Below are 54055 nucleotides of genomic sequence, written 5' to 3'. Positions count from 1 at the left end.
CTGAACAAAGCCGGTTGTTTGTATCAAGGGCATCCCAAACAAAACTTTCATGGTCAGACAGGTCTGGATCGCGGCATCGCTGAACTTGCATTGGCGACCACGCCTGCCGGTCGGCGGCGGTGCCCAAGTCATCTCAGGATCAAACCAGATCGCTAACGATCCGCGCTGCCTCAAGCTATCATTATATGACGACCAATTCGGGCCTTGTATCTCGTGGGTGCCCAACTGCTCATGCCTTCCAGCTATCATACTGGATTCACGCAGTGAATCCCTGACGGGATTTGTGCAACAAAGCCGAGGCAGACCACCATCAACGACAATCGTGAACGCGGTACCGGCATCCTGAATAATGAGCTCTACATTGGACGGCGTGTTTGGAATCGGCTGCGCTATTCCAAACATCCTGAGACTGGCAAACGGGTCTCGCGGCTGAACCCACAGGAAGACTGGATCACGTTTGAGGTCCCGGAACTCCGGATTGTCGAACAGTCTGTCTGGGAGTCCGCAAAGGAGCGCCAGACTACCTAAGAAAGCCTACGAACCAAACAAGCGGCAAGCGACCCCAACGGTCTATCCGTGGCTCAAGGAATGCGACGTCGCAAGGATCTGCTCTCCGGCCTGCTGTCTTGCGGGCAATGCGGCGGCAATCTTACCATCGCGGGGAGCGGCAAGGCGCGGCGCCATTACTGCGCCAATGCCAAAGAAAAAGGCGCGGCCATCTGCACCGGAATGCCAGGTTTGAAAGAACAGGATGCGGCCATCTCAATCCTCTCAGGCCTCAAAACCGGGCTGATGCAAGACGAAGCCTATGCCGAGTTCCGGGCGAAGTTTCTGGCGCGTATGAAAGCCGCCGAGAAGGAGCGTGAGGATATGCTACGCATTCACGACCAGAACATCCGCAAGCTGGAGACAAGGCACGTAAACCTGATGAAGGCGGTTGAGGATGGCGATTTTTCCTCCCCGATTGTCGCACAGCTTAACAAAGTAGACGCAGAGTTAAACGAAGCCCGCGCGAAACGCACCGCACTCACACCAGAACCGATCACCTTGCCTACCGATCTGCCTGCCCTTTACCGAGCCTATGTCGAAGACATTGTGGCAACCCTGCAAGACGAAGAGGTATCAGGCCCCGCTAGCGAGGAACTGCACAGCTTGGTTGATACAGTGTCGGTTGATTGGGACGCTGACGAGAAGGTTCACCATCTCGAACTGCGCCGCAAACTGTTGCAGATCATAAACGCAGCAAGGCCCGCCGGAGAGGCGGGCCTTGCTGAAAGCGAAAGTTCGCTAAAGTTGGTTGCGGGAGTAGGATTTGAACCTACGACCTTCAGGTTATGAGCCTGACGAGCTACCGGACTGCTCCATCCCGCAGGGGTGTGCTATCTCTGTTGAGCGCGGGCTGCAAGGCGGTTTTTGCGGATTTTTTCAAAATTGTTACATTAATTTCAAAAAGCCAATTTCATTCGGGCTTCCAACTGAACGGCCAAGGGCTGACGTAGATTATAGGCGTGCATTTTGGGTCCCTCGTACCACCGATGCTGCTTGAAACCTGAACTGCGTCCTATTCCAGTTCGCTGATCTGATAGGCTGAGCGGGCAAGCCATTCTGGCGAGATTTCAACGCCCCAGCCGGGCGCGTCTGTGACACAGGCTTGTCCGTCCTTGATCGCATAGGGGTTTTCGACAAATAGGTCATATTGCCACGGATAGTAATCCGGCCCCTCAATCGAGAACTCCAGATATTTGCCCGCATTCGGGATCGCCCTCAGCAGGTGCATGGTGAACAATGTTACCAGCGACCAATTCGCGCAATGCGGGGTAACGGGTAGACCAGCGGCTGCTGCCATTTTCACCACCCTAAGCGTGCGACTGATCCCGCCCAGATACAGGATATCGGGCTGCACGATATCAACGGCGCGCATATCGATCATCCGTTTCCATGTCGGCAGGTCGCAATCCTGCTCTCCGCCGGTCACGTCGATATCAAGGGCCTCGGTGACTTGCTTGGTTTGCTCCAACTCCCAATAGGGGCAAGGCTCCTCGAAATGTGTGAAACCGTTGCCTTGCAACATATGTCCGACCTCAATCGCGCGGTCGGGGGAATAGCAGCTGTTGGCATCAATAAGCAGATCAACGTCATCACCCAGTTCGCGGCGAATTGTCGGGATGATCTCCTCTGTACGGCCGGGCCATTCGTCCTTGTTGCGGCCGACCTCGGCACCGGCGCGTACTTTGAAGGCGTCAAACCCTTGGGTGTCGCGCAGATGCTTTAGACGTGTGGCTTCGTTCTCGGGGGTGATGTCGCGCCTCATCGAGGACGCATATGCGCGGATCAAACCGGGGGTGCCCCCCAGCAATTCGGCCACAGATTTGCCCTGCTGTTTGCCGCGCAGATCCCAGATCGCTGTGTCCACGCCCGCCATCGCGCGGCGCAGATACGAGCCCGGAAATTTATGTTCACGCTCGGCCACGATATCGAGCAGATCATCCAGATCGGTGGTGTCTTGCCCCAGCAGATGTGGTGCCACCTGCCGGTGCAAAACCTGACAGGTGATGTCGGAATGATAGGTCGACACCTGCCCCCAGCCTTGCGATCCGTCCTGGGCTGTGACGCGCACAAAGCCGACATCGGGGGTGGTGAATGTCTCGATCGATTTCAGCTGCATCTGGTGCCCTTTTTATCGCTATGCGTCGGAGAGAATGATATCGGACGCTTTTTCCCCCACCATGATGGCAGGCGCGTTGGTGTTGCCAGTCGGGATTGTTGGAAAGATCGACGCATCCGCGACACGCAACCCTTGAATGCCATGCACCCTAAGGCGCGGATCCACAACGGATGTGGCGGGGTCACTCCCCATGCGACAGGTCGAACACTGGTGGAAAACGGTCCACGCTTTTTGCTGGTTATACGCCAAGATATCTGCGTCGGTGACCACATCCGGCCCCGGATAAAGCTCGTTTTCGATGACAGATTTCATCGCGGCAGTTCCGGCGATGTCGCGCATCAGTTTGGTGCCTGCCAGCATCATGGCGCAGTCGTATTCCGTATCCAGATAGTTGGGATGCATTTCGGGGGCATCCATGGGATCGGGTGATTTGATCTGCAGGTGTCCGACGCTAGTTGGCTTGCAGGGGTTGAACCCCATCAAGAAGCCCGCAAACGGATCGGGGTTCATCAAAGGCCGGACGCCAACCGGCGCGCGGGTATAGCTGACGGGGGAAAAGTACAGCTGCAAATCCGGCCCGTCCGAGGTTTCCGACAGGCGTACAAAACCGCCCCCTTGATTAAGGCTCAGCGACAGCGGGCCTTTGCGCGAGATCGCATAGCGCGTCGCGGCTTTGACCTTGCCCAGCAGTGGGCCCAGCTCTTGGTTCAGGCTCGGCACGCGGGAGATATAGAGGTTATCGCTGCCCAGATGATCCTGAAGATTGCGGCCAACTTGCGACGCGTGAGACACCACGTCGATCCCGTGGCGCTGTAGGACAGCCGCGGGCCCAATACCAGATAGTTGCAGTAATTGCGGCGAATTGATCGCACCACCGCATAGGATCACCTCGGCCCTTGCCCGCACCTTGTGCGTTTGACCGCCTCGCCTGTATTCAACGCCCGTCGCGCGTGTCCCCTCTGACAGCACCCGCGTGACATGCGCCTTGGTGCGCAGTTCGAGGTTTCCGCGTTTTTTGGCAGGGTTCAGATAGCTGCGCGATGCCGAGGCGCGATAGCCGCCTTTGGTCGTGATCTGATAACAGGCAGCGCCTTCCATCTTGGAGCCGTTATAGTCGCGGTTGGTCGGGATACCCGCCTGCGCGGCACCTTCAAGATAGGTTCGGGTCAACGGGTGTACTTCGTCGGTGACGTCATGCACGGCCAAGGGGCCGCCCACCCCTCGCGCATCACTTGGCGGGCCATCCCAGTCTTCCATGCGGCGAAAGATCGGGGCGATGTCATCCCAACCCCATCCGGGGGCCACCGCATTCCATTCTGCGTAATCGCGGGGGTGGCCGCGCACATAGACCATGGCGTTGATCGAACTTGATCCCCCCAGCACCTTGCCCCGCGGCCAATAGGACCGCTGGTCACCAAGACCAGGCACCGGTTCGGTCGTGTATTTCCAGTTCACCCGCTTATCGTAATACACTTTGCCATAGCCGATGGGCACCTGAACCCAAGGGTTCAAATCTGACCCGCCGGCCTCTAGCAACAGCACGCTGAACCTGCCGCATTGCGTCAGCCGGTTGGCCAAAACGGACCCTGCCGACCCTGCGCCAACGATTACATAATCAAACTCATCCAAGGTACTTCTCCGAAGGCGGGTCGCGGCGTCAGCTGCGATCATGCATTCACCACGATTCTCAATAGGGCTGCAATAGGCACGCCTGATCCGGGGCGTGAATTCAGATTGGCCCGGCTTACGAGTCTAACACCAATAACGGTTTCCGCAGATCGGTTCAGTTCTCAAAACGTGTATTGTGTTTGATCCCCATCATCCTAAGCTAACCTTACTTATTCACGTTGGGCGCGGCCTGAGTGCTGAACTGCCCCCCTAGGAATTTTATAAATGGACAGGACAGTTCAAGAAGACGCAACTTATCTGGCCCACCAAATCGCCACAGGTGCCGCGTCTGCCGATGAATTGCTGGACGATGCGTTAGCGCGGGTTGCGGCGTTTAATCCGCAGCTGAATGCCGTTGTCCTGCTACAAGAAGAAACCGCGCGTAAGGCGATCAAAGCAGGCCTACCAGACGGCCCGCTCAAGGGCGTGCCGTTCTTGATGAAAGACCTAGGGGCCGAGGCGAAAGATTTCCCGTCTCATAGCGGATCCAATTTGCTGAAAGACACGGTCTATTCCTACGACAGCGCGATTTACGACCGCATGCGCAACACGGGCGTCGTAACGTTTGGACGCACCACATCCCCCGAAGGTGGCATTGGCCCGGTCACTGAATCGAGCGTTTACGGTGCCCCGACGCGCAATCCATGGAACCTGTCGCACACATCCGGTGGATCATCCGGCGGGTCAGGTGCCGCGGTGGCGGCGGGCATCGTGCCGATAGCGCACGGGTCTGATGGGGGTGGCTCGGTACGCATCCCTGCCTCAAGCTGCGGATTGTTCGGGTTCAAGGCGACCCGCGCGCGCTTTCCCGACGGCCCCGCCTCGGGCGAGGGGTGGGGGGGCATGGCGATTGACGGGTTTCTATCCCGCTCAGTGCGTGACAATGCGACGATGATGGATGCTTGCGCTGGCCCTGACGCCGGTGCCCCCTATGCGGCCCCCGCGATGGAGATGAGCTATAGCCAAGCCATCACACGCCCGCCGCGCCGCCTGCGCATTGCGCTGTGCGATACGACATTTACCGGCGAGGCCATTGACCCGGCGTGCCAAGAGGCCGTGCACAAGACCGCAAAGATATTGGCAGACCTTGGCCATCATGTGACCCCCGCCTGCCCCAAGGCGGACCACGACGGGATGATGCATGCCTGGACCAAGATCGTCGCCTGCGGCACCGCGCTTTGGATCGAAAACACGCTCAAGTCTAAGGGACGAGATCTGCAGCAGGGTGACATTCAGGGTATTGCGCGCGGGGCATTGAAATATGCAGGCGAAATCTCGGGCGCGGCCTATCTGGCGGCGGTCAACAAAGTCCACGCCTATGGCCGCCAGATGGCGGCGGCATTTGATGGGATTGATATCATCCTCTCCGCGACCTTGGCGCAGCCCCCGGCCCTTGTCGGGCGGTTCATCCATGACCGCGAAGATTATGAAAATTACCGCGTCGGGCCGGGGGGCGTGTTTGAATATTCACCGTTCTGCGCCGCGTTTAATGCCAGCGGCCAACCCGCCGCATCGGTGCCCCTGCATTGGACGGATGATGGCCTGCCCGTCGGCGTTCATCTGGCTGCACCCTTTGGCGATGACGCGACGCTGATCGCCCTTTGCGCAGAACTTGAGCAGGCATCACCTTGGGCACATCAAAAACCCAAGATGCTTGCAGATTATCTTGCTTAGTGACGAGCCGAGGACCACGGTAAAGGCCGAAACAGGGGAAACTTAAGTGAACACAGATATCGCAATTGATGCCCGCAATGTCGGTAAGATTTACGGGTCAGGCGCAGGCGCTGTCACCGCACTTGGCGATGTTTCGATCAGCATTAAGAAAGGTGAGTTCTTTACCTTGCTTGGCCCATCGGGCTGCGGAAAAACCACATTGCTACGGTGCATCGCAGGGTTCGAGACGCCCACCAAAGGCTCTATTCATTTGTCAGGTACAGACATCACCTATGACCCGCCCTATCAGCGCCCGGTCAATACGGTGTTCCAATCCTATGCATTGTTCCCCCATTTGACCGTTGCGCAGAATGTGGGGTTTGGCCTGAAAATGCGCGGTGCCGCAGCGGCAGATGTGGCGCAGGCCGTCGACCGTGTGCTGGCTCTGGTCAAGCTTGAGGATTTCGCCAACCGCCTGCCACAGCAACTGTCCGGTGGGCAGCAACAACGGGTGGCCCTGGCCCGCGCGCTTGCCCCCGAACCGCAGGTGCTGTTGCTGGACGAGCCGCTGTCGGCGCTGGATCTAAAGCTGCGCAAGGAAATGCAAAGCGAATTGAAACGTCTGCAAGCCGAAACCGGGATTACCTTTATCTTTGTGACCCATGACCAAGAAGAAGCGCTGACCATGTCAGACCGGATCGGCGTCATGTCGGCCGGTGCGCTTTTGCAGGTCGGCACGCCGCACGATATTTATGACCGTCCCACCACACGGTTTGTAGCTGATTTTATCGGCGAGACGAATTTTCTGGAGGGCAGCGTTGAGGACCATCAGGTGCGGATTGGCACCGGCGATCTGCTGGCCGTGCCACTGGAGGGTGAAACAGGTCCCGTGACCCTGGCCATCCGCCCCGAACAGGTCAGCGTGACATCGGCCCAAGCCGACATGAGCGGCAAGATCACCGACGCCACCTATATGGGCACCGACACACATTATACGATTGAACTGAAAGACGGCAGCCCGCTGGTGGCACGCATTCAGTCAAAGTCGACAGCCACATTTGATGTCGGTGATACAGTGGGCGTCGCAATCGATGCCCGCGCCGTGCAGGTGTTGAAATCATGAGCCGCCCCGAGACAGGGCGCAAAGCCCCGCGCAGCAAAGGGGTCGATGGCTGGCTTTTGTCGGCACCCGCCCTGATCCTTTTAATCGTCGCGGCAAGCGGCCCCTTGCTGATCGTCGCCATATATTCCGTGCTTGAAAAAGGCGACTATTCCGGTGTTCGCTGGATTTTATCCGGCGAAGGCTGGTTCCGCGTTCTGTTTGAGCGGGATATCTTTGACCAGACAATCAGCCTTGCCGACGCGAACCTGTCGATCTTTTGGCGGTCAATCAAACTGTCCATAGCGACGACGATCATCACCTTTGGCTTTGGCCTACCCACCGCCTGGTTCATCGCCACCCGCCCAGCCAGATCGCGGGCATTCTGGCTGTTTTTGATCACCGTTCCGTTTTGGACAAACCTGCTGATCCGTACCTTTGCGATCATGGAGGTGATCCGGAACCAGGGGATCCTGAACACATTCCTCACCCACTTTGGCCTGATCTCCGAGCCGATCCAGATTTTGTACACCGACACCGCCGTCCTAATCGGGATGACCTATGTCTATCTGCCGTTGATGGTTTTGCCGCTTTATGCCGCCATCGACCGCTTCGATTTCCGACTGATCGAGGCCGGGTATGATCTTTATGCCTCGCGGTGGCAGGTCTTGCGCGGGGTGATCCTTCCCATCATCAAACCGGGCATTGTGGCTGGGTCCATTCTTGTGTTCATTCCCAGCCTTGGCGCCTATGTCACGCCCCGCGTTTTAGGCGGTGGCAAGAATATGATGATTGGCAACTTTATTGAATTGCAATTTGGCCAAGGCCAGAACTGGCCTTTGGGGGCGGCACTGTCCACCTTGTTGCTGCTCGTCGTTCTGGTGTCACTGATTGTCTATACACGGGTCTCGTCCAAGGATAACACCAATGGGTAAAACACGCGCCTTTGACGTCACCACCCTGCCCGGCTTTACCTTTATCGCGATCCTTGCGTTTGTGTTGCTTTACGCGCCGATCGTCACGTTGGTTATCTATTCTTTTAACGGTGGTAATTCGGTGAACCAATGGGGTGGGTTTTCGCTGGAATGGTACGCCGTCGCCGCCCAAAACGAAGCGGTGCAAGACGCCACCGCCCGATCGCTGATCATTGCGGTATGGGCATCGGTCATATCGACTGCTTTGGCCACAATGGCCGCCCTTGGCACGACGCGGCGCGGCAAATTCACCGGACAGACCGTAATATATGTGATCATCAACCAACCCCTGATGGTGCCGGAAATCGTCACGGCTGTTGCCCTGCTGATCTTCTTTTCTTCAGTCAAGGTTGCAACGGGGTACAGCGGGCTGGGCTATCTGATTTTGGCGCATTCGGCGTTCTGCATTCCCTTCGCCTATCTGCCGATAAAAGCCCGGCTTGAAGGGATGGACACCACCATGGAAACTGCCGCGGCCGATCTGTACGCAACGCCTTTACAGACGTTCCGCTATGTCACATTGCCCCTGTTGCTGCCCGGCGTGATTGCGGGGGCCATGCTGGCGTTTATCATCTCGCTTGATAACGTCATCATTACGGAATTCGTGAAATCCGCCGGACAGGATACGCTGCCGACCTATATGCTGGGCCAATTGCGCCGCGCACTGACGCCAGAGGTAAACGCGATATCGACCGCGCTGCTTGCCCTGACCATCCTGATCCTGACGCTATTCGTTTTCGTAACCAAAAAGCGGGGCTAACCCGTCAACAATCAACATTGGAGAGCCACATGAGAATCATATTAGTCGCGACCACAGCTTTAATCAGCAGCACCATCGGTGCCTATGCCGAAGGCGAGCTGAACCTGTTTAACTGGGGCAACTATACCAGCCCCGAAATGATCGAGAAATTCACCGCCGAGACTGGCATTTCTGTCACGATCACCGATTACGACAGCAATACAACTGCGCTCACCAAGGTCGAAGCCGGCGGGTCGGGCTTTGATCTGGTTGTGCCATCCGCCAACTATATTCCGGTCTATGTCCGCAAGGGTCTGATCGCCGAACTGGACCATTCCAAGATACCCAACATCAGCAACATCGCGCCCGAATGGAAAGACGTACCATGGGATCAGGGCCGCACCCATTCCGTGCCATGGCAGTGGGGTTCTGTCGGCATCGCCGTTAACACGACCGTTTATGGCGGCGACGTGAACACCTCAGAATTGTTCATGGACCCACCCGAGGAACTGGTCGGCAAGATCAATGTCGTTCCTGAAATGACCGACGTCATCAACATGGCGATCTTCAATCAGGGCGGCGAGGCCTGCACCGAAGACCTTACCCTGTTGAAAAAGGTCCGTGACAAGATGATGGCCGCAAAGCCCAAGTGGCTGTCGATGGATTACGGCACCACAGACAAACTGTCTTCGGGTGACTACGCGGCATCGGTGAACTGGAACGGGTCAACCATGCGGGCGCGGATCAACAACCCCGACATCGTTTATGGCTACCCCAAGGAAGGCTATCCCCTGTTCATGGATTCGGTGGCCCTGCTGTCCGATGCCAAGAACGTGGACGAGGCGTATCAGTTCATCAACTTCATCCTCGAGCCTGAGAATGCCGCGATGATTTCCAGCTTTGCGCGCTATGCCAATGGTGTTGCCGGGTCGGACGCGTTCATGCCTGAAGACATGAAAACCGCACCCGAGATCGTGGCACCAGCCGAGCTTGCCGCTGCGGGTCAGTTCATTCCCACCTGCCCGCAATCAGCGACGGATCTTTATACCGCGATCTGGACTGAATTGCTGAAGTAAAACCCATATGGCGGGGCCGCGCATGGCCCCGCCAATTCATTGGATGATGACTGTTTTCGGTCGCAGCGGGTTAAACCTCGACCAGATGGTTATCCCACCGCAGCGCATCTGACTGCGCAAAGGCCGGGCCATCACGGCCCAAGCCGCCGATGTCACCCCTGCCCGATGTAATCGCGAAACCGCGGTCTTGGGGCGCGACGCCGCAGACGTCTTGCAGCTCGAACACTTGATCAAGCGTCAGATCGTTTGCATCATATTGATGCACGACGCCGCCGCGCGGCGATGTCACCGCGATCATTTTGCCATTTCTCGAATAGGCGATACTGCCGATATATCCGCCCAGTTCGCGGGCGTGATCATCATCCGCCCCGATCAGCTGAATGGGCTGGCTCTGCCGGTGCTGCCCGATCAAGGCCGACATCTGACCGTCGCCCTGCCACTGCATGCCAAACGCCACCTGCCCCCTTGGCCCAATCGCCAAATGACGGATCGAATTCTTGTGCATTTCAGGCGGCAATTGCGCAACCTCAATGATCTGTCCTTGGTCGAGATAGGTCAGGTTCGGCTGCATCGTCGCAATGTTCAGCTTCACCCGCCCTGAATCGGGATGTGTGTCGATCCCACCGTTTGCAACGACCAGAACATCCGACCCCGGAAGCCGCTTGATATCATGCGGCCCGACACCGCCGCTGTGAAACTCACCGACGCGGGTATAGCCTTTGCTGACATCCCAAACGCCAATGCGCCCCTGACCATGCTCGTAATCATTCTCGGTTGTGAACAACCAATCGCCATCTTGAGAGAACGCGCCATGGCCGTAAAAATGCCGCCCCTGAGGCGCATCTAGCTGTGCTTTGACGGCCCCCGAAACGCAATCGATCACCACGGCAAACCTGCCCGGACGCCGCGCGAATGCAACGGCTTGGGGGCGTGTGGGATGAGCCGCAGCAGCATGGCCGCGCGCAGGCAGTGGAATTTCAAACGTGATATTCAGCGCCCTGCCGATCCCGCACAGGGCAAATGACCCGTCGGGCTTTGCCGCAGCGGCCAGATAGGCCGGGCCGCCCGCATCAGCCCATGTCGGTTTCGGGATCAGACCCGCGGCCAACATGCCGCCCAGAAAACGCCGTCGGTTGGCCTGCATATCAATCCCCGTCCAGCGCGTTAAACCCCGCCGCGACACCCAATTCCGGCCCAAGTTCCTGGCGCGCAATATCCCGAATGGCATCGACGGATTGTTGCACGACCTCGATTTTCAGCCGGGTTTGCGGATCCGTGACCCCTGCAAAAACCGGATCGTTTAAAATACCAAGCTTCGACAACGTCGTCTCGAACGCATGCTTTGATCGTGCTGCCAGATCGGCATTATCCCCCACCAAAAGCAGCATCAGGTTCTCAAGGCTTTCAAGGCTAATCTTCACATGGCGCACAGAACGGCCCGAACGCCAGACCTCGGCCCTTGTGGGCCGTGGTTTGTCAAAGCTGCCCAAGGGCCGGCCAAGCCGCGTATCCGATGTGAACTCCAGCCCTGTGGTTAACGCTTTGAACAGCTCTTGAACGGTTTCCTCTTGGCTGCGGTAGGTTCCGTTTGGGCTGGGGTTCAGCAGACGGGCGGCATAGTCGCCCTGCCAATCGGCCAAAATCTCTGCGCTTGTTGCTGCGATATCTGTTGCTACCGCTTGCACCAAGGCGCAGTGATAGGCGGCATCCCCTGCCGTGCTAATGGTATCGTCATACAGTAAGAATTCCATCGCATAGAAGCCGCGCCCCGCGATCGAGACTTGGGAAAATTCTTGCGGTGTCGCGATGACCGGGTCTTGGTCCGTGATCAAGCTGGCAAGCGTGCGCGGCGTCACGCCCCGACTGTCTGGCCAGAACGCCAATGCAAAAGCGCGGTCGTTGGTTTCCGTCGGGCCAAAGCGCAGATGGCTGACGGCAACCCACGCATCAAACGCGCGCCCATAGGCGGCGCGCAATGTTTCAGACTTTGGCGTGCAGTCTGTCGCGGCCGCATCTGCCAACTGACCCGAGCTTTGCGCCAATGTCTCGAACCTTGGCAAGATATGCGTGTCGATGATCTTTGCCACGACAGGATCAGCGGCTTGCGCGGCTGTGATGCAAGGTGCAGCGACGGCGAATGCGATCAATAGAATGCGTCTCATAAGCTCTCCAAATAGGTGATCAGCGCGTCCCGGTCTGCGGTCGTCATCTCGATCACTGCGTCACGTTGGGTCTGCGCCTCCCCCCCGTGCCACAAGACGGCCTCGAGGATAGATCGCGCGCGGCCATCATGCAGGAAATACGTGTGCCCGCTGACCTGCTGCGTCAAGCCGATCCCCCACAAGGGAGCTGTGCGCCATTCGCTGCCCGATGCCCGCGCTTCGGGGCGGTTATCGGCAAGGCCCGGCCCCATGTCGTGCAGCAATAGATCTGTGAAGGGCCAGATCAGCTGAAAGCTTTGTTCCGGCTGGTCTTGTAATCTGTGGGTCACAAAACTGGGCGTGTGGCACGAGGTACAGCCAGTCTGATAAAATAGCTCCTTGCCCCGCAAGACCTGCGGATCATCCGCGCCCCGCCGCGCGGGAACACCCAGATTGCGGCTGTAAAACGCCACCAGATCTAGGCCCTCGCCGTCGATTTCGTAAACGCGCTCATCGCCGTCACCGTGAATGGCAGCTTGGCATTCTGTCTGGGCCTCGGTGCATTCTCCGGCCCCCGACGGGTGCAGCGGCGACGAAATGCCAATGTCGCCAGCAAATGCCGCTGCTGATTGTTCCAGCACGGTGGGTGCCCCGGCCTTAAGACCGAACCGGCCCAGCATCGGCTTTTGATAGACCGCTGACATCACCACATTGGGACGCCCCGAAATGCCATCCCCGTCCAGATCGTCAGGGTCCGCAGCGGCAATGATATCGCGCGCAGGGATCGCCTCAAGCAGGCCAAGGCCGATCATTTGCGGTGCAACCCTCGGGCTGAGCATGGCATCCGGATGCAAGGGACCATAGCCCAGATTATCGGCGCTATAGGTCGGTGCGCGCAGGTTAACAATTGTGCCGTCTGCCAATTCTACAGGCTGTTCTTGATAGCTGACCCCAAAGCTATATTCGGCATTGTATCCCTGCACCGCGAAATCCTGCAGTTGCGTGCCATAGGTCGGGTCCGGCAGGGTGGCAAAATATCCTTGAATGTCGGCCATTGCATCCTCTGGCGTGCCAGGGATTGACACGCGTAAGAAAATCGAAATCGCGTTGTCATCCGCGTTCTCCGGAGGATGGCCGCGCCCGTCTTTAAGGTGGCACCGCTGGCAGGACCGCGCGTTAAACAGCGGGCCAAGCCCGTCAGAGGCGAGGGTCGAAGACGGTGCCGATACCCATAGCTTGCGGAACAATCCGTTGCCCACCTTGAACGTCAGTTCGTCTTCAAAGCTGATGTTCCCCGAGGGCTGTGAGAACGCATTGGCGTCCCTGCGCGCGCGCACGGTGGCCGCGCCTGCGGGCTTGTCTTCGAACCGCTGCGGTTTGGAAAAATCATCCGTCAGGGCCGTCACATCCGCGATGCGCGCGGTTTCTAGGGGTGTTCTGGGAATAACGTCCAGATGCGGATCGCCCAAATCCCATGCCCCTTCACCAGAAATGGCGGCGGTTCCCAGAACCGCCGCCATCATCGCCCCACCTATGATCATTATTAAACTATGAACTTTCACGTAAGGCATCTGGTCTTTCACTGCTCTTAACTGTGGTCGCAATTGCGTGGCCATCGACAGCAAACCCGTAGTGCCGTCTTGGTTGGGTCGGGCTTGCCATGTTTAATGCGCACAAACAATTGTCAAAACTTTCTAGAACGATACCACTGCCGCCAGACCGGCGGAAGTCGATTTGACCCCATCCACATCAAAACGTGCCAGACCAAAGTTGATCTCGGAGTTTTCGGTCAGTGCACGATCAACACCAAGTGCGATCATGCTGTCGGTGCCAGATTGGGTGTCAACAAGGGTGCCGGTTGAAGAGAATGTCCAATCGCCCATAGCATAAGCGCCGCCCAATGTCGCATAGGTCGCATTCGCGTCTTCACCGCCCGCGCCGTTGAAATGTGCCACCTCAAAGATGGTGTCGAAACCATTGCCGAAATCATGTGTCAAACCAACGGTAATACCGCTTTCGTCAGACGCATCATCCGTGCCGGCCGACAGTTGCCGGGCACCGATCCATCCGGTGCTTGCCCCAAACTCCTGAGAGTACTGGACGGCAAAATTGTCCAGCTTGCCCGTGTTGCCAACACCGCCATCCGCCACAGATGTGCGGCCTCGCTTGGTCCCAACGCTGTTGCTCAGGCTGGTGTCATCTGCATAGAACAGGGCAAAGGACAACACGCCGCCGGTGCTGGCCACTGTGGTTTCCGTGCTGAGGCCGATCATCTCGGCCAGTTCATAATCCTCCGCCAGTGATGTGCCATAGAACCCAGGCGCTGCATCCCATGCGACGGCAAATACCGGGCTGATTTTACCGGCAGAAACCACCGCTCCGCCCAGATCGAACCGCAAACCCAACTGGTTGGCGTAAAGACCCAGATCATCAAATTGACGGCTTGCCGTCGCATCCGTGACGGATTCAAACGTAAGCTCACCAAAAGCCGAAATGCGATCGGTCAATGCGGCTTCGAACGCGGCGATAATCGACACGTAGGTGTCGGTCAGTTCGGCCGATGCATCATCCGATGATAGGGTGCTATCAACGCCGATCTCGACGCTGCCTTCCCACTCAAACCCGGTGTCTTGGGCCGATAGACTTGTTGCACTGCTGATGCTGACGGCGCAAAGCGCCGCCGTGAATACTGTCGTCTTCATCGCTATTGTCCTGATTTTTTGTTGTTCGGTCAGCCCGGGATGGGGCTGGCCAATCAGCTTATTGGAAAACCGCGTTGGGATCATCAAGGCTGTCCGAACCTTCAAACGCAATTTGATCAAGGCCAAGTGCCTTCACCACACGTTCAATCGAACGTGTCTGATCGATCAGCCCGTTCACGCCGCCCATCACCAGCGCTTCGCCTGCTTCATTGCCGCGCTCAAGCATCTGATCATAGGAAAAGCCAGCTTCGGCTGCGGTTTTGATGCGACCCAGCGCCATCATCGTCGTACTCAGCTTGCCCTGCATTTCTGCGTCTAGGTTCGCGTCCGCTTCGGCAACCATATCGGACAGCGACGGCCCTGAAACCAGCGTGCCGTCAACGCGCACATATTCGCCAAGATAGACGTTTTGCACGCCCAAGCCATCGTAGTAGTGGCTGTTATGCGTGTTGTCCGAAAAGCAGTCGTGCTCTTCCTCTGGGTCATTCAGCATAAGCCCCAGGCGCATGCGTTCGCCGGCTTGTTCGCCATAGGAAAGCGATCCCATGCCGGTCAGGATTGCCGCCAGACCTGCGTTTTCATCGTCCAAAACGCCGGTGCGTGCAGCGCCGCCATCGGCCCATTGTGCCACCATCCATTCCAGGTCCGACACCAGCAGATCGGTCGCGGCTTTCAGGTATTCACCCCGGCGGTCACAATTGCCATTCGTGCAGTCATCGCCCGTCGCATAATCTGTCCACGGGCGGTCGCCCGCGCCGTGATCATTGCCATTGAGGTCCTGACCCCAGAGCATGAATTCAATCGCGTGATACCCCGTGGCCACGTTGGATTCGATGCCATCCGCTTCGTGCAACGTCTCTGAGAGCAGCTCTGGCGTGATCGCGGTTGCGTCAATTTCCTTGCCGGACAATGTGAACTTGGGGCTGGCGACGACGTTCAGAACCGCAAATTCATTTTCGTCGGACGCACCGCCATAGGACGCATCGACATAGTCAATCAGCCCTTCGTCCAGCGGCCACGCATTTACCTTGCCCTCCCAATCATCAACAACAGCATTGCCAAAGCGGTACACCTCGGTTTGCTGATACGGAACGCGGGCCTCAAGCCATGCAGCACGCGCGGCGGTCAGGTTTTCAGCCGAAGGAGCATCCAGCAACGCATTGACGGCAGTTTGCAAACGCTGGGCCGTGATCAGGCTGTCTTGATACTTGGCCTGCGCGATTGTGACATACGTGTTCAACACCTCGGATTTTTCCACCGCCAAAGCAGGGGTTGCAAGCGCCAGCGCAGCGACTGTGGTCAAAAATGCCATACGTGTCATAGGATTCTTCCTTTAGTGTAAGGTCGTTGGATAAGCAGTGTGGCTTGGCGCCGTTGCCAGATTCATCCGCTTAAGCGCCAACCCGAAATCAGCGGCGCAAGATACGATAAGCGGTGCAACGTCGGCCCGGACGAGTAAAGTTGCAATCAGCATTGCATCCTCGTGTTCGCCATCTGCCGCCGATGTTACGAAATTCGCGAAACAAGATTCGTCAGCGCCAAGGCATTTGCACTGCACCGAATGACGCATCAGCGGTCTGCGGCCATGACGGGCGCATAGATTGCACAATTGCTCAAAGGAATGCAGCGCCTTGCGGCCCCGGACCGGCCCCAGCGCCGATGACAGATCCTTCCAGACTTTTGCCTGCGCATCGGCCCCATCGGACCAAAGCCGCAAGAATATGACTGACGCCGCACCAATGTGATCAAGCTCGGTCACGTAGCCGACGGGCGCTCCGCCACGATTGTGCTGAGGCTGCGTCATTTTGTTAAGATCAATTTGCCAGCCCGCGTGATCCGCAGCGTATAGGTCTGGCCCTCCAGAACGATCTGGGCCAACTCGCCGCTTTGGGTCAGGTCACGGGCATCGTAGGTCGGCAAAGACGACGGGTTTGATGTCGTTTGAGGCGGGGATTGCAGCAGAGTCATTGGATCCCCCCTGCACCGGCGGCGTTTTTGTGCAGCGCATGCCCCCGTGCGAAAAGTTTCGTGTGTAGCAGTGGTGTCAGTGGGGACATTTTCAAAAGACCTCGCGTATCGATTCTCTTGCCAGCACCGCAATCGGAATCGGGATGGCTTGCTCCCATCTTTCCTGATTTATTTAGTAAGGTATGTCAATCCGACAAAATTAGTCAGATAAAGAAAACTGCGTTTGACTGTAGAAATTTTACCTTTAGGCAAAAAGGATATCAGTCCTTAGTACCGTATACCGCCATGATCGTATGCACCGCGCGCTCGACATTGCGATCGATGCCGTCATATGGGGCATCACACACACATAGCATCGCACGTTTCATGCCCGACCCTGTAAACAATGCCATAAGATCTTCAGAGATTTCCTGCGGCGTTGCGGTCAGGGTCAAAAGGCTGTTATCAGCAGCTTCTTGGACTATCCGGACCAGTGTTTCATGCGTTTTGCCATATGCGGCCAGAAAAAAGGCCTGCCCCATGTCAGGGTTCTTGCGCGCTTCCTCGTGAATAACGCGGCCAAATTCGATTGTATCGCTCGCGTTGAGGAAATTGAGCAGCCGTAAACCGAACTGCGTTAACGCGACCTCTAGCTCGGCGCGAGTTTCAACTTTCGGCTGTTCCGTACCACTGATTCCGGCTGTTTCAAGCTCGGTCAGGCGGCGCAGAATATCGGTCATATTCTCGAAGTGCCTGTAAATCGTGGCCTTGGATACCGCCGCCTCTCGGGCCAACAGATCGGTGGACACATCCGAAAACCCGCGTTCAAAAAACAGCCTACGGGCCGCGGTCAAAATTCTCATCTCAGCTGAAATCATACGCGTAACTACACCAAATTGGACTTTTATCGGACTGAAAGTACTAAACAGTACTTAGGTGCCTTGCACCTGATGTCAAACAGCTTAAGTACCAGCCCGTACCCATCAGGAGCCCGGCATGATCAAACCTGTTTTAACCGCACTTATTTGTCTTTTGCCGCTGGCAAGCCACGCACAAGACGCAGCAGTTTTGACCCCTTCCGGCGATCCCGCGCCGATGCGCGCGGTAAAGCTGATCACGCCAAGCGGCTCTGTACAGCCAGACAAACGCGTCTTTTTCGGACAGATTGTGGCCAAGGAAACCGTCGATGTATCCTTTGAGGTGGGCGGACGTCTGGTGTCGTTTGATGCCCAAGAAGGCGAGTTTCTGGAAGCCGGCACCCAGATCGCCGCGTTGGATCGAGCCCCCTTTGAGCGCGCGGTTGAACGGGCACGGTTGCAGTTGGAACAATCCGAGCGTGATTATGTCCGGTTGCAAAAGCTGGCCCAGTCCAACACCGTGGCCGAAACTCAGGTTGAAGATTCCAAAACTGCCCGCGATCTTGCCGAGGTTGCCTTGGAAGAAGCGCAAGACGACTTGGATGATGCCACATTAATTGTTCCGTTCCGTGCGCTCGTGGCCTCGCGCCTGACGCCGAACTTTGCCAATGTGTCCCCCGGTCAGGCCATCGTGCGCCTGCATGACATGTCCGAAGTACGCGTGGAAATCGACGTGCCCGAACGGCTGTTCCAGCAACGCGGTCACAAGGACAGCCTGTCTTTTACGGGTAAATCGCCCTTATTCCCGGCCGAGGTGCCGCTTGAGCTGCGTGAATTCAACGCCGAAACCCAAAGCATCGGCCAAAGCTACCGCGTCACATTCGCCTTGCCCGCCGATATGGTCAGCCCCTCAATTATCCCCGGCGCATCCATGACCGTGACCGCAACGATGGCGACTCCAGATACGCCCATTGCAATTGTGCCCCCCTCTGCCGTGACGATCGACAGCGGCAGCACCAAGGTGATGGTTTACACCCCCGATGAGAATGCGCAAACCGGTACGGTTGATTGGCAAGACGTCGAAGTCGGGTCGATCACCGGGACCGACATTGCCCTGTCCGGGCTTGCCCCTGATACTCAGATCGTGGCCGCGGGGGCGCATCTGTTAAGGCCTGGTGAAACGGTGCGACCCTATGCCGGGCTAAGCGCGGAATAATCCTATGAAAATTGCACGCTTTTCGATCCAATATCCAATCTACACTTGGATATTCATTTTGTTTGCGCTGTTTGGCGGGGTTTTTGGGTATTCCTCCGTCGGCAAGCTGGAAGACCCCACATTTACGCTGAAAAGCGCGCTGGTTATCACGGCCTACCCCGGCGCAGATGCCGCCGAAGTATCCACCGAGGTGGCGGAAGTGCTGGAGGCTGAAATCCAGCAGATGGACGAGATCAAAAAAGTCACATCGCGCAATACCTACGGCCTGTCGGTTATCGAGGTCGAGGTTCAGGATACATATGGCGGGGATGAGCTTATTCAGGTCTGGGACGATCTGCGCGACCGTGTCTCGGATGCACAGGCTGACCTGCCGGACGGGGCCATGCCCTCAAGCGTGAATGACGATTTCGGCGATGTGTATGGCATATTATATGCGGTATCCGCCCCCGGGTTTACCGACGCCGAAATCTGGGAAATCTCCACCTATCTGCGCCGAAACCTTTTGACCGTCGATGGTGTTGCGAATGTCCAGATCGAAGGGTTGCCCGAAGAGGCCATATTTGTTGAGCCATCTTCGCAAATTCTGTCGTCGCTTGGCGTCGATCCCAGCCTGATCATCGGGGCGATCAGCGCCTCTACCGAGGTTAATCCAACCGGCTTTGTCTCAAACGGAACGAACAATCTGCGCGTCGTGGCCCCCTCGGCCGAAGACAGCGTCAGCGAGATCAGCGGCCTTACATTCGGGTTTCAGGGCGAAGTGATGAACCTGTTGGACATTGCCAGCGTCAGCCGCGGCCGTGTCGACGAACCTGAACATATACTGCGCCACAACGGCCACGAGATATTCACCATGGGTGTGTCTGGCTTGTCGTCCGAAAACATCGTGGCGGTCGGCCACCGGGTCGAGGCCGAACTGGAAAAGCTGCAAACGCTTTTGCCCATCGGCGTCACAGTTGAACCGATTTACGAGCAACATCGCATTGTTGAGGCCTCAAACGGAAGCTTCCTTGTGTCGCTTGCTCTTTCAGTGGGCGTGGTGATTGCCGTTTTGGCCATTTTCATGGGCCCGCGTGCCGCAGTTGTGGTCGGTGTTTCTTTGCTGCTGACAGTGCTGGCGACGTTCTTTTTCATGTATCTTTTCGAGGTCAAAGTTGAACGGATCAGTTTGGGCGCGTTGATCATCGCCATGGGGATGCTGGTCGACAATGCCATCGTGATCGCCGAAGGCATGCAACAAGATATGCGCAGAGGGCTGTCGTCAAAGGACGCAGCTGACAGCGCTGCGAACAAGACGCAGATACCGCTGCTGGGGGCCACCGTCATCGGGGTCATGGCCTTTGCCGGGATCGGATTGTCGCCAGATGCAACAGGCGAATTTATGTTCTCGCTCTTTGCCGTGATCACCATTTCGCTGATGCTGTCGTGGTTGGTCGCCGTGACGGTCACCCCCTTGTTGGGGCATTATATGTTCAAGGTCGGCGGGTTGTCGGCCGATGACAGCGGTTATGACGGGCCGGTTTTCCGCAGCTATGGTTGGGTCGTCCGGACGGCGCTTAAAATGCGCTGGCTCGTGATTGCTGCTTTGATTGGCACCACTGTTGCCAGCGTCATTGCATTTGGTAGCGTCAAACAGCAGTTCTTTCCACCGGCCACCACGCCCCTATTTTACCTAGAGTACAAAGGGGTACAAGGCACCTCGATCGAGACGACGTCGAGCGATGTGAAAGTCATCGAGGACTGGCTGGCCGCGCGCGACGACGTCGATGCCGTGACCACCACGATTGGCAAAGGACTTAGCCGGTTTATGCTGACCTATGCGGCACCGGATTCCGACAGTTCCTTTGCGCAGCTGGTGATCCGCGCGAAAACCAAAGAGGACATTCCCGCCTTGCGCGCCGAGCTGGATCAATTTGCGATTACAGCGCTGCCTTGGGCCGAACTGCAATCGAAACGGATCATCTTTGGCCCGCCCGTCAGTTCGGATATCGCGGCGCGGTTTTCCGGGCCAGACGCGGATGTGCTGCGGGAATTGGCCAACGAGGCCAAGGAAATCCTTGTGACCGCGACGCCAAACCTGCACAGCGAATACATCGACTGGCGCGAGCAAGAGATCGTGACCAGACCGCTTTATGCCGAAGACCGCGCCCAGGCAGCAGGCATTTCGCGCAGTGATGTATCCAGCGCAATTGCGCTGGCCACCAACGGTATTCCGGCGGGCACCTACCGCGAACGCGACCGGCTGATCGACATCATTGTGCGCACCCCGCGCAGTGAAACAGCGCGCGACGGTCAACTGTTGGATCAGATTGTATACTCCGCTGCCATTCAGGATTACCTGCCCTTGGTCCAAGTGATCGACGGGTTCGAGGTCGTCACCCAAAACCCCGTGATCGAGCGGCGTAACCGCGTGCAGACGATCACTGTGAACGCCAACGTCATCGACGGGCTGACCGCACCAAGCGTCTTCTCCGAGGTGCGCGCACAAATCGAAGCCATCAAGCTGCCACTCGGCTATTCCCTCGAATGGGGCGGTGAATTTGAAAGCGCAGGCAATGCGCAGGCGTCGCTGGGCAAGCAAATGCCGCTCAGCTTTGGGACGATGCTGCTGATCACGGTCTTGCTGTTCGGCAAGCTGCGTCAGACTGCCGTGATCTGGACGATTGTTCCGATGTCTATCATCGGTGTGTCGCTGGGTCTGCTTTTCACGGGGTTGGCGTTCAGCTTTACCGCGCTGCTGGGGCTGTTGGCCCTGTCGGGAATGCTGATCAAAAACGCGATTGTTCTGGTCGAGGAAATCGACGTGCAGAAAGCCGAAGGGCTTTCCCAGAAAGAGGCAATCATCAAGGCCAGTGTTTCGCGTTTGCGCCCTGTGATCTTGGCCGCTGGTACAACAATCTTGGGTATGATCCCATTGCTTTATGACGGGTTCTTTGCCGCAATGGCGGTGACGATTATGGCCGGGCTTGGCTTTGCTTCGGTACTTACCCTGATCGGGGTGCCAGTGTTGTACCACACGTACCTGCGCAAAGAACGCGCCGCCGAGGCGCAAGCCGCCTAAAGACGGGGCACTTCGGCGTGACCAGCAACCCCCTCCGTACCCCAATTGGGCGTGCGGAGGGGCACGGTTAGCGGTCCGGTCTGAACGCCCGCAAAATACCAATTATCTTTTTGATACTTCTCGGAACTTTCCGGGCATTTCTTTCGTTGATCTCAGTGGTGTTAATTTTTGACGCCCCTCGCAAGCTGCGCGCGCGCCAACAGATCAAGGATATCCCCATGCTGAAAAAAATCTTCCTCGGAGCTATTGCCCTAGGGGTCATCGGGGCATTGGGGTTTGGCGTTTATGCGTATAAGTCACCGATTGATCCGATCACTGCCGATCAACGGGATGAATTTGATCCTGATACCGTCGAAAAGGGCCGCATTCTCGCGGCCGCTGGGTACTGCGCCACATGTCACACGGCCGCCGATGGGCCGGCCTATGCGGGCAACTATGCGATGGATACCGGGTTTGGCATCATCTATTCGACCAATCTGACGCCTGACGTGGAAACAGGCATCGGGTCCTATTCCCCCGCCGCGTTCCGCCGTGCCATGCACGAAGGGGTGGATCGCGAAGGCCGCCATCTATTCCCCGCCTTCCCCTATGACCACTTTACCAAAATGACCGACGAAGATGTGGATGCGATTTATGCCTACATCATGACCGAGGTCGAGCCTGTCAAAACCGTTCAGAAAGAAAACAAATTGCCCTTCCCGCTGGACCAACGGTTCTTGCAGGCCGGATGGAAACTCCTGTTTGCCGACTTTGGCCGGTACGAACCTGACACGGCCCATTCGGATGCGTGGAACCGTGGTGCATATCTGGCCGAGGGGCTGACCCACTGCGGGGCCTGTCACACACCGCGCAACTTGCTGGGTGCGGAAAAACAATCGCAGCAATACGCCGGGGCCGAAATCGACCGCTGGAGCGCCCCTGCCCTGACAGCGGCCAACGCCTCTGCCGTGCCTTGGACAGCGGCTGAATTCAAAACATATCTGATTGAGGGCACAACGACCTATCACGGTGTCGCTGCTGGCCCCATGGGCCCCGTTGTGCACGAAGGCGTGCGCGAATTGCCGCAAAGCGACATGGATGCATTGGCGATCTATCTGGCCGACAAGGTCGGGGCGGCCGACGATGATCCCGCGCGAAGCGATGTCGTCTTGACCAGCTTGCAACGCAACCAGCCCGACCCGCAATATCGGCGCGACCTTGGTGAACGGCTTTATGCAACGGCCTGCGCATCGTGCCATTACAACGCCGAACAAATCCGTCAAGGGCGTCCCGACTTGGGTATAAACTCTGCCACCAACATGGAAGAGCCGAACAACCTGATCCACGTGATACTGGACGGCGTCAACGGCCCCGAAGGCATTTCAGGCGTTGTCATGCCGGGCTTTCGTGGCGCGCTGAACAACAACGAAATCACCGCGATTGCCGCCTATTTGCGCAGCAACCGCGCAGGCAAACCTGACTGGCCCAATCTGGCCGATACGGTTGCTGATATCCGTGTGAACGGTCCCACCGCACACTAATCCAAAGGAAGACAAGATGATAAAATTTCAGATCAACGGACGCGATGTCAGCGTCGACGCAGATCCTGATACACCACTGCTGTGGGCCATCCGTGACGAAGTCGGTTTAACGGGTACAAAATTTGGATGCGGCATCGGCATGTGTGGTGCCTGCACGGTTCACGTGGGCGGGCGCGCCACGCGATCCTGCATTACGCCGCTGTCCGATGTTGCCGGCACCAGCGTGACAACCATCGAGGGGCTGGATGAACAATCCAATCACCCGGTCCAAGAAGCATGGCGTAATTTGCGCGTGCCACAATGCGGCTACTGCCAGTCTGGTCAAATCATGCAAGCCGCTGCTTTGCTGCAGGACATCCCCGACCCGACCGACGACGATATTGACGCTGTTATGACCGGCAACCTGTGCCGTTGCATGACCTATCCGCGCATTCGCCAAGCCGTCCGCGAAGCGGCAACCGCAATGACAGGAGCGCAAGATAATGGGTAATAAATTGCTTTCACGCCTCACCAATTCCGCCAAACCGGTCGATCTTAGCCGTCGTGGTTTCCTTGTTTCGATGACCGCCGCTGGCGTTGCATTCGGGTTTCCCCGCGCATCGCTTGCCGCGATGGACCCTGCCGCCGCTGACGGCATACCGGTCGCACCCACTGGCGAAACGTTCGAGCCGTCCTTGTGGTATTGGATCGACAGCGAGGGCAAGGTGAACGTTAACATCATCCGTGCCGAGATGGGCCAACACGTTGGTACTGCCATCGCGCGTATTCTCGCGGACGAGCTTGAGGTCGCGTGGGAAAACGTCAACATCACCCACGTGGACACAGCCGAAAAATGGGGCCTCATGGTCACCGGCGGCAGCTGGTCGGTCTGGCAAAGCTGGCCCGTTTACCGCCAAGCCGGTGCCGCCGGACGTGTTGCACTGATCGAAGCCGCCGCCGAGAAATGGGGCGTTGATCCAAGCACCTGCACGGCCCGCGAGGGGACCATCACAGATGGCACCAACAGCATCACCTATGCAGAGCTGGTTAGCGACGGTTTAACCCGCAGCTTTACCGAGGATGAGCTAAAGGCATTGCCGCTTAAGCCACATTCGGAATTGCGTTTGGTCGGCAAGGACGTGACCGCGCTGGACATCGGGACCAAGACCAATGGTCAGGCGATCTATGGTCTGGATGCCAAGATTGACGGGATGGTTTATGGCGTGCCTCTGTTGCCGCCGACACGTCTAGGATCATCGGTCACCTCCGTAGATGACAGCGCGGCCAAGGACGTCAAAGGGTACTTGCAAACGCTAACATTGAATGATCCGTCGGGCACCGTGCCGGGCTGGGTCGTTGTTTTGGGTGAAACGCTGATGGCCGCCAAATGGGCGTCGCAGGCGATTTCGGTAGAATGGGACGCAGGCGAAACCGCTGGCGTATCCGAGGCTGACATCAACGCGCGGTCCCGCGAGTTGATTGGCGATGCGTCCGCTGGGGCCATTTTGCACACTGAAACGCCCGATACGACTTCCGCCTTTGACGGCGCGGCGAATGTGATCGAGGCTGAATATACCACCCAGACCGTTTTGCATTTCCAGCTCGAGCCGGTGAACGCCACCGCGTTCCAGAACCAAGACGGTATTTGGGAAATCCACACGGGCAACCAATGGCAGTCGCTTATTCTGCCCACACTATCGTCGGCACTGGACACGCCTGCCGACAAGATCGTGATGCGCACCTATATGCTGGGCGGCGGCTTTGGCCGACGTCTGAACGGGGATTACACGGTGCCTGCGGCGCTTGCCTCAAAGGCGATTGGCGGCAAACCGGTCAAGCTGGTGTTCTTCCGCGAGGATGACGCCCAGTTCGACAGCCCCCGTTCGCCCAGCGTGCAAAAGCTGCGCATGGCCTTTGACGTCAATCAGCAGGTTGTCGGCATGGAACATCACGCCGCAGCGGGCTGGCCCACAGGTGTCGTGGTGCCGTCTTTCATGCCCAAGGGCGTGAACGGCGAACCCTATGATCCCTTTGCCATTGATGGTGCCGATCACTGGTATTCCGTGGGCGCGCATCAGGTGCGGGCGATCTCGAACGATCTGGCAAACCAGACCTTCCGCCCCGGCTGGTTGCGGTCTGTCGGGCCGGGCTGGACCAACTTTGCCGTGGAAAGTTTCATGGACGAGGCGGCCCATCAGATCAAAACCGATCCGTTGGAATTCCGGCTTCAGCACCTGAAGGCTCAAGGCTATAACGCGGGGTCTGCACCGAATGCGGTTGGCGGTGCATCCCGTCAGGCAAACGTTTTGCAAAAGGTGGCAGAGATGTCGGGCTATGGATCAACCGATCTGCCTGCCGACACGGCCATCGGGATTGCGACCACCTTCGGCCAATCGCGCAGTATGCCAACATGGACCGCAGGTGCCGTTAAGCTGCACATCGACCGCAAAACCGGTGAGATTGACGTGCAAAAGATGTGGCTCGCATTTGATTGCGGCACCGTTGTGGACCCGGATAGCGCCCGCGCCCAATGCGAGGGTGCGGCACTTTGGGGTCTGTCGATGGCGCTGTATGAAGGGACGTTGATTAAAGACGGCAATGTCGCTGACCGCAACCTTGGCACCTACACGCCACTGCGCATGATCGACACGCCTGACATGGAAATCGCATTCGTTGACAGCACCGAAGTGCCTGTTGGCCTAGGCGAACCCGGCACGACCGTAATCGCCCCAGCAATTGCCAATGCGATCTATAGTGCGGTTGGCGTTCGTATGCGCCAATTGCCGATCCGTCCTGACGACATTCTGTCAGCGATCAACGGCTAAATATAACGCAGGTGCCCGGGCAATCGGGCATCTGCCTCATTCCATCACCTTTCGACACGTCGCCCTGCTAAAACTTCGTCCTGTTAAACGAGGGCGGTGTCCGCATCCCCCGATAATGTGCCTAGAAGGCAAGTGGGTCGTGGCCAATTTGGCGGCGAAACCATGGCCAACTGTTCATTACTATTTGCAGTTGTGTAACGTGATGCGCGCCAAAAACTGCCTTGACTCACTGCCCTAAGTATTCGCAATAATGTCCAACATTTTTTGAAATGGTGGGCAAATTGCTTTTTGGTGGTCGGAAATCTGAGGACGATACTGTCGTCGAAATGCTCGCCTCCGCGATCCGGCGCGACATCTCTTTTGGTGTGTTGCACCCCGATCAAAAACTAAAGCTCGCAGATTTGCGCCAGTCCTATGGTGGCTCGAACCATTCAATGCGCGAGACGCTGCGCATTTTATCCTCCGAAGGGATGGTCGAAGCCATCAGCCAACGCGGGTTCCGCGTGACCTCGGCGACCGAGGATGATCTGCGCGACATCTTGTTGGTGCGGCTAGAGGTGGAAAAACTAGGCCTGAAACGGTCGCTTGAGCGCGGCGATGTCGCCTGGGAAGGCCGTGTGATTGCCGCGCTGCATGCCGTGAGCCGCGCCGACACGGTCGTTCAGGATAATCCTGATGACGTCACCGCGTTGGAGTGGGACGAGGCCTGCCGCGATCTGAGCATGGCGCTGATTTCGGCCAGCGGATCGCCCAGACTAATGGATATGGCCGCGCAATTTTATGGTCAGTCTCGTCGCTTTCGTTTGGCGCTTTTACGCGAGGGGCGCATCGATTTTGCCACCCGCGCGTCACGTCGGGCCTTGCTGCAAACTGCTGTCATCGCCCGCGAGGAACAAAGCGCGCTGGAGATACTGGAAGAAGAAATCGGAGCCGATTTAGGCACCTAAAAAAACAAACCAGATCATTTAGGGAGGAATCAATGATCACTTTTAACAGACGTCAGACACTGGGTCTGATCGGGGCCGCGGCGGCATCAGGCCTCGCAGCACCAGCGCTTGCGCAAAACAAAAAGATTGTGGTGGGCGCGCTGCGCTTCACATCGCATTCCGCAAGTTTTATCGCCGCCGAACGCGCCTATTTCGCCGATGCTGGCCTCGACGTCGAGCTACGGTTTTTCCAAGCAGCACAGCCGATGGCGGTCGCGATTGCATCGGGTGATGTGGACTATGCCGTGACGGCCATTTCTGGCGGTTTGATTTCGCTGGCAGACAAAGGCGCGATCAAGGTTATCGGCGGCGCGCTGAGCGAAGAGCCGGGCATTGACGGCCAGAAAATCCTTGCTTCGGATGCCGCGTTCAAGGCGGGCCTTACATCGCCCGCGGGCCTAGGTGGCAGGAAATTCGGCATCTCGACGGCAGGTTCCTCGTTCCACTATATGGGTTCGAAAGTCGCACAAGCAGAAGGCGTCGATGTGTCCTTTACCCCGCTGCAAAAAGTGGGTGCCATCATTGGCGCGCTAAAGTCGGGCCAGATCGATGCGTGGTCCATCGTCCCCCATATCGCCAAACCATTGGCCGGTTCCGGCGCGGTGCATATCATCGGAAATATCTCTGATTATCTGCCGAATTATCAGGTCACGACCGTGTTCACATCGGCCAAGAACGCCAATGACGAACGCCAGCAGACATCTGATTTCCTCAAGGCATTCAGCATGGGGGCTTCTGACTACAACTCGACCATGATCGACAAATCCGGCGGCGAAGAAGGCGTAAACGAGATGGTCGATCTGATCCATAAATACGTCTACACAGATCGCGAGCGGGCTAAAGCCGCCCCATCGATCATCAACGGAACCATGCGGATCAACGAAGGCGCGCGTCTGAACGTTGCTTCGGTTCAGGATCAGCTAAGCTGGTTCCAGTCCGAGGGGCTGATTGACGGTGACATCACCCTCGATACCTTTGTCGACAGCAGCTATGTCGAGACATTCGAAGCTTAAGACCAAACCCGTGACTGGCCGCCAAGCGCGCGGCCAGTCATCCCATTTCTTAAAGGCAGTTTTATGGACATTCGCTTGGATGCGATCAGCCATTCCTATGGCGGCACAGAGGTATTGCGTGATATCTCGCTGGATATTCCAACCGGCAAGATCGTCTGCTTTGTCGGGCCGTCGGGTTGCGGCAAGTCCACCCTACTGCGCCTGATCGGCGGGCTGGAACGCGCTACCAAAGGCCGTGTTCTGCAACTTGGCACCCCGCCTGCCGGATGCCTCAACCCGCTGACCTATGTATTCCAGGATTTCGCCTTGCTGCCTTGGCGCACCGTACACGGGAACATTTCCCTCGTGCTTGAGGACCATGGTATCAAGGGGACCGCTGCCGATGCGATTATCTCTGACGTTTTGGCCCGTACCAAGCTCAGCGATTTCAGCAATGCCTTGCCGCGTCAGCTATCCGGCGGCATGAAGCAACGCGTGGCCATTGCCCGCGCGCTGGCCGTCAAACCCGCCGTGATGCTGATGGACGAACCGCTGTCTGCTCTTGATAGCCAGACGCGCGAATTGCTGATGGACGATCTTGTGGGCTTGTGGACCCGCCAGCCTTTTACCGCCGCCTATGTGACCCATAATTTGGCCGAGGCCGTGCGTCTGGGCCACCGCATTGCGGTCCTCTCGCGCCGGCCCGGCGAAATCCGCGAAATGGTCGAGATTGATATGCCGCTGGCAGACCGCAGCCACGGCAACCCAGAGCTTGAGCAGATCCAGAAACACCTGTGGGATATGATGCGTGATGAGGCCCGCGCGGCTGATGAGGAATTGATAGATGTCTGATGCCACACTCAAAACCCGACCGATCGAGGTTCGGTTTCGCGGCGGCGGGTTTGCCCCCAAGGCGCGGCGTTGGGTCGGGCTGGCTGTGTTTGTTGTGCTCATCGCGATTATGGAAATCGGCACGCGCAGCGGCTGGATATCCGCGCTGACCCTGCCCAGACCTTCCGACGTGCTGGCAACGTTCAAAGAACTGTGGGACAGCGGCTTGCTGTTCAAACATCTGCTGCCTTCGCTCAGCCGCTTGGCTGTTGGGGCTGCAATCGGGGCCACTGTGGGCATTTGTGTTGGCGTGATGATTGGCCTCTTTTCCTATGTCCGCGCGGGTCTGGTTCCGCTGGTCGCCGCGATTTTCCCGATCCCCAAAATCGCGTTGCTGCCGTTGTTTGTGATCTGGTTCGGCATCGACGAGGCCAGCAAATATGCGCTGATCGCCTTTGGCACGTTCACCCCCACCGTGGTGGCCACCTATGGTGCCGTCGATAATGTGGACCGCTCCTTGATCCGCATGGGTCAAAGCTTTGGCTTGTCGTGGTTTTCCATCGTGCGCAAGATCGTGCTGCCCGGTGCCATGCCCGGTATCCTGTCTGGCCTGCGCATCTCGCTTGCCATCGCGATCATCTTGTTGGTTGCCGCTGAAATGCTGGGGGCCGAATACGGCATCGGCGCATATATTCTCGAAGCTGGCTCGCTTTATGATCTGGAGCGCTTGTTCGCAGGCGTTGTTATTCTGTCCCTGCTCGGCGTGATCCTAAGTACGGTCATTGGCGTTATCGAGCGTCGCCTGCTAGGCTGGAGAGGATAAGCCGCGTATCCGCATATGGGTGGCGCAAATGGTCGACATTTTCACGAAATAACTTACTTTTCTTTACAGCCCGCTGACCCCATAAGGCAGCAGCCCGTTCGGCGGGCGCAGCACATCGTTTGGTGTGATCAATAGGACTGATAAAGAAAGTGACGATAATGAACCTTTCCAAGGCGACTGCCCGCCCCGGCAAAACTCTACACCTTATTGTGGCGGCCTTGATCGTCAGTCTGATCTCGTTGTTTCCCATCACCACGCAGGCGCAATCGCTGTTTCCGGGCCTGAGCGGCTCGGGATCAAATGACGCAAGCGCAGATACCGCTTCCGAGGGCGATCAGACACCGCTGGCGGCGCTGCTTGAAGTCCTAAAGGACGAGGGTGCCCGCGCCGAATTGATCGAGGAGCTGGAGAAAACAGTCGCACCGGAAAACGATGGCGAAGGTCCCGCCAAGGACGACAGCACCACGCAGGCCGATGGCGAGGAAGGCATGTCGATTGTCGGCCAGATCGCGACAACGACCCAAGAGTTTGTTGAAGGTTCTGCCGCAACGGTGACGGCATTATGGGCTACGCTCAAGGGTGGCGTGGCCGGTGGCGAAGGCGTTCTTTCCGGGCTGAGCGGCACCGAACTGTCCGTGCTGAGGGACGCGCTTCCAAGCCTTTTGGCGGTGATTGGGATCACCTTTGCGCTTTTCTTTGCACTGCGTTATTTCGCCCGCCGGCTGTATATGCGCATGGGCGAGAGAGCTGGAAATGTTGGCATTTTCCGCTCAATCGCGCTGTTCATCCGGTCGAACCTTCTTGACGCTTTGATTGTGATCGTCGCGTGGGCTGCGGGCTATGTGATCGCGCTCTATGCTGTCGGGGAGCCGGGGGAAATTGGCATCCGGCAATCGTTGTATCTGAATGCCTTCCTGCTGGTGGAAATGACCAAGGTCGTGATCCGCGCGTTTCTTTCCCCCGTTGCATCCGGCTTGCGTATTGTTCCGGTCAGCGACTTCGCGGCACGTGCTTTGAACCGATACCTTGGCATTATCATCAGCGTATTGGGCTATGGGCAATTGCTGATCGTGCCGATCATCAGCCAGAACGTGAATGCTGCTGCGGCCTCTGCCGTGTCTGCGCTGCTTTCGGTGATTGTACTGCTCTATCTGGTCTATGTTGTCCTGCGCCGCCGCAAAGATGTCGCCCGCTGGCTCCAGGATGAGCCGGATACGAATCTGCCTGCCAATGCGGCGGATCAAGCCCCGGCACAAGATCGCCAGAACAGCATCATCATGCGGTTCTTACGTGCGCTGGCGGGCATCTGGCACTGGGTCGTATTGGCATATATCGCCGCGATGTTCCTTGTCGTGATGACCCAACCCGCCGAAGTCACATGGGACGCCATTGTGGGATCGGGCAAAATTCTGGCGGCAATCATCATCGCCGCTCTGTTGTCGGGTGTGCTGGCGCGCGCCGTGCATCGCGGTATTTCGCTGCCTCAGGATATCAACGAAAAACTGCCGCTGCTTGAACACCGGATCAATGCCTTTGTCCCACGGGCCTTTAGTGCCTTGCGATTGATCCTGCTGATCTGTGTGCTGATGTTTGCGCTGGATGTCATCGGCATGATCGACATGAAAGCCTGGCTGGAAAGCAAATTCGGGCTGGCAGTGACAACGGCGTTGGTCTCCGTCGGTTTGATCCTGACCGTGGCCTTTGGCATTTGGTTGGCTGTCACATCCTTTGTCGATTACAAACTGAACCCCGAATACGGGGCGGTGCCGACCTCTCGCGAGACGACGCTTTGGGGGTTGATGCGCAATGCCGCGACGATTGCCCTGATTATTCTGACGCTGATGTTCGTGCTTAGCGAAATCGGTCTGGATATCGGCCCGCTGCTGGCTTCGGCTGGGGTGTTGGGCCTTGCCATCGGTTTCGGTGCGCAAAAGATGGTCCAAGACATCATCACCGGTATTTTTATTCAGTTCGAAAACGTCATCAACGTTGGCGATGTGATAACCGTTGGCCGCACCACCGGCACGGTCGAAAAGCTGTCCGTGCGGTCGGTATCGCTGCGCGATGTGCAGGGCGTGTTCCACATGATCCCGTTTTCGACGGTAGATGTGGTCAGCAATTACATGCGCGGCTTTGCCTACACGGTGACCGATATGGGCATCGCCTACCGCGAGAATATCGAAGAGGCCAAGCAAGCCATGTTCGATGCCTTCGACCGGATGACCGAAAACGAGGCTGATATCGCGGATGATATCATCAGCGAATTGGAATGGTTCGGTGTGCAATCCCTAGGCGACAGCGCAGTTGTGCTGCGAACCCGGATGAAGACCAAGCCCGGCAAGCAATGGGGTATTGGCCGGATGTTCAACGGCTATCTCAAGATGGTGTTTGACGAGCGCGGTATTGAAATTCCGTTCCCGCAGCAAACCATCTGGCTGGGCGAAAACAAGGATGGCACCACCCAGCCGTTCAAGATCGAAGGCCCGCAAAAACAGCAAACCCCACCGTCCAAGAAAACAAAGACAAAGCCGATCAAAAAGGACGATGTGCCCGACAGTGATGATGCGAATGATGCAGAGGGCGGCGCAGATCGCTAACCTTGCCCCGCAGATAGAAAAAGCCCCCCGCTTCACACCGAGGCGGGGGGCTTTTTGTTACTCGGCTGATAGCGGTTATAGCACGGCTTCGATCAGATACGGACCCTTGGTCGCGAGACCTGTTTCAATCGCAAGCTCCAACGCCTCGCAATCGGTGACCTGCGTTGCCTCGACCCCCATCGACTGCGCCATTTCGACGAATTTCAGCGTCGGTTGGTCCAGCGACAGCATATCCATCGCCTTGGGGCCAGCGTTGGTGACACCCACATTCGTCAACTCTCCGCGCAAGATTTTGTAGACACGGTTGGCGAAGATCACGATCGTCACATCCAGTTGTTCGCGCGCCAGCGTCCAAAGCGCCTGAATGGTGTACATCGCGCTGCCATCGCCAACCAAAGCCAGAACCTTGCGATCCGGGCAGGCCACCGCCGCACCGATTGAGACCGGCAAGCCATAGCCGATGGAGCCACCACAGTTGTTCAGCCAAGTGTGTCTCGGGGCACCTGCGGTGACCGGAAAAAACGCGCGACCCGTAGTAATCGCCTCGTCCACGACGATGGCGTTTTCAGGTATAACGCGGCTCAGAACCGATGCAATCCCGTCGGGGTCCAGCGGGCCGTTGGGCTTATCCGGCACAACAGATTGGGCGACTTTTGCGGGCGCTGTGTTTTGCGCATCTGCGCCCGTGCACAGAGCATCCAGCGCCCCCGCGATGTCTTGGGACGTTTGGCACAGTTCAATAATATCCGTCCCCGGTGCCGTCAGGATCGCAGGCTTGCCCGGATAGGCAAAGAACCCGATGGGTGCACGGGCACCAACAAGAACGATCCGTTTGAACGGCGCAAGCGCCTCGAGCGCCTGATCAATCGGGTATGGCACACGGTTAATGATGACCCGCCCTGCCCCGCGCTCAAGTTTGGAGTTCGCCCATTCGCAGAGCAACTTGCAGCCCGTTTTCGCGGCAATGCGCCCGGCTGTTTCCAACGTCTGTTCATCCAACGCGGCACCGCCCAGCAGCAACAGACTGTCAGGGCCGGACAACGCTGCGATGGCGATTTCCAAGGCGTCTTGGTCATAGCTGGGCCGCGGTGTCGCCGCGAGCGGCGCAGCCACTTTACCGCCGTCGTTCCACGCCGTGTCACTGGGCAGCATCAACGTGGCCACCTGCCCCGGTGCCACATTGGCCGCATGCACAGCCTTGGCCGCATCCGCGCCTACATCAGTGGCCGACAGCGACGTGTGCACCCAATGCGATACCGGCCTTGCGATGCCTTCGATATCCGAAGTCAACGGCGCGTCCAACTCGATATGGCTGACCGCATGTTCACCAACGATGTTCACCACACCGGAGCCCGCCTTTTTCGCGTTGTGCAGGTTCGACAAACCATTGGCGAGACCCGGACCAAGGTGCAGCAATGTGCAGGCGGGTTTCCCAGCCATGCGGAAATACCCGTCGGCCGCACCGGTGGCGACGTCCTCTTGCAGTACAAGGATCGACCGCATGCCCGGCACATGGTCAAGCGCCGCAACAAAGTGCATCTCGGACGTGCCGGGGTTGGTAAAACACGTATCCAGCCCGCTATCGAGCAGGGTTTTCACAAGGCTTTCGGCACCGTTCATTGGCGTATCGTCTTGGGTACTCACGTTATATTCCTTTGGCTCAGGTGTTCGCATTTTCCCAAAACGGGATGCGGAGTTCTTTTTTCAGGATTTTCCCGATGGAGCTGCGCGGCAATACCTCGCGCGCTTCGACCGCTGACAGGCGTTGGCTTTTACCCAGTTTCGCATTCGCATCGGCACAGATTTGTTCGGCAGTGCGGGTGGCCCCATCGCGCAGGACGACCAAGCCATACGGCGTCTCGCCCCAAGCGTCAGACGGCACACCGATCACGGCGGCATCGGTCACGTCAGGATCGGCCAGCAACGCCAGTTCAAGGTCATCTGCATAGATGTTCAAGCCGCCCGAAATAATCATATCTTTCTTGCGGTCTGACAGGATCAGAAACCCATCCTCGTCAAAGCGGCCCATGTCACCAGAGCGGAAAAATACCTGTCCTTGGGTATCGCGCCAGATGTAATCGGCGGTCAGATCATCGCGTCCGAAATATCCCGCCATCATGGTGGGGCCGCGGCCGCAAATCTCTCCCACCTGGCCTTGGGGCACTTCGTTACCGGCCTCGTCAATCAGGCGGATGTCATTGCCGGGGGCCAGTTGCCCAACGGTGTGCAGCTTGTCAGGATGTTCGGACGAGTTCAGCACCGTCACGCCGCCGCCCTCGGTCAGGCCATAGTATTCCAGCAGCTTGCCCGGGAACCGGGCCAACACATCAGCCTTGAGTTCGGCGCGCAAAGGGGCCGAGGTCGAAAATTTGACCTTCATGGAAGACAGATCAAAACTGTCAAAATCGGGGATATCCATGATGCGCTTGTATTGGACGGGCACCAGCATTGTGTGGGTGATCTTTTCCCGCTGCACGATCTCAAGATATCCGCGCGCGTCGAATTTCGGCATCAGATAGACGGTCGATCCGCCATAAAGCGTGGGCAGGAACGACACGATTGTGGTGTTGGAGTACAGCGGCGTCGACAGCAGCGTGCGCGCGTCATCGTCGTATCCGTTCGGCGTCACCCGTTCCATTTGCGCGGTTCGCATCGCGTGATTGTGCAGGATACCCTTGGGGGTGCCAGTGGTCCCTGACGAATAGATCAGGTTGAACGCATCCGACAAATCCAGCGCGATATCGGGATCAGTATCATCCGCCGCCTCGACCGCCGCATCATAGGCAGTAAATGCAGCATGGTCGAAATCAATCGCAAAGCGGGCGATATCCAGATCGGCCACAAAACCGTCCACCAGATCAAGGTACTGCGCTGCGACAAATATCGCCCGCGCACCGCAATCGGTCAGCATCTTTTGCAAGGCATCAGGCGACGCCATTGTCGATAGCGGTGTCACGCAGGCCCCTGCCCGCAAAATACCCATGAACAATTCCGCATAGGGGATCGAGTTCGGAGAGATGATCGCGATATTATCGCCCTTCTTGACCCCAAGCGACAGGACCAGGTTGGCGATTTTGTTGATCCGCCTATTGAACGCGCCCCATTTGACCCGCTGCCCCTCGCAAACCAGTGCCAGCTTGTCAGGGTTCGCCCGCGCGTTGGCACGCACGGCTTCTACGATATTCTTGGCTGGCATGCTGGGTGGTATGGGTGGGTTGATCGATATCATCGGTTATTCCTGAACTGGCTCCTCCGCCATCTGCGGAACAGTGTTTCGCAAATGGCCCTCGGGACCGTTGTAACGATCAGAAATAAACTTGCAAATGGATGTAACTTACGTGGCGGAATTTTTTAGCGCATCATAGGCCGCATGCTGGGACAAAAACACTTGGCCCGTCAGGTCTGCTATAAAGTGATGCTTTTGCAACCGGTCCATCACAGGGCCTTTGACCTCGGACAGGTGCAGCTTGATCCCCATATCCCGAAGGCGGGCATTGATCGCCTCAAGAGATTCCAGTGCGCTAAAGTCGATTTCATTGATGGCAGAGCACATCAGAACAACGTGTTTGATCGTCTCGTCACCCGCCAGACGATCATAGATATAATCCTCAAGGAAACGCGCATTGGCGAAATACAGGCTTTCGTCGATGCGCAGGGTCAGAATAGCCGGGTCCGTTTCAACCTTGTGGCGGTTGATATTGCGGAAGTGTTCGGTGCTTGGCACCAACCCCACCTCGGCGATATGCGGCTTGGTGGTTTTATATAGATGCAGAAATATCGACAGAACCACACCGCAGGTTACGCCCAGTTCCACACCGCTGCCCAAGGTGACCAACATCGTGGCAAGAACCGCTGCGAAATCGGCTTTGGAATAGCCCCATGCTTTTTTGAGGATGCTGAAATCAACCAAGCTTAGCACCGCAACGATGATGGTCGCCGCAAGCGTGGCCTGCGGCAGGAAAAACACGAGTGGCGTCAGCGCAAGCGCTGCAATGGCCAGCCCAACGGCGGTGAACGCCCCTGCCGCAGGGGTTTCGGCACCGGCATCAAAATTCACAACAGAACGGGAAAAACCACCCGTCACGGGAAAACCACCCGTAAACGCCGCGCCAAGGTTGGCAGTGCCCAGACCGATCAGCTCTTGGTCGGGGTCGATGCGCTGGCGCTTTTTCGCGGCCAAGGTCTGCGCAACCGAGATTGATTCAACAAAGCCGATGACCGAGATCAGGATGGCAGGCAACAACAGCGCGCCCATCAGATCGAATGAAAAGTCGGGCATGGTCAACGGCGGCAAACTTTGCGGGACAGCGCCGACAATTCGTACGCCGTGATCGGATAGACCGAACAGCCACACAACCACGGTCGTGAGAACCACCGCCGCCACAGGTCCGGCTTTGGTCGCGACATCTGCCGCCCCTGCACTGACCCCTTTGGATTTCAAAAACGGCTTGAGCCCCTTGCGAACCCAGAACAAAAACGCCGTCGCGGACACACCGATGATCAGCGTGATCCAATTCGTGCCCCCCAGATGAACAACGATGGAATGGAGCAGCTCGATCAGGTTTTCACCCGACGCGCTGATGCCTAAAATATGTTTGATTTGGCTGGCGGCAATAATGACACCTGACGCGGTGATAAACCCTGCAATAACCGGATGGGACAGGAAATTGGCCAGAAACCCCAGCTTGAACACCCCCATCGCCAGCAAAATCGCCCCCGATAGAAATGCCAAGGTCAGCGCCGCGACAGCATAGCCCATGGTGCCTTGATCCGCGATATGGCCCAAGGCCGCAGCCGTCATCAGCGAGACAACAGCAACAGGGCCAACAGCCAAGGCGCGGCTGGTGCCAAAGATCGCGTAGAGTATGATCGGCACAATCGATGCATAAAGCCCCGCCTCAGGGGGCAACCCCGCCAACAACGCATAGGCCAAAGATTGCGGGATCAGCATGATCGTCACGATCACAGCGGCCATCAGGTCATTAGACAGCGCCACTTCGTTATAGCTGCGTCCCCAGTCAAGGATCGGCAGATATCTGGTGAGTTTCTGAGACATTGTCGCGCTGGCTTTCGTTATGTGATGGCAGACCCGATAGCATCGGGCCTGTTCGGAGTGTCCCTTGACCGGGAGGCGCTCCCTTTGATCTTAGTCAACTTTGGCAGAGATCGGTTCGGGCTTGGCCAGCCATTCATGACCCTTCAGCATCCCTTGCCAATAGATGGGCGGCAACAGCCGTTCCTTTAGAAACCACGCGGCCCGGCTGGGTTTTGTCCCGTCGATGATCGCCTTGGGAAAGCTGGGCAAAAGCACGCCGCCATAGCCGAATTCGGCCAGCACGATTTTGCCGCGCTCGACCGTCAGCGGGCATGACCCATAGCCGTCATACTGGCTGGTGGCTGATTTCCCGTCCATGTCGGCGACCATATTGCTGGCGACGACCGGTGCCTGTTTGCGCGCAGCGGCCATTGTCTTGGCGTTTGGTGCGTTCATCACATCGCCCAATGCCCAGATGTTATCATAGCTTTTGTGGCGCAAGGTGGCCTGATCGACATCGACCCAGCCCGCCGCATCCGCCAAGGGCGAGACGCGGATAAAATCGGGGGCGGATTGCGGCGGACACACATGCATCATGTCGAAATCCATCTCGACCCGTTCAACAGGCGTGTCAGGTTTGGTCACCTCGAAACACGCCTTTTTCGCCGGTCCGTCAACCGCAACGAGATTGTGAAAGAAGTTCAATTTGGCGTCGTATTTCTGCACATATTCCATCAGCGCAGGCACATAATCCTTGATCCCAAACAACACACCGCCCGCGTTGTTGAATTGAATGTCGATGTCCTTTAGCACGCCACGGCGATGCCAAGCGTCGCCTGACAGGTACATCGCCTTTTGAGGGGCTCCGGCGCATTTTATCGGCATCGGCGGTTGCGTGAAAATCGCGCGGCCCGACGTCATCGTGCTGACCAGTTCCCACGTGTAGGGGGCCAGATCATAGCGGTAGTTCGAGGTAACGCCGTTTTGGCCCAGCGTCTCGTTCAGTCCTTCGATTTTGCCCCAATCCAGCTTGAGACCCGGACAGACGACCAACCGCTTATATTTCACCACGCGGCACCCATCGAGGATGACGGCGTTGTTTGCGGGCTCGAACGCGGCAACGGCGGCCTTGATCCAATGCACACCCTGCGGGATCAGGGATCCCATTGTCTTGGCCGTTTGGGAGGCATCGAAAACCCCGCCGCCCACCATGGTCCAGCCGGGTTGATAGTAATGCACGTCGGCGGGATCGATGATTGCAATCTCAAGGTCCGGTTTGCGCGCCTTCAGGCTGGCGGCAGTGGCGATACCGCCCGCACCGGCCCCCACGATCACCACTTCATATTTGACATCGCCGGTATCCGTAGGGGTTTTGTCACCATTCGCAATGCGCCGTACCACGCCAGACATGTCGTAGCCGGCGGCCTTGGTCTTGGACAGAATATCGGCCAGATCGGACTTACCTGCCTGCGACAACGACCAAAGCGTGGCCGACCGCGTACCCGAACGGCAGTAAGCCAAAACCGGCGCTGGCAACGCATCCATCGCCGCGCCAAAGGCATCAGCCTCGGTATCGACAACTTTGCCAGCGGCGACGGGAATATAGACCGCCTCAAACCCCTGTTTCTTCGCCGCCGTTTCGATCTCGGCAAAGCTGGGTTGGTCGGTGCCCTCGCCGTCGGGGCGGTTGCAGATGATGGCGCGAAAACCTTCGGCTTTCAGCTTGGCCATATCATCAGCCGTAATCTGAGGGCTTACTGAGAGGCGTTCCGTGAGTTTCTTGATTTCCACAATATTAACTCTTTCTTACAAGCCGTTAACTGGCACCTTGAGCATTGTATTTCCGTCTTTGTCCTTGGGGATATTGCCCGCACGCATATTGACCTGAAGCGATGGGATGATCAGCTTCGGCATATCCAACTGCGCGTCACGTTCGGTGCGGAAGGCGATAAATTCATCGCGGGTTTTGCCGCCGCCGACATGAATGTTGTGGGCCTTTTCCTCGCCTACTGTGGTTTCCCACTGAATATCACGACCATTGGGGCCATAATCATGGCACATGAACAGGCGCATATCGTCCGGCAGGCTCAGAACCTTTTGGATGCTGTCGTACAATTGGCCCGCGTCGCCGCCGGGGAAATCCGCCCGCGCCGATCCGCCGTCGGGCATAAACAACGTGTCCCCGACAAAGGCCGCGTTGCCCATCACATGCACCATACAGGCGGGCGTGTGGCCGGGTGTGTACATGGCAAAGCAATTCATGCCGCCGATTTGATAGGTGTCACCATCTTTGAACAATGCATCAAACTGCGATCCGTCCCGTTGGAATTCGGTGCCCTCGTTGAATACTTTGCCAAAGGTGTCCTGAACCACCATGATCTTTTCGCCAACGCCAATTTTACCACCCAGCTTTTGCTGGATATAAGGCGCTGCTGAAAGGTGGTCTGCGTGGACATGGGTCTCGATGATCCATTCCAACTGCAGCCCCTTGTTTTCGATCTCGGCGATCAGGTTGTCCGCGTGGTCATAGGTGATGCGACCCGCTGCATAATCAATGTCCATGACCGAGTCGACAATCGCACAGGCATTCGAATTGGGATCGCGCACGATATAGCTGATCGTGTTGGTTGCTGGGTCGAAATGGCCGGAAACCTCTGGGGTTACGCTCATATCTACTGGGTAGTCCGTCATGGCATCATGCTCCTCTAAGGCGGGGAAACGCGCCCAGAACATGTCTTGCACGAGGGCGCGTCTTAGGACATATTCATACTATGGAATTTTTAATTTGGGAAGTGGGTTATGGTCACAAATAGACGCGACTTCATGCTGCAAGGTGTCGCAGCCAGCGCATTGATGGGTCTGCCCGGTTTACTGCATGCCCAGATGGCAATCGGAAACATGACGTTGGATGTGGTGAGCGATGGGCATCTCACACTTCCTGGCAGTTTCATCTTTGCCCCCATGCCAAAGGACGAATTGATGCCGGTCCTGAACCGGCTTGGTCAGGAATATGAACAGCTGACACCGCCTTGTAACCTAAGCTTGCTGCGCGGGAACGGACGTGTGGTTTTGTTTGACGCGGGATCAGGGTCTGAGTTCATGCCCACCGCCGGCAAGATGCTCGACGCGCTAGACGCTCTGGGTGTTGCCCCAGAAGACATCACCGATCTGGTGTTAACCCATGGCCACCCTGACCATCTGTGGGGGGTGCTGGATGATTTCGGTGATCCACTGTTTACCAACGCGGCCCATTATATCGGACAGGCCGAATGGGATTATTGGACTGATCCAAACACCGTGAATACCATCGATAGTGGCCGTCAGGCCTTTGCTGTGGGGGCCGCTCGACGGTTGGGTATAATCGCCGAACAGATGCAGTTCTTTAACGACGGCGACGAAGTTCTGCCCGGCGTTGGTGCGCGCATGACACCCGGCCACACACCCGGCCACATGGCGTTTGAAGTCCGCGCAGATAATACAGCCGTGATGATCGTGGGTGATAGTATCGGCAATGATCACATCGCCTTGGCCCGTCCCGCGTGGAAATCCGGATCGGACCAAGATCCGGTGCTGGGCGCAAAGACACGGGTTGGTTTGATCAATGATCTGGCCGCGGCCAATATGCCCATCGTCGGGTTTCACCTTGGCCATGGCGGGCTGGGGCGGATCGAAAAAACCACTGATGGTTTCACATTCAGGACAGAGCTATGACAACGCGCGCGCTGACGGCTGTTACCCTCGCTCTTCTCGCCCTGCCCGTCTTCGCCAGCGAAGATATCGCAGATCAATACCCCGGCTCGGTTCTCTACTCCAAACCCGTGGAATTCATCCCGCATGTGTTTTCCGCGATCGGGGCCACTGCCCCGCCGACCTATGAGAATGCAGGCCACAATAATAACCTGAGCTTCATCGTGACCGGCGATGGTGTTGTGGTCATCAACAGCGGCGGCTCGTATCAACTGGCCGAGGCGCTGCATCACGAAATCAAGGCGACCACCGATCAACCGGTCAAGCTGGTGTTCAACGAAAATGGCCAAGGCCATGCCATGCTGGGCAACACCTATTGGGCTGAACAAGGCGTCAAGATCATCGCGCAAACGGACGCAGCAGAGGCGTTTGAGGATGAAGGCCCCGGATCGCTGCGCGCGGCGCAAGCCCGGTTAAAGGAACGTGCAGACGGCACCGAATTGACCCCACCCACAGAAACCTTTGACGATGAATATACCGTTGATATGGGTGATTTCCATATTGAGGCACTGCATCTTGGCCCCTCGCACAGCCCCGGCGATATTGTGATCTGGCTGCCCGAACAAAGTCTGGTCATTGCCGGTGATATGGCATTTCACGAACGCATGCTGCCGATTTTCACCGACACGTTGACCGATGAATGGCTGGAAACCTGGGATGGCCCGTTCGAAGCCTTGGGCGCGACCTATGTCATTCCCGGTCACGGACACCCCACCAACATGGCGCAGGTGCGGCGCTATACCAAAGGGTATCTTGAATATCTGCGCGGTAAAATCAGGGATCATCTGGATGCAGGTGGATCACTGGCCGACGCATATTACGTCGACCAATCGCCCTATGCCCATCTGGATACATTCGAGGAACTGGCGACTAAAAATGCGGGCCGCGTGTTCGAACAGATGGAGTTTGAATAAGCTTTAGAACCCGTCGAGCGCGTTTTGTGCGAGATCGTTCAGAAACGCCTGAACCTCTTGCATCGGCCCTTCGGGATAGGTGGGGTAGCCGATGGAAACTTGGCCATCAATGTCGGTCACGAAAACGCTGTAAGGGCAGTGGGCAATGTTCATCGGATCAAGCTCCATCACCTTGCGTGACAACACAGCCGAGCAGAACAAAAACACATCTGCGGCTGCGTAAATCTCGACATCGCTGCCGACATCGGCACCGGTGCGGTTCAGCATGTCGCCCACGTGACTAACGTGATCGATCACCAGCCCCTTGCCGATGATTGCATTTTCAACGGCAAAGGTCGCATCCTCAAAGCTGCCATCATAGGGGAACGTGATCGCCTGATCTTGGGCCGCGACGGGCACGGCAGCAAGACAAAGCAAAAGGGCACCAAAGGTTCGTTTCATCTTATGCATCCTTTCAGGGTTGGGCACGGCGGCACCGGTACAGCCCCGCCTGATACCTTACGTAATCATAGCCACGACAGCGCCCGAATACCAACAGTCAGATTATCCGCCTCTGGTAATGCAGGTCACGCAGGCTACCCTGCGCGACCTGCAATCAGGCATCATTTCTCCGAAAAGGTAGCGAGATAGGCGATGACCGCCTCGATATCCGCGTCTTTTTTCAGACCAGCAAAACCCATCTTTGTACCCTTGATGTATTTTTTTGGCCCCGCCAGAAATGCGGCAAGGGTTTCATCGGTCCAGACCAAACCTTCTTCGGCCTTTGATTTAAAGGCTTTGGAGTATTTGAAGCCATCAATATGAGCAATTGACGCACCGATCACCCCGTTCAGGATCGGGCCAGACCGGTTCTTGGCACCGTCACCGACTTGATGGCACGCCTTACACTTGCGAAATACCTTTTCCCCCGCAGCAATTAAGGCAGGATCCACAGCGGCAACTTCCGGCTCTGGTGCTGGCTGCGGCTCTGGTGCTGGCTCTTCCTGCGTTTCGGCAACGACAGGTTCCGCTGCGGCGGCAGGTTCTTCGGCTGCAGCTTCTGTTGTTTCCTCTTGCGGGGTAACATCCAGAACCAACGCCCGCATGGTAACTTCGACACTGTCTTTACAGTCGGTCATGCAGGGTTCGCCCGACCACATCGCGACCTCGCTTTCCATCCGGTCATCCAGAACGAACCCGTCCGCGTTGGGCATTTCGACGTCCAGAAACGTTTCCTTGGACAACACGAAGTCGTCTTCGATCAGGTCGTTGGAATACAGGATATAGGCCACAATCGCATAGGTTTCATCAGCCGTGAGCGTCCCTGCATCGCCATAGGGCATTGAACGCCGGATGTAGTCAAAGCTGGTGGACAGGTAGGGCCAATACGACCCGACCGTCTTCAAGGGGTCTTCGTGGTCCAGCGTATCCATACCACCTGCCAGTTTCGGCCAGTTGCCGATGCCTTCTGCGAAATCACCATGGCAGGCGGCACATTTGGCGGCGAATATTTCCTCGCCTACAATCGCGTCCCCTTGGCCTTCGGGCAGGCCCGTGCCGTCGGGAAGAACGTCCAAATTCCACGCCGCGATTTCTTCGGGTAGTGCTGCGCGGCCCAAGCCATAGGTCTGCGCAACCGCAGGCATCGCCAGTGTTGTGACAATGGCACCGACAGAGATTGATTTAAGAAACTTCGACATTTTCAGCCTCCCCATTGGGGCGGACCCACCAGGTTTGTATACAGTTATTGTGATAGATCGAATTCAGCCCGCGCACCTCGCGCAGTTGCGTTTTGGTGGGCTGGACATATCCAGTCTCATCCATCGCGCGGCTTTGCAGGAACATGTCCTCGCCGTCCCAATCAACGTCGAGGTAAAAGCGCGTCAGCGCCATTTTCTCGCCGGGTTTGGCAAGGCGCGCGGTTTCCCACGTTTTGCCGCCATCCTTGGACACGTCAACGCGGGTGATCGCGCCGCGGCCTGACCATGCAAGACCCGTGATAACCAACGGACCTTTGCCATGTTTGATCGGTGATTGCGGGCTGGGCGAGGTGACGACGGATTTCGCGTCCATCTCCCACGTCCACTTGCGGCTAATGCCGTTCGCCAGCGTGTCTGTGTATTTGCTGGTTTCTTCACGGCTCTCTACCGGGGCGTTCATCACCTCGATACGGCGGATCCACTTGACCCACATATTGCCTTCCCAACCGGGCACGACAAGACGCACAGGATAGCCATGTTCTTTGCGCAGCGCCTCGCCGTTGGCTTTGAAGGCGACCAAGACATCGTCCAGTGCTTTTTCCATCGGGATCGACCGCCCGTTCGAAGAGGCATCTGCGCCTTCGACATAGACCCACTTGCCCGCCGTTTCATAACCGGCTTCTTCCAGCAGGGTACGCAGCGGCACGCCGGTATATTCCATGTTGTGGATCATGCCGTGGGTGAACTGCGCGCCGTTCAACTGCGCACCGGCCCATTCCATGCCCGTGTTAGCGGCACATTCCAGAAAATACGTGTGGTTTTCACGGGGGAAACGCTCAAGATCGGCGTAGGTAAAGACCAGCGGGCGATCGACCAGCCCATTGATCATCAAACGGTAGTCTTCTTTTTTCAGCTCAATCGCGCCGGAATGGTGACGCTCGAACGCGCAGCCTTGGGGGGTGATCGTCCCGTCTAGCGCGTGGATCGGTGTAAAGTTAATTGAGCTGACCGTGTCAGCCGTGAGCCATTCGACATTGCGACGAACGACATCATCCTCGTATTTGATTGGCAAACCGTATGGCGTGGCATCGACCCCATCGCCAAAGGACTGCGCCCATTCTTGGGTTTCGGTGATCAGCGGATCGGGCGTCTGAGCACCCGCAGATCCGGCGGCAAATGCGCCAACCCCTGCGGTCGCGGCCCCGCGCAAGAACGCGCGGCGGTTTGGTGTCTTAGTTTCAAAGGTGTCTGACATGACAAACCCTTCCCTTTTTTTGATTGGTATCGGCGTTAGACGCCGTCGACGGTTACGCTGGTATTTTCGGCAAGCGACACGGTGCCCAATTTGCGAATATGGCTTTCCACCACATCCCAGATTGGCGGCCCTTCGGTGCCTTGGTTTACACTCGCCCAACCGGCAACCTGATAGGTCTTGGCCGGGTCGATCAGCTCGCCCGTTTTCAACAGCGTCATTTCGGTGATCCGGCTGCCTTGCGGTTTGGTCACGTCGATCCGGTAACCCAGCCCACCAGTGCGCACCATATCGCCGCCCTGTTGATAATAGGGGTTAGGGTTGAACAGGTTATCCGCCACGTCTTCCAACACGACATGCAGAAATTCACCGGTCATTTCAGTGCGGTATGCCTCGGGATAGGTCATGGAGGTGACGTTCCAGATGTCTTCGCGGGTGATGTCCTGACCGGGGAGGATCGACGGCCCCCAACGCACACCAGGGCTTAGCGCTATATCGGCCTCGCGTTCAGACAGCAGCGCATCGCAGATCAGATCGTCCCACGAGCCGTTGAAATTGCCGCGGCGGTACAGAAGCGTGTCATCGGCCGTTTTGCCGATCACCTCGCTCAGTTGTTCTGCATAGGGCGCGCGCTGTTCATCGATCAGTGTGGTGATTGCCTTGTCCGGCGTAATCACATCCGAAAAGATTGGGATCAGCTTGTGGCGAAAACCCATCATGCGGCCGTTCTGCACGTCCAAATCAACGCGGCTCACGAATTTACCGTTCGATCCCGAGGCAACGATGATCGTGTCGCCGACCAGTACAGGTTCGGGCAGCGCGTCATGGGTGTGGCCCGACAAGATCACGTCGATGCCAGTGACGGCACCAGCCATCTGCTTGTCCACGTCGAAACCGTTATGGCTAAGGCAGACAACCAACTCGGCCCCTTTGGCGCGAACTTCGTTGACCATTTCCTGCATGCGTTCATCGCGAATACCAAAGGTGTATTCGGGGAACATCCAACCGGGGTTGGCTATGGGCATATAAGGGAATGCCTGCCCGATCACAGCGACCTTGACGCCACCGGATTCAAAGAACTTGTAAGGGGGGAACAGTTCGGTCGGTTCGTCCCATTCGGCGTCAAAGATGTTCTGACCAAGTGCCGCAAAGGGCAGCCCTTCGACGATTTCATTCACCCGGTCCGACCCCAGCGTGAATTCCCAGTGGAACGTCATCGCATCAGGCTTGAGCGCGTTCATGACGTTGACCATGTCCTGCCCTTGGGTCTGGTAGCAGGTATAGCTGCCGTGCCACGTATCGCCGCCATCCAGCAGCAACGCGTCGGGGCGATCGGCACGGATCTGGTTGATCACCGTGGACACCCGATCAAGGCCGCCCATCTTGCCGTAACCTTGGGCCAGTGACGCAAAATCATTATAGGTAAGCGCATAGGCCGAATGGCTGCCGTCATCGATGCCATATAGTTTACGGAAATCGGCACCGGTGATATGGGGCACCGCGCCTTTGTTGTCCCCTACGCCAATATTGATGGACGGTTCGCGGAAATAGATCGGTTTAAGTTGCGCGTGAATGTCCGTGATGTGGATCAGACTGACGTTTCCAAAGGTATCAAACTCCAACAGCTTGTCTTGGGTCAGTGCTTGCTGTGCGGCCAGCTTGCCCCAGTTACCAAAGGACGATGCCCCGTAAAGAGCGGTTGCAGCCATGCTGGCTTGGAGGAAATCACGGCGAGAAATCATGCGACTGGCCTTAATCTTGCGCATTCACATGCGCATGTTTGAATGAGTATGGGTCGAAAAACCCCGCCCCGCGAATGCAGGACGGGGCGTTGATTATTTAGTTGCGGACAGACGGCCCTTCGACAGACAATCCGTTGCCGCGTGAACCAACATACATTTCCAGCGCCACAAACTCTGGGCTGCCGGGGTTGAATGTCTCAGCGCGTGTATCACGTACACACCCCTTGAAGCGGGCATGTGCCGAATTCAGCTTGGCGTTTTTCAGACGGTAGGTTGGAAAACCGTTGATCTGGCCTTGGCTCAGGTGATCCGCGCGGATCATGTTGCCGTAGTTATCTTCGTGGCAATTCGCACAGGACAGTTCAAGCTGACCAAAACGGGTGTAATAGATTTCCTTGCCCTGTTCCCAAGTGGACTGGGCAGGACCGTCAGTGGTAATGTTCACAGGCATGCCGCGTGACACCGACGAAATCAGGGCCGTCATGTTGACCATGTCGCCGCCCGTGTATTTCCACTTTTCGGCACCCATGCGGTTTTCACGGCAATCGTTGATCTGCATTTCCAAGGTACGCACTTCGCCAGCGGCTTCGACGTATTTTGGATATACTGGGCGCACGCCCGCCATTTCGGTGGATTCGCCGTGGCAATCTGCACAGGATTTACCCGCAGACCCATCAGCCGTGTTCCAGGCGTCTTCGGCCTTTTCGACAAAGATCATGCCAGCATTATCGAAGTCATCGCGTTCCATGTCGCGGGTTTCTGCGCCCCGAAACAACCAACCCGACATGACCTCGTCCAGCGCATCGGAAAGATGCGCAGGGGCTGCTGTGCGTGTGACGATTTCAATCTCATCATTGATGACCAGTGTATCGTCTGCTGGATCGGCCAGCGCACCTGATGCCACGATCATCGCGGTCATGCAGGCCCCTAACCCTTTGGTGAATTTATTCATTCTTATTCCTCCCGAGAATGCAGACGCTTAACCGATTGCGATGTCTTTGCTGTCTTCATAGACGTCGCCATCATCGTCATACCAAGTAAAGGTGAACGTCCCAGCCTCTGGCACTTGGGCGTCGAATTCAAGGTATGGGTTGGTCGAGATCGCTGGCTGCAATGTGAAATCCACCACATTCTGACCATTAAAATCGCAGGTAAAGCGGTTGATGATTGAACGTGGAATTGCATTGCCATCGCTGTCTTTGCGCTGGCCGGATTCCATCTTGTGGCTGATCAGCGTCTTGATGGTGATCGTGTCACCTGCTGCAGCGGATTTTGGTACTTTGACGCGGGGTTTTACACCAGATGCCATTTCATTAATTCCTTATAATACCTTAGCCGCCGCAGCCGCCGATTGTCACTTTTACCGTGCTCGATGCTTTCGCAAAGGAGCCGTCAGCCAGTTTGGCGATGGCCACCACATCTTGGGTACCCGCAAGGCGAATACGTGTGGACGCGTGCTGCGATCCGGCAAGCGGACCGAAACCAAAAGTCGCAACGCCCGGCGTTGGATTGCCCATGGCCAGAACCATAATCTCTGTCGCGCCGGGGGCGTCGACTTCGATTGGCACTGTGTTACCGTTTTCAGCAATCTCGGGCGCGGTAAGCGTCACACCCGTGTCTGCCAAATCAGCGCCGCCCGTAAAGGCAGCAATTGCGTCTTCGCCTGCGGCTGCAACAGCCAGTTTTGGCAACGCCAGCGCAGCAAATGCACCTGCGCCCATGACGATTGCACTACGTCTTGTGAATTCCATTGTCATACTCCTGAACAAACCCTTAAGCGGGCTTTTAGTCTTTGAGGGTGGCGAGATACGCCACTACATCTTCGATTTGCTGTGCCGACAAAAGCGGCCCCAGCGTGTCATCGGCGGCTTTGCCGGTATAGGCTTTGCCCGGGCGGATATAGCCTGTGTCCTTGTAAAAGGACGGCATCATCGTGCCTTCGAACATGATCTTGGCGTTCGCCACGATCCCGCGCAGCTCTGCTTCGCTCCACCGGTCGCCAGCGCCGTCAAGCGCGGGACCTATCATCCCTTGGAAAGCGATGTCCGGCAAAGCGCTGACTTCGTGGCAGGCCACGCAGTTACCCAACTTTTTGCTGCCAACAATTTTCGCACCCTCTTCAGGGTTACCCGCCACACCGGTCAACGACATTTCGACGGCCCCGTCATTATAGCTGACGGCAGTCGGTTCGATTTCGGCTGCGAATGCGCTTGTGGTGACAGCAACGGACGCCACCAAGGCGTATATTGAAACTCTCATGTGTCCTCCCAAAGACTCTTATTTGTATACCAGCGTAGACCCACCGCCATATCGACGCAACTATAAATTCGCTTTTGTGAATTTTAAATTGATTTTAAACTGGCAGCATACGGAGCGTCTTGAAGGCAGGCTAATTGTTCTGCTCGGTCATTTTGCGGGCAAGGTATTTTTGAAACGGCTCGTCGCCCTCGTACTCTTTGTCGACAACCCATTGTAACATATTAAAAGTCGTGCCTGGCCCAAATGCCCCCGGCACTGTCGCGACCGCAGCTTCGGCCGCCGTTTTGCCTTGGGGCACCTCTTGCGGCAAGAACACGAGCGTCGGGGTAAACATCATCCCCCATTTACGCACCATCTCTTTTTCGGGCAGGGATTCGCCGTCGAAATCCGTGACTTCGACATCACCGAACATGTTGATCTGCACGACAAAGAAATGCTCTTTCAGGTAGGCGTCGATATTGGGAAGGGGAAACACCTCTTGGTGCATCTTTGTACAGTAAATGCAGCCCCGCTGTTCGACCGTCAGCATCAGCCGTTTGCCTTCTTCATTGGCCTCGGCCAGATCGTCACGCAGATCCTTGAACGTGTCGCGCATCCATTCGGTTTTGTGCAGGCCATCATCACCCAGTTCGACAGCGTATGCCGACCCGGCAAGGGCCAGTGAAACAACGGTCAGGCAAGCTTTCAAAAGTTTCATTCTAGATACTCCTGTTTATTCAAGCTCATCCGATGCCGCCGAAAACCGGAAAGGTTTCAAGCATCCACTGAGCGATGTAATTCATTGAGTTCGTGGCGATCAGCACACCGAAAAGGATCAGCAAAGCGCCCATGATCTTCTCGACCGTGCCCAGATGCTGGCGAAACCGTACCATCCACCGCATGAATGGCCCGATGAACATCGCCGCAAGGACAAAGGGGGCTGTCATCCCGACGCCATAGGTGAACAACAATAGCGCGCCATTGGTCGCGGTATCTGTACCGGCGGCGGTGAACAGGATCGCCGCCAGCACCGGACCCACGCAGGGTGTCCAACCGAACGCAAAGGCAAGGCCAATCACATATGCGCCAATCAGGCTGGTGGCCTCGGTATTCCCGGCGTCAGCGCGAAACTGGCGGTATAAGAAACCGATACGGATCACCCCCAGAAAATGCAGCCCCATGGCGATGACAATCGCCGCGGCGATCCAACGCAGATAGTCGAAATATTCGCGCACAACCTGGCCAAAGCTTGATGCTGCAGCGCCCAGCCCCACGAAAATCGTGATCACGCCAGCGGCAAAAAACAGGGATGCCAGCACGGCGCGACGGCGCACCGATGCATCAACGGGACCATCTGCGGTGATCTGGTTCATCCCGACGCCGGCCAGATAACTAAGGTAGAATGGGACGATAGGCAGAATGCAGGGCGACAGAAAGGACAACAATCCAGCAAATGCCGCACCAATGAACGTAATTTCAAGCATGTTGACTGCCTTTATCTTGTGTCATGCACATATTCGCATTATGTTATGCGAAATCAATAGGTCTTTTAATGACACGCATCCGCGCAATCCTTTTTGCTTTTCTCGCCCTGATCACCTTGTCAGGACCGGCTCTGGCCGAGGTGTCCTTGGTCATGGTCGAGGAAAAAGGCTGCATCTGGTGCGCCCGTTGGGATCAGGAAATCGCGCCGATCTATCCCAAGACCCAAGCCGGTAAAATCGCTCCCCTACGTCGCATCGATATCAAGGCAGAGGTGCCATCGGATCTTAACTTTGACCGTCGTCTGATGTTCACGCCGACCTTTGTTCTGATGGTTGATGGCCATGAATTCTCGCGCATCGAAGGATATCCAGGCGAGGATTTCTTTTGGGGAGTCTTGGAAAAAATGATGTTTGATGCCAAACTAATGCAGCCACCGAACGGAAGCTAAGGCCCAGCCGCTGTGTTGGATCGCCAACGCAATTATGAATTTTGACTATTTTGCTAAGGAAACCATCCCGTGGGTCTACCCGTTTTTGACAAAAATATGTGTGCCGAAGACCTCGACAAGATGGCTTCGAACGCAGTGCAAGCCTCCAACTTTCTTAAGGCCATCAGCCATGAAGGCCGGTTGATGATCCTGTGTCATCTGGCATCGGGTGAAAAGTCCGTGACTGAACTCGAAGAGCTGCTTTCCGCCCGACAGGCAGCCGTATCCCAGCAACTTTCGCGCCTGCGGCTTGAAGGTTTGGTGATCCCGCGCAGGGACGGCAAAACCATCTATTACCGGCTTGCCGATGATCGGCCCAAGCAGATCATGGAAGTCGTCTATGATCTGTTCTGCCGCGCCGATTGATCTGACATGACCGGTATCGGCGTGCAGCTGTTAGAGCGGTTTTCCGAACCGACACTGATGGCCTGTGCCGGACTATTTGGCGGCATCCTGCTGGGCCTTGCCGCACGCCTTGGCCGTTTTTGCACTTTGGGTGCTATCGAAGATTTGTATTACGGCGCAACCTCAACCCGTTTTGCGATGTGGGGCATTGCCCTTGGTGTCGCGATGATCGGGGCATTCGGGTTATCGGCCGGCGGGCTGCTGAACATGAGCGGCACGTTATATCTATCGCTTGCGTGGAACCCGTGGGCCAGCGTCATAGGCGGGCTGGTTTTCGGCTATGGCATGGCGATCGCGGGCAATTGCGGCTATGGCGCACTGGCCCGTATGGGCTGCGGCGATCTGCGGTCCTTCATGATTGTGATTGTCATGGGCGTCTCCGCTTACGTGGCGCTTGGCGGGCCTCTTTCTGGTTTGCGGCTGATGCTGTTCCCCACGGCCGAGGCGGGCATGACACCCCCCGGTATTGCCCATCTGATCGCCCGACATCTGCCTGTCGATCTGCATCTTGTTGGCATCGTCGCGGGCAGTATTTTGATCGCCGGCACCTTACTGCACAAGGGGCTGCGCAGTAGTCCTGCGTCCATCCTGTGGGGTACGGTTGTGGGCATTGCCATCGTGTCGGGCTGGGCCGCCACCCAGTGGATCAGCGCAAACGGTTTTGACCGCAGCATCATCATCTCGCACACATTTACCGCCCCTGTCGGTGAAACGCTGCTGTATGTCATGACATCCTCTGGCAACACGATCAGCTTTGGCACCGGATCGGTTGTCGGGGTGGTTCTGGGGGCGCTGGCTGGATGCCTGATCAAGGGCCATATGCGGTGGGAAGCCTGCGAAGACCCCCGCGAATTGCGCCGCCAGATTGGCGGGGCCGTCCTGATGGGCTTTGGTGCCGTGGTGGCTGTTGGGTGCAGCGTTGGTCAGGGGCTGTCCGCCTTTTCGGTCCTGGCCTACAGCGCGCCGGTGACATTAGCCTGCATTGTTTTAGGTGCCTTGATCGGCCTGCGGCAACTGGTTGAGGGGTTTCGCCCTATTGGTTAGGTCCAGCGACCTGCGATAGCGCTCAAGCAACGTCCACTTCCGAGCACAGTTTTAACACCTCGTCGCCGTCCTCCTGTTCGATCAACAACGCGGGATCATCCTTGGTGCCATTGCGCGTGACCTCGGTGCCTTTCAAGCTGCGCGTAACGCTTTTTGAATATGTCTTTTGCACGGTCCCACTGGCCGTGCCTTGCCCCCAATTCCAAGTAACTTTGGTACCTTGCAAAATCTCTGCCATCTGTGTTTCCTTTTCAGTGCCGCTGCCGCCCCCGAGGGACCATTGGTAGACTAACGAGGGTGGGCGCAGATCGGTTCCCAGCAGGGCTGTTTCGCGCAATTGTGCGATCTTTGCACTGTCCTTTCCCCACCCCCAATGTCACGATCACCGTCATGAAGTTATTCTCCGGAAAATCACGTCCCGTTCATCTTGGCCCCTACCCGCTTGAGCGGCTGCACAGGGAAACCCAGCCGCATGTGGATTTACCAGATTTAACGTTTCCCGAAGTCTCGTTTTCAGCGCCCCACCGCCCCGCAAGCATCATCAATGCGATGGGTCCATTCCAAGCGATGATGGATGCGCTGCGTTCAGGCGCGGTGAACAGTACACACGCCGAGATCCCCGATGATCCGCTCGAACGGGCGCGACACCTCAAGGCTTTTGGCTATTATAATGACGCCTCGATGATGGGCATCTGCGCCCTACCGCCAAGCGCACTTCTAACCGCCCCCCGGACCAACCCTGATGTCGCCGCATTGGTCGAGGATCTGAAGCATCGCCAGACAACGACCCTTGCCACAGGCATTGACGCGATCATGGCCGACCTGCGCGATACTGCAGGCGCAGATGCTGGCGCGATTGCACACCATACCCACGCGATTGTTGTGCTGGTCGCCTACCCACGCGATCCGTCCAAGGACGAAGCTGGCAGCGATTGGATCACCGATGCACAAGCCCAACGCGCTGCGTTGCGCGCGACCGAGAACGCAACCGTTCTGGCTGAATATCTCCGCATCCTCGGCTTTGACGCGCGTGCCCATTCGGTAACCTCCAGCGATGTGCACCTCCCCAAACTGGCGTTGGCGGCGGGCCTATCGGTGATGCAAGACGGCACGCCCTGCGTACCATGGCTGGGCCAGCGTTTTGGCCTTGCAGCGATCACCACTGACATGACCTTGGCCCCTGACCTGCCGCTATGTCCGCTTGCGCAGCAACCCGCATCCGTGTTGCGCGGCCACGTCTGGCAGCTTGGCACCCACGGCGGGGCCAGCGCGCGCAGTCACGATCCCTATGCGCGGCGCGCCTTTGTCGATGGCCCGCATCCGTTTGAAACGCTCAAACGCGTAGACAACCCCACCACCTATATCGATGCCCCAAATGTGCCGCGCATCCCCAAGCGCACGGACATGTTTGCGCGCGGCCAGTTTGGCGACATGGGTCCCAAGGTGCAGGACGCCATGAAAGGCGGACAACATATCGTCAAATCCGCCCCCGCATCGGCACAGCGCCGATTGCTGGGCGCGCTGATCCTGCTGCAAAAAGGCACGCCAGCCCCAACCGTTCTGGACGCAGACCCGCAGCGCAATGCCGCCAATCTGAAGGCGGCGGCATATTTTCTTGGCGTCGATGCCGCCGGGTCCTCTGCCTGCCCGGATTGGACATGGTACAGCCATGACGCCAC

At 57.1% G+C, this 54055-nt stretch carries 49 protein-coding genes, 1 tRNA gene and 1 pseudogene (1 of these 51 running past the window's edge); 23 read left to right on the top strand and 28 right to left on the bottom strand.

Annotated elements, in window-relative coordinates; genetic code table 11:
- Positions 1-233 (bottom strand): annotated as a pseudogene (locus BM347_RS13890) (transposase); the annotation flags it as partial.
- A gap of 34 nt (positions 234-267) precedes the next feature.
- On the opposite strand from BM347_RS13890, the gene BM347_RS17805 reads away from it, so the two are divergent.
- Together BM347_RS17805 and BM347_RS17800 are read left to right on the top strand one after the other, a co-directional pair.
- Entirely contained in the window at positions 268-528 is a 261-nt protein-coding gene (locus BM347_RS17805; RefSeq protein ID WP_342742192.1) for a recombinase family protein, read from the top strand.
- A 60-nt stretch (positions 529-588) separates the two neighbouring features.
- Entirely contained in the window at positions 589-1338 is a 750-nt protein-coding gene (locus tag BM347_RS17800) for a recombinase zinc ribbon domain-containing protein (RefSeq protein WP_342742191.1), read from the top strand.
- Here the strand turns inward: BM347_RS17800 and BM347_RS13880 are convergent.
- From BM347_RS13880 to BM347_RS13870, 3 genes are all read right to left on the bottom strand, one after another.
- A tRNA-Met gene (locus BM347_RS13880) sits at positions 1295-1371 on the bottom strand. The genes BM347_RS17800 and BM347_RS13880 overlap by 44 nt on opposite strands.
- A gap of 190 nt (positions 1372-1561) precedes the next feature.
- The gene (locus tag BM347_RS13875) at positions 1562-2665 is read right to left on the bottom strand and encodes a mandelate racemase/muconate lactonizing enzyme family protein (protein ID WP_093917035.1); all 1104 of its coding nucleotides are present in this window, start codon (positions 2663-2665) and stop codon (positions 1562-1564) included.
- 18 nt (positions 2666-2683) lie between these two features.
- Positions 2684-4294, bottom strand: coding sequence for a GMC family oxidoreductase (locus BM347_RS13870; protein WP_093917105.1), 1611 nt, complete (start codon positions 4292-4294; stop codon positions 2684-2686).
- A gap of 264 nt (positions 4295-4558) precedes the next feature.
- Here BM347_RS13870 and BM347_RS13865 point away from each other — a divergent pair, with 264 nt between their 5' ends.
- Genes BM347_RS13865 through BM347_RS13845 form a run of 5 tightly spaced genes read left to right on the top strand, consistent with a single transcriptional unit; the run spans position 4559 to position 9874 of the window.
- Entirely contained in the window at positions 4559-6007 is a 1449-nt protein-coding gene (locus tag BM347_RS13865; RefSeq protein WP_093917034.1) for an amidase, read from the top strand.
- A 46-nt stretch (positions 6008-6053) separates the two neighbouring features.
- A complete protein-coding gene (locus tag BM347_RS13860) occupies positions 6054-7109 on the top strand; it encodes an ABC transporter ATP-binding protein (protein ID WP_093917033.1) in 1056 nt (351 codons plus the stop codon).
- Positions 7106-8020 (top strand): ABC transporter permease, encoded by a 915-nt coding sequence (locus BM347_RS13855; protein WP_093917032.1) that lies wholly within the window; start codon positions 7106-7108, stop codon positions 8018-8020. Before BM347_RS13860 ends, BM347_RS13855 begins: the two co-directional genes overlap by 4 nt.
- Positions 8013-8819, top strand: coding sequence for an ABC transporter permease (locus BM347_RS13850; RefSeq protein ID WP_093917031.1), 807 nt, complete (start codon positions 8013-8015; stop codon positions 8817-8819). Before BM347_RS13855 ends, BM347_RS13850 begins: the two co-directional genes overlap by 8 nt.
- A 29-nt stretch (positions 8820-8848) precedes the next feature.
- A complete protein-coding gene (locus tag BM347_RS13845) occupies positions 8849-9874 on the top strand; it encodes an extracellular solute-binding protein (RefSeq protein WP_093917030.1) in 1026 nt (341 codons plus the stop codon).
- A 70-nt stretch (positions 9875-9944) separates the two neighbouring features.
- Here the strand turns inward: BM347_RS13845 and BM347_RS13840 are convergent, their stop codons facing one another.
- The 8 genes from BM347_RS13840 to BM347_RS13805 form a co-directional block, all read right to left on the bottom strand.
- Positions 9945-11018 carry a DUF1513 domain-containing protein gene (locus tag BM347_RS13840; protein ID WP_093917029.1) on the bottom strand — a complete coding sequence of 358 codons (1074 nt, stop codon included), beginning with the start codon at positions 11016-11018 and terminating at the stop codon, positions 9945-9947.
- Position 11019: 1 nt separating this feature from the next.
- Entirely contained in the window at positions 11020-12036 is a 1017-nt protein-coding gene (locus tag BM347_RS13835; protein ID WP_093917028.1) for an imelysin family protein, read from the bottom strand.
- Positions 12033-13535 (bottom strand): di-heme oxidoreductase family protein, encoded by a 1503-nt coding sequence (locus BM347_RS13830; RefSeq protein WP_093917104.1) that lies wholly within the window; start codon positions 13533-13535, stop codon positions 12033-12035. Before BM347_RS13830 ends, BM347_RS13835 begins: the two co-directional genes overlap by 4 nt.
- 174 nt (positions 13536-13709) lie before the next feature.
- Positions 13710-14717, bottom strand: coding sequence for a hypothetical protein (locus BM347_RS13825; protein ID WP_093917103.1), 1008 nt, complete (start codon positions 14715-14717; stop codon positions 13710-13712).
- A 58-nt stretch (positions 14718-14775) separates the two neighbouring features.
- Positions 14776-16038: an imelysin family protein gene (locus BM347_RS13820; protein WP_093917027.1), complete on the bottom strand. Its 1263-nt coding sequence runs from the start codon at positions 16036-16038 to the stop codon at positions 14776-14778.
- Between the two features lie 12 nt (positions 16039-16050).
- Positions 16051-16521, bottom strand: a complete 471-nt coding sequence (locus tag BM347_RS13815; RefSeq protein ID WP_093917026.1) for a hypothetical protein — start codon at positions 16519-16521, stop codon at positions 16051-16053.
- A complete protein-coding gene (gene hemP / locus BM347_RS13810) occupies positions 16518-16685 on the bottom strand; it encodes a hemin uptake protein HemP (protein ID WP_093917025.1) in 168 nt (55 codons plus the stop codon). The genes BM347_RS13815 and hemP overlap by 4 nt, the downstream gene beginning before the upstream one ends.
- Positions 16686-16945: 260 nt before the next feature.
- Entirely contained in the window at positions 16946-17527 is a 582-nt protein-coding gene (locus BM347_RS13805) for a TetR/AcrR family transcriptional regulator (RefSeq protein ID WP_175498578.1), read from the bottom strand.
- 133 nt (positions 17528-17660) lie between these two features.
- Between BM347_RS13805 and BM347_RS13800 the strand changes: the two genes are divergently transcribed.
- The 10 genes from BM347_RS13800 to BM347_RS13755 all read left to right on the top strand — a co-directional run bounded on the left by BM347_RS13800 (position 17661) and on the right by BM347_RS13755 (position 32348).
- The gene (locus BM347_RS13800) at positions 17661-18737 is read left to right on the top strand and encodes an efflux RND transporter periplasmic adaptor subunit (RefSeq protein WP_245764277.1); all 1077 of its coding nucleotides are present in this window, start codon (positions 17661-17663) and stop codon (positions 18735-18737) included.
- Positions 18738-18741: 4 nt separating this feature from the next.
- Positions 18742-21795, top strand: a complete 3054-nt coding sequence (locus tag BM347_RS13795; protein WP_093917023.1) for an efflux RND transporter permease subunit — start codon at positions 18742-18744, stop codon at positions 21793-21795.
- Between the two features lie 218 nt (positions 21796-22013).
- Positions 22014-23315, top strand: a complete 1302-nt coding sequence (locus BM347_RS13790; protein WP_093917101.1) for a cytochrome c — start codon at positions 22014-22016, stop codon at positions 23313-23315.
- A 16-nt stretch (positions 23316-23331) separates the two neighbouring features.
- Positions 23332-23805, top strand: a complete 474-nt coding sequence (locus BM347_RS13785; RefSeq protein ID WP_093917022.1) for a (2Fe-2S)-binding protein — start codon at positions 23332-23334, stop codon at positions 23803-23805.
- Positions 23798-26119, top strand: a complete 2322-nt coding sequence (locus tag BM347_RS13780) for a xanthine dehydrogenase family protein molybdopterin-binding subunit (RefSeq protein ID WP_093917021.1) — start codon at positions 23798-23800, stop codon at positions 26117-26119. Before BM347_RS13785 ends, BM347_RS13780 begins: the two co-directional genes overlap by 8 nt.
- 269 nt (positions 26120-26388) lie before the next feature.
- The gene (locus tag BM347_RS13775) at positions 26389-27066 is read left to right on the top strand and encodes a GntR family transcriptional regulator (protein WP_245764276.1); all 678 of its coding nucleotides are present in this window, start codon (positions 26389-26391) and stop codon (positions 27064-27066) included.
- Positions 27067-27098: 32 nt separating this feature from the next.
- Positions 27099-28118: an ABC transporter substrate-binding protein gene (locus tag BM347_RS13770; RefSeq protein ID WP_093917020.1), complete on the top strand. Its 1020-nt coding sequence runs from the start codon at positions 27099-27101 to the stop codon at positions 28116-28118.
- Positions 28119-28181: 63 nt separating this feature from the next.
- Complete coding sequence (locus BM347_RS13765; protein WP_093917019.1) at positions 28182-28949, top strand: ABC transporter ATP-binding protein; 768 nt, start codon at positions 28182-28184, stop codon at positions 28947-28949.
- Complete coding sequence (locus BM347_RS13760) at positions 28942-29751, top strand: ABC transporter permease (protein WP_093917018.1); 810 nt, start codon at positions 28942-28944, stop codon at positions 29749-29751. Before BM347_RS13765 ends, BM347_RS13760 begins: the two co-directional genes overlap by 8 nt.
- A gap of 158 nt (positions 29752-29909) precedes the next feature.
- Positions 29910-32348, top strand: a complete 2439-nt coding sequence (locus tag BM347_RS13755; protein ID WP_093917017.1) for a mechanosensitive ion channel domain-containing protein — start codon at positions 29910-29912, stop codon at positions 32346-32348.
- A 75-nt stretch (positions 32349-32423) separates the two neighbouring features.
- On the opposite strand, the gene BM347_RS13750 is transcribed toward BM347_RS13755, so the two are convergent.
- From BM347_RS13750 to BM347_RS13730, 5 genes are all read right to left on the bottom strand, one after another.
- Positions 32424-33968, bottom strand: a complete 1545-nt coding sequence (locus BM347_RS13750) for an acetolactate synthase large subunit (RefSeq protein ID WP_175498582.1) — start codon at positions 33966-33968, stop codon at positions 32424-32426.
- A gap of 40 nt (positions 33969-34008) precedes the next feature.
- On the bottom strand, positions 34009-35577 hold the full coding sequence (locus BM347_RS13745) for a class I adenylate-forming enzyme family protein (protein WP_093917015.1): 1569 nt from the start codon (positions 35575-35577) through the stop codon (positions 34009-34011).
- 105 nt (positions 35578-35682) lie between these two features.
- Positions 35683-37404, bottom strand: coding sequence for a SulP family inorganic anion transporter (locus BM347_RS13740; RefSeq protein WP_093917014.1), 1722 nt, complete (start codon positions 37402-37404; stop codon positions 35683-35685).
- A gap of 90 nt (positions 37405-37494) precedes the next feature.
- Positions 37495-39174: a bifunctional protein tyrosine phosphatase family protein/NAD(P)/FAD-dependent oxidoreductase gene (locus BM347_RS13735; protein ID WP_093917013.1), complete on the bottom strand. Its 1680-nt coding sequence runs from the start codon at positions 39172-39174 to the stop codon at positions 37495-37497.
- Positions 39175-39189: 15 nt separating this feature from the next.
- On the bottom strand, positions 39190-40074 hold the full coding sequence (locus BM347_RS13730; RefSeq protein WP_093917099.1) for an MBL fold metallo-hydrolase: 885 nt from the start codon (positions 40072-40074) through the stop codon (positions 39190-39192).
- Positions 40075-40182: 108 nt separating this feature from the next.
- Between BM347_RS13730 and BM347_RS13725 the strand changes: the two genes are divergently transcribed.
- Positions 40183-41094: an MBL fold metallo-hydrolase gene (locus BM347_RS13725; protein ID WP_093917012.1), complete on the top strand. Its 912-nt coding sequence runs from the start codon at positions 40183-40185 to the stop codon at positions 41092-41094.
- Positions 41091-42044, top strand: coding sequence for an MBL fold metallo-hydrolase (locus BM347_RS13720; RefSeq protein ID WP_093917011.1), 954 nt, complete (start codon positions 41091-41093; stop codon positions 42042-42044). The genes BM347_RS13725 and BM347_RS13720 overlap by 4 nt, the downstream gene beginning before the upstream one ends.
- 3 nt (positions 42045-42047) lie before the next feature.
- On the opposite strand, the gene BM347_RS13715 is transcribed toward BM347_RS13720, so the two are convergent.
- From BM347_RS13715 to BM347_RS13670, 10 genes are all read right to left on the bottom strand, one after another.
- A complete protein-coding gene (locus BM347_RS13715; RefSeq protein WP_093917098.1) occupies positions 42048-42485 on the bottom strand; it encodes a DUF302 domain-containing protein in 438 nt (145 codons plus the stop codon).
- A gap of 161 nt (positions 42486-42646) precedes the next feature.
- Entirely contained in the window at positions 42647-43723 is a 1077-nt protein-coding gene (locus BM347_RS13710; RefSeq protein ID WP_093917010.1) for a c-type cytochrome, read from the bottom strand.
- The gene (soxC, locus tag BM347_RS13705) at positions 43707-44978 is read right to left on the bottom strand and encodes a sulfite dehydrogenase (protein ID WP_093917009.1); all 1272 of its coding nucleotides are present in this window, start codon (positions 44976-44978) and stop codon (positions 43707-43709) included. The genes BM347_RS13710 and soxC overlap by 17 nt, the downstream gene beginning before the upstream one ends.
- Positions 44979-45013: 35 nt before the next feature.
- Positions 45014-46717: a thiosulfohydrolase SoxB gene (soxB, locus tag BM347_RS13700; protein WP_093917097.1), complete on the bottom strand. Its 1704-nt coding sequence runs from the start codon at positions 46715-46717 to the stop codon at positions 45014-45016.
- A gap of 97 nt (positions 46718-46814) precedes the next feature.
- Entirely contained in the window at positions 46815-47669 is an 855-nt protein-coding gene (gene soxA, locus BM347_RS13695) for a sulfur oxidation c-type cytochrome SoxA (protein WP_093917008.1), read from the bottom strand.
- Between the two features lie 27 nt (positions 47670-47696).
- A complete protein-coding gene (soxZ, locus tag BM347_RS13690) occupies positions 47697-48026 on the bottom strand; it encodes a thiosulfate oxidation carrier complex protein SoxZ (protein ID WP_093917007.1) in 330 nt (109 codons plus the stop codon).
- A 22-nt stretch (positions 48027-48048) separates the two neighbouring features.
- The gene (gene soxY / locus BM347_RS13685; protein WP_093917006.1) at positions 48049-48468 is read right to left on the bottom strand and encodes a thiosulfate oxidation carrier protein SoxY; all 420 of its coding nucleotides are present in this window, start codon (positions 48466-48468) and stop codon (positions 48049-48051) included.
- A 34-nt stretch (positions 48469-48502) separates the two neighbouring features.
- Positions 48503-48976 carry a sulfur oxidation c-type cytochrome SoxX gene (gene soxX, locus BM347_RS13680; RefSeq protein ID WP_093917005.1) on the bottom strand — a complete coding sequence of 158 codons (474 nt, stop codon included), beginning with the start codon at positions 48974-48976 and terminating at the stop codon, positions 48503-48505.
- Positions 48977-49106: 130 nt separating this feature from the next.
- Positions 49107-49673, bottom strand: coding sequence for a thioredoxin family protein (locus BM347_RS13675; protein WP_093917004.1), 567 nt, complete (start codon positions 49671-49673; stop codon positions 49107-49109).
- 25 nt (positions 49674-49698) lie between these two features.
- Complete coding sequence (locus tag BM347_RS13670) at positions 49699-50439, bottom strand: cytochrome c biogenesis CcdA family protein (protein WP_093917003.1); 741 nt, start codon at positions 50437-50439, stop codon at positions 49699-49701.
- Positions 50440-50507: 68 nt separating this feature from the next.
- Here BM347_RS13670 and BM347_RS13665 point away from each other — a divergent pair, with 68 nt between their 5' ends.
- From BM347_RS13665 to BM347_RS13655, 3 genes are all read left to right on the top strand, one after another.
- On the top strand, positions 50508-50888 hold the full coding sequence (locus tag BM347_RS13665) for a thioredoxin domain-containing protein (RefSeq protein WP_093917002.1): 381 nt from the start codon (positions 50508-50510) through the stop codon (positions 50886-50888).
- A gap of 69 nt (positions 50889-50957) precedes the next feature.
- Positions 50958-51293 carry an ArsR/SmtB family transcription factor gene (locus tag BM347_RS13660; protein WP_093917001.1) on the top strand — a complete coding sequence of 112 codons (336 nt, stop codon included), beginning with the start codon at positions 50958-50960 and terminating at the stop codon, positions 51291-51293.
- 6 nt (positions 51294-51299) lie between these two features.
- Positions 51300-52376, top strand: coding sequence for a YeeE/YedE family protein (locus tag BM347_RS13655; RefSeq protein ID WP_093917000.1), 1077 nt, complete (start codon positions 51300-51302; stop codon positions 52374-52376).
- A 22-nt stretch (positions 52377-52398) separates the two neighbouring features.
- Here the strand turns inward: BM347_RS13655 and BM347_RS13650 are convergent, their stop codons facing one another.
- Positions 52399-52614 (bottom strand): hypervirulence associated TUDOR domain-containing protein, encoded by a 216-nt coding sequence (locus tag BM347_RS13650; RefSeq protein ID WP_093917096.1) that lies wholly within the window; start codon positions 52612-52614, stop codon positions 52399-52401.
- A 152-nt stretch (positions 52615-52766) separates the two neighbouring features.
- Between BM347_RS13650 and BM347_RS13645 the strand changes: the two genes are divergently transcribed.
- Positions 52767-54055, top strand: partial view of a 4Fe-4S dicluster domain-containing protein gene (locus tag BM347_RS13645; RefSeq protein ID WP_093916999.1) — the start only. 1915 nt of this gene lie beyond the right edge of the window; the window shows 1289 of its 3204 coding nt (coding positions 1-1289); it begins with the start codon at positions 52767-52769; the stop codon falls past the right edge of the window.

The sequence above is a fragment of the Sulfitobacter marinus genome, from assembly GCF_900116285.1.
In the GTDB taxonomy this organism is placed as follows: domain Bacteria; phylum Pseudomonadota; class Alphaproteobacteria; order Rhodobacterales; family Rhodobacteraceae; genus Sulfitobacter; species Sulfitobacter marinus.
The sequence above is the reverse complement of the archived record's forward strand: the minus strand, read 5'-3'. Positions and strand labels throughout refer to the sequence as shown.

Excerpts from the sequence above, each read along its gene's own strand:
- BM347_RS17800 (WP_342742191.1), top strand. The coding sequence starts at position 589 with ATGCGACGTCGCAAGGATCTGCTCTCCGGCCTGCTGTCTTGCGGGCAA.
- BM347_RS13875 (WP_093917035.1), bottom strand. The coding sequence starts at position 2,665 with ATGCAGCTGAAATCGATCGAGACATTCACCACCCCCGATGTCGGCTTT.
- BM347_RS13865 (WP_093917034.1), top strand. The coding sequence starts at position 4,559 with ATGGACAGGACAGTTCAAGAAGACGCAACTTATCTGGCCCACCAAATC.
- BM347_RS13855 (WP_093917032.1), top strand. The coding sequence starts at position 7,106 with ATGAGCCGCCCCGAGACAGGGCGCAAAGCCCCGCGCAGCAAAGGGGTC.
- BM347_RS13850 (WP_093917031.1), top strand. The coding sequence starts at position 8,013 with ATGGGTAAAACACGCGCCTTTGACGTCACCACCCTGCCCGGCTTTACC.
- BM347_RS13845 (WP_093917030.1), top strand. The coding sequence starts at position 8,849 with ATGAGAATCATATTAGTCGCGACCACAGCTTTAATCAGCAGCACCATC.
- BM347_RS13840 (WP_093917029.1), bottom strand. The coding sequence starts at position 11,018 with ATGCAGGCCAACCGACGGCGTTTTCTGGGCGGCATGTTGGCCGCGGGT.
- BM347_RS13835 (WP_093917028.1), bottom strand. The coding sequence starts at position 12,036 with ATGAGACGCATTCTATTGATCGCATTCGCCGTCGCTGCACCTTGCATC.
- BM347_RS13830 (WP_093917104.1), bottom strand. The coding sequence starts at position 13,535 with ATGGCGGCGGTTCTGGGAACCGCCGCCATTTCTGGTGAAGGGGCATGG.
- BM347_RS13825 (WP_093917103.1), bottom strand. The coding sequence starts at position 14,717 with ATGAAGACGACAGTATTCACGGCGGCGCTTTGCGCCGTCAGCATCAGC.
- BM347_RS13820 (WP_093917027.1), bottom strand. The coding sequence starts at position 16,038 with ATGACACGTATGGCATTTTTGACCACAGTCGCTGCGCTGGCGCTTGCA.
- BM347_RS13815 (WP_093917026.1), bottom strand. The coding sequence starts at position 16,521 with ATGACGCAGCCTCAGCACAATCGTGGCGGAGCGCCCGTCGGCTACGTG.
- hemP (WP_093917025.1), bottom strand. The coding sequence starts at position 16,685 with ATGACTCTGCTGCAATCCCCGCCTCAAACGACATCAAACCCGTCGTCT.
- BM347_RS13805 (WP_175498578.1), bottom strand. The coding sequence starts at position 17,527 with ATGAGAATTTTGACCGCGGCCCGTAGGCTGTTTTTTGAACGCGGGTTT.
- BM347_RS13800 (WP_245764277.1), top strand. The coding sequence starts at position 17,661 with ATGATCAAACCTGTTTTAACCGCACTTATTTGTCTTTTGCCGCTGGCA.
- BM347_RS13795 (WP_093917023.1), top strand. The coding sequence starts at position 18,742 with ATGAAAATTGCACGCTTTTCGATCCAATATCCAATCTACACTTGGATA.
- BM347_RS13790 (WP_093917101.1), top strand. The coding sequence starts at position 22,014 with ATGCTGAAAAAAATCTTCCTCGGAGCTATTGCCCTAGGGGTCATCGGG.
- BM347_RS13785 (WP_093917022.1), top strand. The coding sequence starts at position 23,332 with ATGATAAAATTTCAGATCAACGGACGCGATGTCAGCGTCGACGCAGAT.
- BM347_RS13780 (WP_093917021.1), top strand. The coding sequence starts at position 23,798 with ATGGGTAATAAATTGCTTTCACGCCTCACCAATTCCGCCAAACCGGTC.
- BM347_RS13775 (WP_245764276.1), top strand. The coding sequence starts at position 26,389 with ATGGTGGGCAAATTGCTTTTTGGTGGTCGGAAATCTGAGGACGATACT.
- BM347_RS13770 (WP_093917020.1), top strand. The coding sequence starts at position 27,099 with ATGATCACTTTTAACAGACGTCAGACACTGGGTCTGATCGGGGCCGCG.
- BM347_RS13765 (WP_093917019.1), top strand. The coding sequence starts at position 28,182 with ATGGACATTCGCTTGGATGCGATCAGCCATTCCTATGGCGGCACAGAG.
- BM347_RS13760 (WP_093917018.1), top strand. The coding sequence starts at position 28,942 with ATGTCTGATGCCACACTCAAAACCCGACCGATCGAGGTTCGGTTTCGC.
- BM347_RS13755 (WP_093917017.1), top strand. The coding sequence starts at position 29,910 with ATGAACCTTTCCAAGGCGACTGCCCGCCCCGGCAAAACTCTACACCTT.
- BM347_RS13750 (WP_175498582.1), bottom strand. The coding sequence starts at position 33,968 with ATGAACGGTGCCGAAAGCCTTGTGAAAACCCTGCTCGATAGCGGGCTG.
- BM347_RS13745 (WP_093917015.1), bottom strand. The coding sequence starts at position 35,577 with ATGATATCGATCAACCCACCCATACCACCCAGCATGCCAGCCAAGAAT.
- BM347_RS13740 (WP_093917014.1), bottom strand. The coding sequence starts at position 37,404 with ATGTCTCAGAAACTCACCAGATATCTGCCGATCCTTGACTGGGGACGC.
- BM347_RS13730 (WP_093917099.1), bottom strand. The coding sequence starts at position 40,074 with ATGACGGACTACCCAGTAGATATGAGCGTAACCCCAGAGGTTTCCGGC.
- BM347_RS13725 (WP_093917012.1), top strand. The coding sequence starts at position 40,183 with ATGGTCACAAATAGACGCGACTTCATGCTGCAAGGTGTCGCAGCCAGC.
- BM347_RS13720 (WP_093917011.1), top strand. The coding sequence starts at position 41,091 with ATGACAACGCGCGCGCTGACGGCTGTTACCCTCGCTCTTCTCGCCCTG.
- BM347_RS13715 (WP_093917098.1), bottom strand. The coding sequence starts at position 42,485 with ATGAAACGAACCTTTGGTGCCCTTTTGCTTTGTCTTGCTGCCGTGCCC.
- BM347_RS13710 (WP_093917010.1), bottom strand. The coding sequence starts at position 43,723 with ATGTCGAAGTTTCTTAAATCAATCTCTGTCGGTGCCATTGTCACAACA.
- soxC (WP_093917009.1), bottom strand. The coding sequence starts at position 44,978 with ATGTCAGACACCTTTGAAACTAAGACACCAAACCGCCGCGCGTTCTTG.
- soxB (WP_093917097.1), bottom strand. The coding sequence starts at position 46,717 with ATGATTTCTCGCCGTGATTTCCTCCAAGCCAGCATGGCTGCAACCGCT.
- soxA (WP_093917008.1), bottom strand. The coding sequence starts at position 47,669 with ATGAATAAATTCACCAAAGGGTTAGGGGCCTGCATGACCGCGATGATC.
- soxZ (WP_093917007.1), bottom strand. The coding sequence starts at position 48,026 with ATGGCATCTGGTGTAAAACCCCGCGTCAAAGTACCAAAATCCGCTGCA.
- soxY (WP_093917006.1), bottom strand. The coding sequence starts at position 48,468 with ATGGAATTCACAAGACGTAGTGCAATCGTCATGGGCGCAGGTGCATTT.
- soxX (WP_093917005.1), bottom strand. The coding sequence starts at position 48,976 with ATGAGAGTTTCAATATACGCCTTGGTGGCGTCCGTTGCTGTCACCACA.
- BM347_RS13675 (WP_093917004.1), bottom strand. The coding sequence starts at position 49,673 with ATGAAACTTTTGAAAGCTTGCCTGACCGTTGTTTCACTGGCCCTTGCC.
- BM347_RS13670 (WP_093917003.1), bottom strand. The coding sequence starts at position 50,439 with ATGCTTGAAATTACGTTCATTGGTGCGGCATTTGCTGGATTGTTGTCC.
- BM347_RS13665 (WP_093917002.1), top strand. The coding sequence starts at position 50,508 with ATGACACGCATCCGCGCAATCCTTTTTGCTTTTCTCGCCCTGATCACC.
- BM347_RS13655 (WP_093917000.1), top strand. The coding sequence starts at position 51,300 with ATGACCGGTATCGGCGTGCAGCTGTTAGAGCGGTTTTCCGAACCGACA.
- BM347_RS13650 (WP_093917096.1), bottom strand. The coding sequence starts at position 52,614 with ATGGCAGAGATTTTGCAAGGTACCAAAGTTACTTGGAATTGGGGGCAA.